Raw genomic sequence first — 57,192 nt, forward strand, 5'->3', positions numbered from 1 at the left:
CCGCAGCTTGCTGCGGGGCCCTTCGACGTTGGTGATCCAGGGTGGTCAGCCCCAGGGCCGGGTTAGCCGGTGAATCGCGCACAGCCCGTGCGACTCGGGCAGGTCAGGTAGCGACGAGACGGCTGATGAAGCCCTCACGGACGAGGGATTCGTACGCTCCGTGCACGTCCTGCGGAAACCTCTTGTTCGATGGCGAATCCGAGCCTCGGATACTCGATGACCCCCCGCTGGAGGTCGCCGACGAGCATGTTTAGAACGAGCTTCTCGTCGCCGACGGACTTCACGTAGTCGTCGTGCTCCAGTGGCTCCGACGTGCAGAGGATCTCGACGCCGGGCCACAGCTTGCGGGCGGTCGCGAACGACCGCCGTTCCATGTGGGGCTCGGAGACCAGCAGCACCTTGGCCGGGGTGATGCCGGCGGCAGCGAGGACCTCACGGGAAAGGGTGATGTTCTGCCCGGTGTTACCGGCCTTCGGTTCCAGCAGGATCACCTCGGCGGGGACGCCCAGACCGAGGGCGTGCTCGCGGTAGTGGACGGCCTCACCGCGCGGGAAGACCTGGGCGGTGGTGGGGCTGTTGCCACCGGTGAAGACCAGGGTCGGAAACTGCCCGGCGCGGTACAGCTCGGCGGAGTGGGTGGCGACGCCGAGTCGTGACTGCCCAGGGCGATCGCCACGTCGACGGGGCGCAGCTGGTGATGCATCCGGTGGTAGTCCCAGATCGGCGCGGCCCGGCGCCGCTGGTCCTCGGTGAGGGCCTGCTGGTCGTCGCTCACGCGTCTCTCCCTGGTCGACGCCGCCGGGGGACGGTCAGCCCCTCGATCGTGGCCCGGCTCAGGCCGCTGCCGTCAGCAGGCGGGCGGCGTCGGGGGACGGGAGGGGGAAGGTGTGGGCGCAGTCCCGCAGGAGCGGGGGGATCGCGAGGTGGGCGGGGCTCGGTTCGTCGGCCAGGTTGTGGTCGAGGAGGGTGTCGAAGAGGCACTCCACGGCCGAGGGGGCGAGACCGGTGGCGGCGCAGGCCTGCGCGATGTCGTGGACGGCGGCCGGGAGCAGCGCGAGCGTCCGCGTGAACTCCTGAGCCTCGTCAGAGAGTTGTCCGTAGGAGAGGGCCAGGACGGACATCAGGTCGCGGTCCGCCGTGCGCAGGAACGCGGTACGGCCAGCGCTGGTGCCCAGGCGTGCCGTCACGTCCGGCACGGTCCACGAAGGGCGGTCCCGCAGGCGGGTCGCCGCGATGCGCAGGGCCAGCGGGTGGTGCCCGCACAGAGCGACCGTCCGGTCGAGGGCCGAGCCGGCGCAGGCGTCGCCCGCTATGCGGCGGAACAGGGCCTCCGCCTCCGCCGGGGCCAGCGCACCCAAGGGCAGCGACAGGGCGCCGTCCGTCGCGGTCAGCTTGCGGCGTGTGGTGATCAGGGCGAGCGTGTCGCCCGTGCCGGGCAGCAGGGGGTCCACCTGTGCCGCGTCGGCCGCGTTGTCGAGGACGAGCAGGGCGCGGCGGCCCGCGAGACGGGAGCGCCAGATGGCGCTGCGCTCGGCGAGGCCGTCCGGGAGACCACCGGGCGCGGCGCCGTCGGAGCGGAGCAGCACCCCGAGCGCCTCCTCGGGGGTGAGCGGTGCGCGCGCCGGGCTGAAGCCGTGCAGGTCGACGTAGAACTGGCCGTCCGGGTGGCCCGTGGTGCGGCGGTGCGCGAAGTGGACGGCGAGCGCCGTCTTGCCGATGCCGCCCATGCCGTCGATCACGACCGTGCGGGGAGAACCGGCGCTCTGCCCGTCGACGGCCCGTTCGAGCAGCGCCAGTTCGGTGGCACGGCCGGTGAAGTCGGGCAGGTCACGCGGGAGGTAGTTCTCCTGGCCGGGGCGGACGGTGGCGGCGCGGCCGGTCGTGGGATGGCCGGTCGTGGGATGGCCGGTCGTGGGGTGGGCGGTCGTGGTGCGGAGGGTGGCGGGCCGGCCGGCCGCAGGTGCCTGGAGCTGCACCCGTGGGGCGTCCGCGAGGATCTCGGCGTGCAGGCGGCGCAGTCGTGGACCGGGTTCCAGGCCCAGCTCGTCGGCGAGCAGCCGGCGGCCCTCGTCGTAGACGGCGAGCGCGTCGGCCTGCCGGCCGCTCCGGTACAGCGCGAGCATCAGGCTGCCGCGCAGGGCGTCGCGCAGCGGGTGCCTGGCGGCCAGGGCGAACAGTTCGGCGACCAGCGAGCCGGTCTCACCGGACGCGAGTCGGAGATCCATCAACTCTTCGATGGCGGTGAGCCGTTGCTCGTCGAGTCCGGCCGCTACGGCGGTCACCGCCGGGCAGTCGATGCCGGCGAAGGCATCGCCGCGCCACAGGTCGACCGCAGCCTGCAGCAGCCGCGTCGCCTCGGCGTCGCGGCCCTCCCGACGGGCGGCGCGGGCGGCACGGACCCCGTCGGTGAAGCGGTGCGCGTCCACCGCGTCGGCGGCCACGTCGAGGCGGTAGCCGACGTCCACCGTGATGAGTCCGGCCCCTTCGGAGCCGGCCAGCGCGGCACGCAGATCGCGGATCGCGTTGTGCACCTGGTGGCGGGCGGAGGCGGGCGGGTCCTGCCACAGCTCGTCCACCAAGGCGTCCATGGAGACCGCGTAGCGCGCGTTCAGCAGCAGCAGAGCCAGAAGCCGGCGGCGGCGCATGCCGCGGAGCCGGACCGGCACCCCCGACTCACGCACTTCCACCGGTCCCAGAACCAGGAAATCCATGTCCCGCACCCCCGACGTTCCGCATCGTGCAGCGTGATTGCGACAGTCAGGACGCTAGGCGCGCGGGCTCTCCGTATTCAACGCGAGTACTCCCCAAGACACATGGCGTACCTCAAAAGACACACGACGGAACCACGAATTCCCGCCTTACGTTCCCCCCATGACACAGGCCCTTACGCCTCGCCTCTCCCCCTCGTCCCCCTCCGCCATCACCGCGTTCGACACCCCGTGGCCCTCCCTCGTCTCGACGGCCCGCACCGTGCGACTGTGCCTGCGGGAGGCACGTCCGCTGGTACAGGTGATGTTCGTCCTGCGGTTCGTCACCGGTGCACTGCTGACGGCGTCTGCCGCGCACCACCGGCCCGACGCCCCGCACCTGTTGATCGGCACGGCCGCCTGGTGGGCGGCGACGGTGAGCGTCTACGTCTTCAACGGGGTGAGCGACCTGCGCGAGGACCGGGCCAATCGGTCCCAAAGACCCTTGGCCAGTGGTCGGTTGACCGAGGCGGCGGCCCGGCGGGCCGTGGTGGTGACCGCACTGGCCGGGCTGCTGCTCAGCTGCGCGGCGGGGTGGCGGGTGGTCGAGGCCACCGCCGTCTTCCTCGCCCTGGGATACGCCTACTCCGCGCCGCGGATCGCCGCCAAGTGCCGCTCCTGGTCGGCCTCCGGGGTCACCTGCGCCGCCGCGGGAACCACCTACATCGCCGGAGTCGCCTCCTCGGGCAGCGAACTCACCGCCGAGGCAGCCGTCTTCGCCCTGGTGCTCTCGCTCGGAGTGGGGCTGATCGCGGCCGTCGCCAAGGACCTGGGCAGCACCCGGGGAGACGCACTCGCGGGCCGGCGCACCCTGGCCGTCATCCGCGGCGATCGCAGCGCCCGGCGCTTCTGCGCCGCTTCCGGTGGGGCGTTGACCCTGGTCCTCACGGCCGGAGCCCTGTGGGTGCACGAACTGCCGCTCGACGCGGCCGCCGCCGCGTTCGCCGTGGGCGCCGTGTGCGTGGCAGGGCGCTGCCTGCCGCCCCGGATGAGGAGGGGCACAGCAGGAGAGGTCAACGTACGTGGCCCGTACCGGAGTTGGATGGCCACACAGTATGCCGTCCACCTGGCCGCGCTGGCCGCGCTGGCCTTGGCCTGAGCCTCTTGCCCCCTTTTGGGAACTCGCCTTCTGATCGTGAGCCCCATACTATGATCGCGCCGGACGGGGGATTGTGGGGAGTCGTGCCGTCCTGGCCCTGACGACTCCTCATATCGAGGGGGCGCACCGTGGAACTCTCCGCCGACCCGGCGACCGACCGGTCCTGTCTGATCGATTCCGCCGTGGCCCGCTACGCCGACGGTCTGCGACAGGCCGCCAATCCGCTGGTCCTGCGTCCGGAACTCTGGATCTCCTGCGAGAGACAGGCCCGGCAGATCCTCGACGAGTGCATCGCCACTCTGCACGGCACGGCCGTCCAGGTGGCGGCGGAGGCCGAACTGACCTCGATGGCACTCGGTGTGCAGCGCTCCTTCGAGAAGGTCTCGCCGATCGACTCGGTGCACGCGGCCCGCGTGCTGTTCGACGTGGCGGTCGAGACGATGACCGAGGCCGCCACCCAACTCCCCGCCGAGGTCGCGCTCTCCCGGTTCCTGACCGCCGTACGCATGCTGCACAAGGGCATCTTCGCGCGGGTCAGCGCCGCCGCCATCGGCTACGAGTCGACGACCCTGCACAACGTCGGTCAGGCCAGCACCGCCCGCCGCCACCAGCTGGCCCGCGATCTGCACGACCACATCGGGAGCAGCATCAGCCTGGCGCTGCGCTGTCTCGACCTCTACACCATGGAACAGGCGAAGGGGATCGCCTCCACCCGCGACCGGCTCCAGGACGCCCGGCAGGCGCTGCGCGACGTGTTCAGCTTCACCCGCACGATGGTCAGCGGACTGCGCGTCAACGAACTGCACGACGGTCTGAAGGAGGAGATCGACGCCTACAGCGCCGCCGCCTCCGACCGGCCGGCCGAAGTCGACTCCCGTATCGACGGCGACGAGTCCTGGCTGCCCGAACAGACCCGCCAGGAGCTGTTCCTCGTGGTGCGCGAAGCCCTGCGCAACGCCTTCGCGCACGCCAGGGCCAACCACATCGACATCCTCGTCAGCGTCTTCCCGGACGCCGCGCACGCCACCGTCACCGACGACGGGGTCGGGCTGCCGAACCCGCGCGACGGTGACGGCACCGGCCTGACCGCCATGCGGCAGCGGGTGGCGGCCCTCGGAGGGACGCTGGAGCTGATCAGCCAGCCCGGCCAGGGGACGCGCGTCCAGCTCCGCATCCCGCTGGACGGCACCGGGGCGGGCGACCGATGAGCGCGGGAGCGGAGACCGCGGGGGACATCCGCGTGCTGGCCGTGGACGACCACCGGCTTCTGCGCGAGGCACTGTGCGAACTCCTGGAGATGTACGAGGGGCTGACGGTGGTCGCGCAGGCCGACGACGGGCCGAGCGGCGTACGGATGGCGGGCCTGCACCGGCCGGACCTCGTGCTTCTCGACGTGGAGATGCCGGGGCCCGGCCCGCTCGCCAACCTGCGGGGGATCCGCCAGGCGGCGCCCGAGGCGCGGATCATCATGCTGACGATGCACGACAACCGCCAGCTCATCGACTCGCTGCTGTCCGCGGGAGCCGTGGGCTACCTCCACAAGGAGGCCGACCGGGACGTCCTGGTCGCCGCCATACGCAGCGCGATGGCGGGCGGCAGGACGATGTACCTGCCGCGCACGCCGAGCGGCTCGGGACCCGAGCGCGAGCCGACGTCCGCCGACACCCTCACCCTCCGCGAGCGGGAGCTGATGGAGCTGGTCGCGCAAGGACTGAGCAACCGGCAGATCGGAACCCGCCTGGGGATCACGGAGGGCACCGTCAAGCGCCATCTGCGGAACATCTTCGACAAGCTCGGCGCGACCTCCCGGCTGGACGCGGTCAACCGGGTCCAGCCGCTGCGCCGTTACTGAGCCGCTGCGGCCCGTGCCGCCTTCTCCCGGCGATCCGCGATCAGCAGCGCGACGGCCGGGGCGAGGGTGAGCGCGTACACGGCGAGCAGCAGGCCGAAGGAATCGGCGAACGCGGCCGGTACGAGCCCGTGATGCGACCGCGCGGCCCGGTCCAGGACGATCGTGACCACGGCGAGGGCGAAGGTGCCGCCGATCCGCTGGACCAGGTTGAGCTGCGTGGAGGCGTCCGGGATGGAGCGCGGCTCGACCGACTCGAAGGCGCGGGTCATGGCCGGCACGATGGTCAGGCCCGTGCCCAGGCCCCGGACCGCGATCGCCGCGCACAGCAGCACGTACGACGTGCTGGACGACAGCGCGGTCAGCGGCACGGTCGCGAGCATGGTGAGGACGATCCCGATCACGACGGTGGTACCGCCGCCGATCTTCTTCATGATCGGGCGGCAGGCGAGGCCCGCGACGACGACTCCGGTGCCGCCGGCCGACATCAGCAGCCCCGTGGTGACGGCGCTCTCGCCGCGGGCCGACTCGAAGTACAGCGGGATCAGCATCATGGGGGAGAAGAGGACGAAGCCGAGGCAGAAGATGTTGATCGCGGCCGTGCGGTAGACGCGGTGCGCGAACAGGCGCAGGTCCAGCAGCGGTGCGGCGGTGCGCAGTTGGTGACGCACGAAGACGACGCCGCTCGCCAGGCCCACCACCAGCGGGACCAGGGAGGCGGGGCTGGCGGACAGGCCCGTCTCGGAGAAGGCGTGTACGGCGAGGACCACACCGACCGTGCAGGCGGCGGCGGTCAGCAGGCCGAGCACGTCGAGCGGGCGGCCACCGCCGGGGACGGCGGGGGCGTCCTTGCGGACGCGGCGCAGCGCTACCACCAGCAGCACCGCGCACAGCGGGATGTTGACGGCGTAGACCGCCCACCAGTCCCAGGCGTTGACCAGGAGGCCGCCGACGGTGGGGCCGAGCAGCGGGCTGATCAGCATGACGCTGCCGTTCAACGCCTGGACCTGGCCCAGGCGTTCGCGCGGCATGCCGCTGGTGAGCAGGATGGTGGCGACGGGGACCAGCACGCCCGCTGCGGCACCGGACAGGGCCCGCGCGGCGATCAGTTCGGCGAGTGTCGTGCTGAAGGCGCAGGCCGCGGAGCCGATCCCGAACACGGCGACGGAGGCGATGAAGGTGCGGCGGGTACCGAAGCGGGAGGCCAGCCAGCCCGCGGCCGGCATCAGGGCGACCAGGGCCAACAGGTAGGCGGTGACGACCCATTGGACCTGGGTGATGGCGCCGAAGCGGGCAGAGGTGTCGGCCAGCGAGACGTTGACGATGGTGGTGTCGAGCTGGGCGACGAAGGCGCCGCCCACGGCCACGGCGATGGTGAGGATCGCGGTGCGGGTGGCCGCCGCGGCCGAGGGGTCGCGGCCCTCCGCGGGGCCTCGGTCCGTAGCGGGAGCCGCGTCGGCTCCGGCAGCCGCGTCGGCCCCGGGAGCCCCGGGAGCCCCGGGAGCCCCGGGAGCCTCGGGAGCGGCGTCGGCCTCGGGAGCCGGCTCCGCCGGTCCGGCGTGCGTCGCCGGGGAACGGTCCGCCGGGGGCGTCGGGTCCGCCACGGGTGCGGGCTCCGCCACGGGGGTCGGGTCCGCCGCGGGCGCCGGGGGCTCGGTTCTCTGGTCCAGGGACATACGAGGTCGTCCTTCGGGTGGATGGTGGACCGGACCTCGGGTCCGGTCGGGGCTGGGGCTGAGGCAGGGGCTGGGGCTGGGCTGAGGCTGGGGCTGGGCTGAGGCTGGGGCTGGAGCTGGGGCTTTCGTGATCGGGTGGGGTCGCCGTGGCCGTATCGCTCGCGGCGGCCCGGCAGGCGGTGTGTCTCAGGTCGGGGAGGAGGGTGGCCGCGTCGAGGGTCGGCGCGCCGGCCGGGGCGGGACGGCCCGCCGGGTCCGGGGCGCCGTGCCAGGTCCGGGGCGCCGTGCCTGGGCGGGATGGCCCGCCGGGTCCGGGGCGCCGTGCCGGGGCGGGGTCGCCCGCCGGGTCCGGGGCGCCGGCTCAGGCGGAGCTCAGGGCCTCGGCGATGTCGTCCAGGAGCGCTTCGGCCTTCTCCCGGGCGCCCGGCCGGTCGCGGCAGGCCAGGGTCAGTTCGGTGCTGTCGCCCACGCGGCAGGCGCTCAGGAACATCTCGGCGTACGGGACCAGCATCGGCAGGGTGCAGAAGGAGTCGGCGCGGAAGTCCGGGGTCGAGAAGGCCCGCGGGTCGACCTCGCCGTGGTCGGAGATGATCGCCGTGCAGGGGAAGCTGTTGCCGTCGAACGCGCGCGCCTCGCTCAGGTTGTTGGCGAACGGGTTGTCGCGCAGGAAGTCACGGTCGAGGACGGCGACCTCGGTCTTGGCGATCAGGGCGCGGACCAGCGTGGAGTGGACGCGTTTCCAGGCGTCGTCGCGGCGCAGGTCGAGGACGAGCTGCGAGGTCAGGTTCGCGGTGGAGCGCGTCGTGGTGTCGTGGCGGCGCAGGTCCACCGGGACGATCAGGCGGCCGGTGTCCGTGGTGAGGTGGCGGGAGAGCGCCGCCGCCGCGCGTGCGGTGACCCCGGACGGGGCGGCGGGCACCCGGCGGCTCAGCCACAGGGGCCGCTCGCCCGCGGGCCCCCGGCCGATGATGGCGGGCAGTCCGGTGAGACGGGTGGCCTCGGGGGCCGGGCGGACGTCGCCCGCCGCGGCGCGGAAGTGCGCGTCGTCCACCGTGTCCGGGCATCCGGCCAGGTCCTCGTCGCGCAGGGCCCGGAAGAGGTCCGCGATCCACTGCCGCAGACCTCGCCCGTCGGTGACGATGTGGCTGGCCCGGACGACGAGCCGGGTGGTCCCCCCGTCACGGATCAGGCCCAGTTCGCAGACGGGTCCGGTGACCACCGACAGGTCGCGGTGGAAGAACGGGTGGTCGAGGCCGGTGCCGGCGGGCAGTTCCACGACCTCGGGGGCGGTGCCGTCGGCGCGCCACAGTGCGCCCCGGCGGCGTACCGCGAGGCCGGGACTCGCCTCGGTGGCCGCGCGCGCGGCCCGGCTCAGCGCGACCGCGTCGAGCGTTCCCTCGCCCTCGATCACCATCTGGATGAGCTGGGGGGTGCCGGTCGCGGCGGCGTTGAGGTAGCCCCGTTCGATCGGGGAGATGCGGCGGGTGTACGGCCGCGCGGCGGTGAGGGTCATTCCTCCTCCAGGTGGTGGAAGCGCACCGGGGCCGGTGCGTCGCAGGCGAGGGCGAGGTGCAGGGGCGGTTCGTCCTCGGGCCGCAGGACGACGGAACGCACCTCGTAGGTACCGGTGTTCGTGGGCCGCCAGCCCGGCTGCCACGGAGGCAGCCGGGTTCCGGCGAAGGTCTCCTTCGTCAGGTGCGAGGCCTTGATGAGCGCCTCGCACTCGGCGAAGTCCCTGATCGTGGCCGGCTCCTCACGCCCGAGCAGGTCACCGAGCCAGCGCAGGGCGGCCGGCCGGTCGCGCTCGTCCTGGATGTCCACGCCGATGGCGCGGCCGGCGGGCGCGAAGGCCACGGCGCTGTAGGCGCCGACGTGCGCCACCGAGGCGGACAGTTCCAGGGCGGGCACCGACCAGCGCTTGTGGCCGTCCCGCGCCAGGTCTGCGGCGGTGATCCGGATCCCGTACGTGGTGTCGAGCGCCCCGACGATCAAAGAGCGGCCCGAGGCGGACAGGCGGTGCCCCATCCGGTCACGGGGCAGCCCGCGGTGCCGGGAGACCAGGACGTTGACCGCCTCCCCCACCGCCTCCCCCGGCGCCGACGGCCCGTCGGGCGCCAGCGTGTACCCGGTCCGTCCCGGATCGAGGAGCAGTCCCATCAGGGCGCCCATCACGCCTCCGGGTCGAAGACGGCCGCCGCGTAGCTGCCGCCGTACGCGAAGCTCGACAGGAGGACGGGGCCGGAGGTGCCGGCACCGGTGAGGGCGGCGACCAGGCCGAGGGCGCCGGCGCTGCCGTAGGTCTCGCCGAGCAGGGCCTTGGGGGCGAGGACCGGCCGGTCTTCGAGGCCGGTGTGGCGCAGGGCCGCCCGCTGGGCCAGGTCGACCAGAGGGTGGCCGGACGCGGCCGAGACGACCGTGCCGATCCCCTCCGGGCCGAGGTCCGCCTCGGCGAGCGCGGAGCGCAGGGAGCGCCCCCAGGCCGCGCCGTCCCTGGCGATACGGCCGATACCGGCCGGTTCGCCACTGGCGCCGAAGCCGCGGACCCGCGCCAGGACGTCGGCGCCCCGGTCCCGGGCCGCCTCCCGGCTCTCCAGCAGGATCGCGGCGGCACCCTCGCTGAGGACCGTACCGGTGCGCCCGCCGGGCACGACGTGCGCGGACCGGGCGTAGCCGGGCAGCGCCGCCTGGGTGGCGAGGGCCTGCTCGGGGAACTCGTCGGCGACCACCACCATGATCCGCTCCGCGGCGCCACGGGCGATGACCCGGGCGGCGAGCTGGAGCGCGAGCACGGAGCTGGTGCCGCCGTTGGCGATGGTCGCGGTGTAGCCGCGGAAGCGGTGCAGCATCGCGACGTGGCCGGCGGCGGCGTTGACGACGGTGTTGGCGAACAAGGACGGGTTGGCACCGGTGATGCCCGAGCGCACCACGCCCTCGTGGAAGCGCAGGACCGAGGTCACCGGACCGTACCCGGTGGCGAAGACGATGCCGGTCGACTCCGCCACGTCACGCGACGGCTTGCCGTGGCGTGCGTACAGGTCGTTCACGGCGGACGCGGCGAGCAGGCTCAGCGGGTCCATGCGGCGGGCCCGGCTGGGGTTCGTACCGCGCGACGCGGCCTTGATGTCGACCCGGCCGACCGGCACCCTGCCGATGCCCACGACCTCCTCGAAGGTGTCGAAGCAGGGCCGCCCCTCGGCGAAGGCCGCGGTGATCGCCTCGGTGCCGCCGGCCGTTCCGGCCAGGCCGGCGACGCCGGTGACGATGACCTCCTGGACGGCCTCGCGGCGGGGCGGCCGGGAGCCGGTACGACCGGGCCGGTTGAGGACGACGGAGGCGTTGTTGCCGCCGAACGCGAAGGAGTTCGACACCACCACCTCGGGGCTCGCGTCACGGCCGGTCTCCGGGATGACGTCCAGACCGTACGGAGAGGCGACGCCCCGGGTGTTGATGGTGGGCGGCAGCGTGCCCCGGTCGATGGCCAGGGTGCTCACCACGGCCTCGACCGCGCCGGCCGCACCGAGGGTGTGGCCGAGGATCGACTTGGTGGAGCTGGCCGCCGGTATCTCCAGGCCGAACAGGAGCTTCAGCGCCTTGGGTTCGGAGGCGTCGTTGGCGGGGGTGCCGGTGCCGTGCAGGTTGAGGTAGTCCACGTCGGCGGGGGTGAGGCCCGCCGTGTCGAGGGCCTGTGCCATGGCGGCGCAGGCGCCCTTGCCGCTGGGGTCGGGGGCGGTCTGGTGGTAGCCGTCGCAGGACAGGCCGTATCCGCCCAGCTCCGCGAGGACGCGGGCGCCGCGTCCCTCGGCCCGCTCCACCGACTCCAGGACCATGAATCCGGCGCCCTCGCCGAGGGTGAGTCCGGTGGAGGCGGTGAGCGGCGAGCACGGCTCGGCGTCCAGCGCGCCGAGCGCGCTGAACCCGTAGGCGGACAGCTCCGCCAGCGGGTCGACGCCGCCGCACACGACGTAGTCGACGTCGCCCTTCCACAGCAGCTCGGCGGCGTAGCCGAGGGCGACGGCGCTGGCCGCGCAGGCGTTGGAGAGGACCACGCGCGGGCCGCGCAGATCGAACTCCGCCGCGATGTAGTCACCCACGCAGGGCAGTTGGGAGGCGACGGCCTGCTCGACGTCCAGCCTGCCCTCCAGGACGAAGGTGCGGTGGGTGGCCTCCAGCGTCGGCATGGCGCCGAGGCTGGAGCCCACCACGACGGCCACCCGGTCGCGGTCCACGGCCGAGAGGTCGAGGCCGCTGCCGTGCAGGGCCTCGCGGATCGCGGTGGCCGCGAGCGCGTAGCAGCGGTCCAGGTCGGCGGGCTGCTCGGCGGTGGCCATGCCCGCCCAGTCAGTGAGCAGCTCGGAGGTGTCGAAGAGGGTGTTGGTGCGGATGCCGGTGGTGCCGGCCGCGATCGACGACCAGCTCTTCTCCACGTCGTCACCGGCGCCGGTGATCAGGCCCAGGCCTGTCAGGGCGATGTTCAAAGGTGTCATGACCCGGCCCTTCAGGCGATCTTGATGGTGAGGGAGCGGGCGATGACCCGGGGCAGGGTCGCGGTGCGGACCGGGCGCTCGTCGCCCGCCAGGTCCGCGGCGGTCAGCTCCAGCCCCGGCACCCAGAAGGGGTTGTCGAGCAGGGCCAGGACCAGCTCCTCCTCCGGGTTGGCGGCCGGCGCCTGGTGCAGGACGGTGCCGACCTCCTGACCGGCCGCGGTGACCGGGGTACCGGCCGCGAAGCGGCTGCCGACCGGGGCGACGAGCGCGGTGAGGCGGGCCTCGGACCCGGTCGGCGCGGTCAGCTCGTCGGAGCCGTGGAACTCGCCGGTCCGGCTCCAGTCGATCATCCAGGCCAGGTCGGCCTCGGCGACGCCCAGTGCACCGAACCCGGCGCTGTACACGCCCATCCCGGCCTCGGTCTGCACCCGGGAGAGGCCTTCCTCGCCGATCTCGGCGCCGCCCTTGTCGGCGACGCCCGCGAGCACCGCCTCGTGGGCGGCCTGCGGCGCGTCGGACAGCAGCAGGTAGCCGTACTCCCCGGTGGTGCCGACGCGGGCCAGGTGGGCGGTGGCGCCGGGAACGTCGAGGGTGGACTCGGTGACGCCGTGCAGGGTCAGGCCGGAGATGTCGAAGTCCACGAAGCCGGCCGCGACCGACCAGGCCACGGGCCCCTCGAAGGCGGTGGCGCCCCAGCCGGCGGGGGAGATCTCGACGGTGACGCCGGCGGACGCGTCGAACAGGCCGAGGTAGTCCCCGAGCTCGTCGGCGGTGACGGCGGTGCGCGGCAGCAGCCACGACTCGTCGCCGATCTCGAAGTGCAGCAGGATCGCGAACGGCGTGCCGTCGGCGTTCAGCGCCAGGACCTCACGGACCGAGTCGGGCTCCACGTAGTCGGCCGACTTGGCGAGGAAGCCGTCCAGGAAGGTCAGCCGGTCGTCACCGGTCAGCCTGACCAGCGGGGCGGTGACGCGGTAGGCGCCGACGGCGGTGCGCAGGGTGGCGTAGTCCTCGGTGGCGGTGCGGACGGCCGGGGCGATGGTGGTGGCGGTCATGATCTGTCGTTGCCTTTCGGGTCGGTGATTCAGAAGGAAAGGGGTACGTCGTGTACGGAGAGCAGCCAGGAGCTCTCCCGTGCGGCGGACACACCGCCGACGAGCAGGCCCGACGACGAGGCGCGCAGCACCAGTTCGTCGTGCGGACCGGCGGCGGGGGCGCAGTGCAGCCACCGCCCGTCGGAGAGCCGGACGGCCGCCCGGCGGGCCCACACCTGGCGGAAGTCGCCGGAGCTCAGCTCCCAGCGCTCGCCGTCCGAGTCGAGGACGACGGCCGTCTTCAGCGGCGTCTGCGGGGTGAGCCAGACCACGCTCTCGCGGTCCGTCCCGCCGGCCCGGACGTCGACGCGGATCCCGTCGCCGTCGGCGACGATCTCCCAGTCGAGGCCGGAGTCCGGAGCGTGGAGGCCGAGCGGGTGCTTCTCCTCCCAGGCGCCGGGGGCCGGCACCCCCCAGCCGAGCCCCGCGGCCCGGTCGTGGCGGCTGTTCTCGTGGGTCACCCACAGGCCCGCGGACCAGTGGGGGTTGTAGCCGTAGGAGCGGGTGCGGGGGTAGGGGCTGCGCAGCACCTTGGTGGTGCCCTCCCGCCAGACGGTGACGCCTCCCGCGGCGGCGTGCGCCTCCAGGCGGCGCGTGGTGTCCGCGCCGCTCGGGCGGATGGTGGTGCGCATCCGGGCCACACCGTCCGCGCCGGGTTCCGGGCGGCGCTCCAGGAGCGTGCTGTGGACCAGCCGCAGGGGCCCGTCCACCGGCAGCTGGACGCGTACGTCCCGTCCCCGCCAGGTCAGCTCCGCGCCCTCCGGGACGGTCCGGGAGGCGGCGACGATCTCGGAGGCGTCGCGCACCCCCTGGCCCAGCCCGATCGGGTGGGCCGCTCCGTCGGCGTCGGTGAAGACGCCCTGGCGCAGGCCCACGGTCTGGAAGATCCGGCCGGTCGCGGAGCCGGTGCGGGTGAACTCCTGGAGCAGACTGGTGCCGTCCAGGGTGAAGGTGCCGGTGACCGTGGCGTCGCCGTCCCGCTCGGTGACCCGTACCCCGCCCTCGACGGGCTCCAGGGTGAGGTCGCGGGGCTCGCCCTCGCGCCAGCCGGCCGGGCGGTCGGCCCGGCAGCTCGGCCAGGTCGAGACGAGTACCGGGCCGGGGTGCCCGGCCACCAGGACGCTCAGCGTGCCGTCCTCCCCGTCCACCTCACAGGTGAGGCCCGACTCGGTGAACCGGTACGGCGCCACCCCGCGCGGGGCCCGCACCTCGTACGGAGGCCGGGTGATGCGCAGTGCGCGCTCCGTGCCGTCGGGCTCGACGAGACGGGCCTCGCGCACGGCGCCCCGGTCCACGTCCACGGACGCGTCGATCCGGAACTCGCCGAGCGCCAGGCTGTAGTCGACGGTGCGGACCCCGTCCACCACCCGTACGTCCGAGCGCAGCTCGTCGTCGCGGGACTCGGTGACGGACGCGAAGCTGGTCAGGCTGCCGAGGGCCGCCGTGGCCCGCTCGCCGAGGTCGGCGAGGACGCCGCGTACGACGAGCGGGATGTAGTTGTGCAGTTCGACGTTGCCGTCCTCGCCGGGGACCGCCCGGCCCACCGACACGCAGCCGACGCGCCGGTAGAGCCGGAAGGCCACGGTGTTGGCCGGGTTGACGGTCAGCCGCAGCACGAGGCAGCCGGTGCGCATCATCCACTCGACGGCCTCGGTGAACAGCCGTCCGGTGACCAGGCCGCCCCGGTGGGCGGGGTGGACGAAGAACATGTCCGCGATGAGTTCGCCCGCCCGGCCCGAGCGCCGGCCGGTGTTGTGGAAGAGGCCGAACGTACCCACGAGCCGGTCGTCGTCCTCGGCTACCAGGAACGTCGCCGTCTCCCGCTCGGCCAGCTCGCGGGCGAGTTCGGCGCCGCTGACACCCCCGGCGACCGGGTTGGGGTTGTCGCGGTGGCGGTTGTAGAGCTCCGCGATGGCGTGCGCGTCGCTCTCCTGGTACGGGCGGATCGTGAGGGCCATGACCACACCTCCTTCTGTCGGTCTTGTGGTTGAGAGTCGGTTGCTTCTCCGGAGGGGAGAGGGGGAGTTCAGCCCTTGCGGCCGGTGGTGACGACGAGCGTCCCTGCGGCGGCGAGCTCGGTTCCGACGGTGGCCCGCACCTTCACCTGGCGCAGGCCGCCGAGGCGCTGCCCGAGCTTGGCCTCCAGCGTGAGCTGGTCCCCGGGGACGACGAGCCGGGAGAACTTCATGTTGCTGATGGAGCCGAGGTAGCCGACGCTCTGCGAGGCGTCGTCCCCTCCGGTGCCCTCGGCGCTTTCGAGGATCTCCGCGACGTAGACGACGGCCACGAGCTGGGCCATCGACTCGACGATCATCACGCCCGGCATGATCGAGTGGTCCGGGTAGTGCCCGGCGAAGAACGGCTCGTTGACGGAGACGCTCTTGATGCCGCGGCCCGAGACCCCCGGGACGACGTCGTAGGCCCGGTCGATCATCAGCATCGGCCAGCGGTGCGGCAGCATCCGCTTGATGTCGTCGGACGAGTAGCTCAGGGCCTTGCGCGCCGGCGCGGGGGCCTGCGCTTCGAGGAGTGCGGTCGCGGGGCTCACGCGCCGGTCTCCCGGTCCTCGATGAAGTCGACCAGGGAGTTGATGGAGCCGAAGGCCTCGAAGTCGTCGTCGCTGATCAGCACGTCGAACTCGTTGTTGACCATGACGACGATCTCCAGCGTGTCCAGCGAGTCCATCTCCAGGCCCCGGCCGAACAGCGGCTGGTTGTCGGAGACGACGGCCGGCTCGACCTCGAGCCCGAGCCGGTCGATGATCATCGACTTGACCTTCATGTTCTTGTCGAGACGGGCCTCGGCCTGCGTGCGGATGTCCTCGAAGGTGGCGGTGGACATGTGGTTTCCTCCTGTGAATCGTTGGGTGTTGCGGTCAGTTGGGGATCATTCCGCCGTCGACGGTCAGCACCTTTCCGGTGATGTACGAAGCGGCGGACGAGGCCATGAAGACGGCGGCCTGGGCGACCTCGGCAGGGGTGCCGGTGCGGCCGAGCGGGATCACCTGGAGGGCTTCCTTCAGGTGGGCCGGGGGGACCTTCTTCACCATGTCGGTGTCGATGAACCCCGGGGCGACGACGTTGACGCGGATGCCGCGCGGCGCCACCTCGTACGAGAGGGTCTTGGCCAGGGAGATCACTCCGCCCTTGCTGGCGGCGTAGTTGGCCTGGCCGGCCCGGCCGGCGATTCCGCTGGTGGAGGCGATCAGGACGATGGAGCCGCCACTCGCGTACATCTGCTTGGTGGCCTCGCGGGCGGTCAGGAAGGCGCCGGTGAGGTTGGTGCCGATGACTTCCTGCCACTTGGCGCTGCTCATGGCCGCGAGGTGCCCGTCGGCAGTCACGCCGGAGTTGAGGACGGCGACCTGGACCGGCCCCCACTCGGTGCGGATCCGCTTGAACATCGCCATGACCTGGGCCTCGTCACCGACATCGGCCTGGACGAGGAGGGCCTCGCGGCCCAGGGCGCGGATCTGCTCCGCGACCGACTCCGCCTTGGCGGCGCTGGAGTGGTAGTTGAGGACGACGTCGCAGCCGTGCTCCGCGAGCGCCAGCGCGGTGGCCGCGCCGATACCGCGCGAGGCGCCGGTGACCAGGGCACGGGTGCCCTCGGGGAAGAGGAAGCTCATGCCGCGACTCCCGCCATGACCGCGGTGACCCGGTGCGATCCGGGGTCGAAGCCGTCCGCCTCGGTGCCGATGCCGTCCCGGTTGGCCGCCGTGAGGACCGCCCGGGCGACGGCGAGGTCGAGGATGCCGAGACCGAAGGGGGAGAAGACGACGGTTCCCCGGGTCTCCGGCCCCTCGCTCCGGCCGAGCACGGTGGCTATCTCGGCGCCCACGAAGCGGCGGTGGCCCACCTCCTGCTCGGCGCGGTGCAACGAGGTCCCCTCGCGCATCACGTGCTCGATGTCGTCGACCACGTTGTAGGCGTTCAGGACGGAGTCCGTGCTCAGGTCGCGCAGCGACAGGTGCAGGATCACCTGGCGGTCGGGGCGGTCGGGGTGGGCGGCGAGGTCGAGCCAGTAGCTGGAGTCGGTGGTGGCGATGGAGACCGTACCGGCGCGCAGCGCGTCGTCGACACCGCCGGCCACGAAGGTGATCTCCGGCCGCTCGGACGCCAGTTGGGCGGCGAAGGTGGCCGCGCGGCCGGGCACCGCGTCCTGGACGGTGACCGTGGCCAGCTCGGGGTGGACCAGCACGAGGAAGTCCAGGACGCGCCGGTTGATGGTGCCGCAGCCGATCAGCCCGGCCGTACGCACCGCGTGGTCGCCGTGCAGCGTGCGGCTCGCGAGGGCGGCCGACGCCGCGGTGCGGGACGCCGATATCTGGCTGGCCTCCAGGACCGCGGTCGGGTAGCCGGTGCGCAGGTCGTTGAGGATCTGCACCGACGAGGCGCGCTGCAGACCCCGCTCGACGTTGGCCGGGAAGGAGGAGATCCACTTCAGGCCCATGACGGGCTCGGGTCCGCCCAGGTAGGCGGGGAGCGAGATGATGCGGGAGCCGTCGTCGCCGGGCGGGCGGAGGAAACCGGAGAACGGCACCTCCGAGCGGCCCTGGCCGTGCAGCACGTACGCGGTGCGTACCGCGTCGAGCACGGCGGGATCGAGGCCGTCGAGCGCGGCGGCGACGTCCTCGCGACCGAGGATTCTCATGACTGGTCAGTTCCTCTGCGTGAAGGAGGGGTGGGAAAGGGAGTGGACGGGACGCGTGGCGCGTCGCGGGCGGGCGGTCAGCCGAAGCGGGACTCCACCCAGGAATCGCTGTAGATCGTGTCGAGGTAGCGGTCGCCCCCGTCGGGAAGGATCGCGACGCAGGTGGCACCCGGCGTGATCCACGAGGAGGCGTCCAGCAGGGCGGCCATGACGGCGCCGGACGAACCGCCGGCGAGGATCGACTCCTTCGCCAGCAGGGATCGGCAGCCGCGCACGCAGTCCAGGTCGGTCACCTTCACCACCCGGTCCGCGAGACCGGGCCGCAGCAGCGCCGGGACCACCGCCGCGCCGTGCCCGGGGATGGTGCGGCGGTGCCGGCGCTCCCAGGCCTCGGGCGGGCCGAAGATCACGCTGCCCACCGCGTCCACCGCCACCACCTGGGTGGGCAGGCCCTCGGCGGCGATGTACTCGGCGCAGCCGCGCAGCGTGCCGGTGGTGCCGGCGGCCAGGAAGAGGTAGTCGGGAGCCTCGGGGAGCGCCTCGTGGATCTCGCGCATGGTGTGCTGGTGGGCGAGGGCGTTGTACTCGTTGCCGTACTGGTTGGGCCAGTAGGCGTCGGGCACGGTGTTCAGGAGTTCCCCCACCCGCCTGATCCGGGACGGCAGGTACTCGCCGGTCTCCGCGTCCCGGTCCACGACCTCGACCGTCGCCCCGTACGCCCGCATGATCGCGGCGTTCTGGGCGGTGGTGCGCGGGTCGGTGACGCAGATCAGGTCGAGCCGGTAGAAGTTGCAGAGCTGGGCCAGGGCGATACCCAGGTTGCCGGAGGAGGACTCCACGACGGTGGAGATGCCCGGCATCAACACCCCGGTGGACAGCGCGTGTTCGATCATGGAGCGGGCCGCGCGGTCCTTGATGGAGCCGCCCGGGTTGAATCGCTCGCACTTGCCGTAGACCTGGAAGCGCGTGGGCGGGAAGAGGCGGTCGAGGGCGACCAGCGGGGTGGAGCCGATCGTTGCGATGATGTCCGGATCGCGGGGACGGGCCGCGGTTGCGGCGCGGGTCGCCGCGGCGGAGGGGGCCACGGTCATTCCGGTACCTTTCTGCTGATCTGCAGCCGGAGTTCGCTGACGTAGCGCTCACCGTCGGCCCCCGTGAGCCACGAGTCCCGGGGGTGCGGCAGTGGCTCGCTGAGGATCACGGTGGCGTCCGCGTCGAGGAGCCGGGTGCGGCGGACGAGGTTGGCGAAGGAGAGCACGAGGGTGGGGCTGGTGAAGTCGACCAGGGACGGCTTCGTCTCCTGCGGGAACTTCACGAAGGCCTGGTCGGGCAGCCCGCTCGCGCGCAGCCAGCGCCGTACGGCCAGGTAGTCGCCCGCCCGGTCGGGCTTGACGGCGAGCGGGATCTCCGCAGCCGGCACCCGCCAGGTCTCCCGGAACAGGACGAGCCCGTCGAGGGCGACGCGCGGGGCGTGCGGCCGGTCGAGCCCGATCTTGAAGGCGTCCGCGGCGATGATCGACACCGGGACGGCGAGCAGTTCGGCCATGCTCCACCCACGCCCGTCGGGCGTGGTGGCCGTGACCGTGCCGTCCTGCTCGGCCAGGGTGATCGCGGCGGCCGGGTCGATCCTCGACCGGTCGTCGAACGGCGCCCGGGTGAACCCGATGAGCCGGTCGCCCTGCCCGACGGGAGCGGGCACCATGCGGCCGCTGTTGCGCTTCCAGTCGACCGGGAGCAGCGGTACCAGACGTGGTGCGCCGATCGCCGCGTTCACCTTGTCGCGCAGGGAGCCGGCGTCACTGGTCCAGTCGAGGAACGGCAGGTCGCAGGTGGCGAGGCAGGCGTGCAGCTCGCCGAGGACGACGGTCAGGTCCCCGTCCGCCTCCCGGACCACCTGGAGGTCGGGGCTGTGCACGGCGAGATGGGGCGAGCGGACCGGGCCGGTGGCGAAGACGGCGCGCGCCCGCCCCTCGATGTCGGCAACCCGCAGCGCGACCGGCTCCACGCCGTCCGGATCGAGAGCGAGGACCTCGCGCCACTTGCGGGCGAGCTCCCTCGTCGCGGTGTGCACCGGCCGGGCGCCGTCGCCGCCCCAGAACAGGCCGAGCACCTGCGGCCAGACGTCGGCGAGGGTGACGGGGGAGCGCCGCGACGCGGCAGCCCGGACGAACCCGGCCACCTCCGCCTCGACCAGCTCCACCAGGCGGTTGCCGAACCAGTCCGCCGCGTCGGCGACCAGGGCGAGCGGCCGGGCGATGCCGTCCAGGAAGCCGGTGCCGACCTCGACCTGGCAGTCACGCACCGCGTCCTGGTAGCAGAGGGTGCGGCCGGCGTACGCCTTGCCCTCGTCGCGGGACGCGTCGAGTCCGGTCGTCCGGACGAAGTACTCGTCCAAGTCGTCCAGGCGTGCGGCGAGTTCGTCGGCGCCGGTGGCGGCGTCGATGGCGTCGCGGTGCCGGTCGAGTCCGGTGAGGACGGTCTCGAAGCGGACGAACAGCTCGGGGTCGGCGACGGCGGCGACCCGCCGTCGCAGGATCCGCTCGGCCCGCACGTCGACCGGGATGTTGGCGTCCCAGCTCAGCACGCGCTGCTTGAGCAGCCGGGTCAGGATCTTCTCGACGCGGGGCCGTGCCCCCTCGGCGTCCCAGCCGTCCTCGCGGACGAGTGCCTCGACGATCGCCGCCCCGTTGCGCTCCCCGTCCGCGTGGCCGAGGACCTGCCGGTCCTCCGGCCGCAGCCGCGTCACGCGTCCGCCCGGCAGCAGCAGCCGGTCGCCGTCGAGGTGGACGTCGGGGCGCGGCAGCGGCGGGAACCACCAGCGGGCGCCGGGCTGGGCGGTCATCCAGTCCGCGACGGCGGCCAGTGCCCAGCGTTCGAAGTACGTACGGCTGCGCGCGACCAGCCGCTCGCCGTGGTCCACCGCGAGGCCCCCGGGCGCGCGCCCGACGGACATCCAGGCGGCAGGACCGAAGAAGCCGATGGTCTCGGCCTTGGCGCAGTAGCGCAGCCAGTACATGGCCAGGGTGCGCTCGCGCTGCTTGCGCTTGGACTCCTTGCCCGTTCCGGCGGCGAGCGCGTCGAGCACGCGGTAGACGGTGCGGTTCTGCCAGGCGATGGCCGTGCGGACCTTCTCGTCACCGGCGAGGACGGCCAGGCGGCGCGTTTCGGCCGCGCTGTCGGCGAGGTAGGCGGTGGTGAAGCCGTCCTCGTCGCCGCGGTCGGCCGCGTCGGCCGCCGCCGGCCCGCCGAGCAGGTCGAGTCCCGAGGCGGGGAAGCCGGCGCTGCGCAGCAGCCCGACGCCCCACATGTGCCACTCGCTGTCGCCGAGGCGCCGGGTGGGCCGGAAGTCGGCCCAGTCGTGCTCGCGCAGCGCTTCACGGGTGCTGGTCACGCGACCCGCCTCCCGGGCTCCGCGCCGATGTCCCTGCCGGCGCCGGACTCGATGCCGGTGCCGGCCTCTTCGCCCCGCAGCGCCGCCGCGAGCCGGGCGACCCCCTCGGGGATGCGCTTGCGCGGGACGTTGCTGAAGCAGAGGCGCAGCGCGTCGCCGCACTCCCCGTCGAGCCCGAAGTGGCTGCCGGGGACGAAGGAGACGCCCTGTTCGGCCGCGGCGTGCGCGAAGCGGCCGGTGTCGGCGCCGCCCTCGTGCCGCAGCCACAGGTAGAAGCCGCCGTCCGGCCGCTGCCACCGCCAGGGGCCTCCGGTCCCGAGCTCCGCCTCCAGCGCGTCGGCCATCAGGCCGCACCGCTCCCGGTAGCGCTCGCGGTAGGCGTCGATCAGGCTGTCCCAGCCACCGCGGGTGTGGAACGCGGCGAGCGCGGCCTGGGCGAACGCCGACGGCGACAGCGCCATCACCTCGGTCGTGCGGCGCAGGCGCTCCGCGACCTGCTCGGGCGCGGCGATCCAGCCGCAGCGCAGCCCCGGCGCGAAGACCTTGGAGAAGGTGCCGAGGTAGACGACGTTCGAAGGGTCGATGCCCTGGAGGGTCTGGACGGTGCCGCCGTCGAAGCCGAGGAGCCCGTAGGGGTTGTCCTCGACGATCAGCAGGTCCAGTTCCCTCGCCACGTCGGCCAGTCGGTGACGCCGCTCGACGGAGAGGGTCGCGCCGGTGGGGTTCTGGAAGGTCGGGTTGCAGTACAGCATCCGTACGCGCTGTCCGTCGGCCCGCAGCCGGGCCACGGTCGCCCGCAGCTCCAGCGGGTCGAGTCCTTCGGCGTCCTCGGGGGCCCCGTGCAGGCGCAGTCCCGCCGTACGGAACGCGGTGGCCGCGCCCGGGTAGGCGGGGGTCTGGCACAGGACGGTCTCCCCCGGCGAGGCGAGGCCGAGGCCGATGGCCAGCAGCCCCATCTGGGATCCGGCGGTCGGCACCAGGTGCGCGGCGCCGGTCCTGCCGCCCTCGCGGGCCATCAGGTCGGTGATGGCGGGGACGAGGGCCTTGGCCACGTGCGGAGTGCTGTACTGGAGCGCGATCCGGCCGCCGATCCGGGTCAGCCGGGCGAACTGCTCCGAGAGTTCCTTCAGGGGCAGCAGGTCGAGGTCCGGCAGGCCGCCGGCGAACGAGATGAGATCACCGCCCCGTTCGAAGAGCTGCGGCATCTCGGCCGCGGGTCTTATGTCGGTCCACATGGCGGTCAGCTCCCCGAGAACGCGTGCGCGCCGCTCGCCAGCTGCTCGTGCACGAGCCTGAGCAGGCCGGCCGACGAGGTGAGCGAGAGGTCGGCGAGCGCGTCGGGGTCCAGCTCGATGCCGAACCGGTCTTCCACGGCCATCACCAGGGCGACGGTGTGGAGCGAGTCCACGCCGAGGTCCACGAGCGGCACTTCGGAGCTGGTGACCTTCACGACGCATATCTCCTCTACGAGCTGGTCAAACTGCGACTGGTCCATGGGAGCTCCCTGTGAGTGCGGCGGGGACGGTGGTGACGGCCGTGGCGACGGCCGGGGAGGGTGTGGCGGCGCCGGCCCCGAGCAGCAGGCCGACGGCAGCGCGGTCGGGCTTGCCGTTGGCGGTCAGCGGCACGGTGTCGAGCGGGACGATCGCGTCGGGAAGGCGGGCCGGGTCCAGCAGGCGGGCGAGAGCGGTACGGACCTCGTGCGGGTCGAGAGCGGTCTGCACGGCGAGCAGGAAGGGGGCGTCCTCGCCGGCGGGGCGCGGGGCGACGGCGGCGTACACGCCGGGGACGCGCTCGGCGGCGAGCTCGATCTCCGACAGGCCCATCCGCACACCGCGCCGTTTGATCATGTCGTCGTCACGGCCGACGAAGTACAGCAGTCCGTCGGCGTCGAGCCGGCCCTGATCGCCGGTGTGCAGCTCCAGGGAGCCGTCGGCGCGGCGCACGTACCGGCTCTGCCGCTCCAGCGGGACCCCCCAGTACCCGGCCATCACGGTCTCGCCCTCGACGACGATCTCGCCGACCTCCCCCGGGGGGAGGGTCCGCCCGTCCGGGCCGACCGTCCGGACCAGGACACCGGGGATGGCGCGGCCCACCGAGTCGGGATGCCGCTCGTAGAGCGCCGGGTCCAGGACCGAGATGCGCTTGCACTCGGTCATGCCGTACATCGAGGCGAAGCCGGAGCCCGGGAAGACGTCGAGCAGTTCGCGCATCACGGCGGTGCTGGGCCGTGCACCGGTGTTGGTGAACAGCCGGACCCTGGTGGCGCGGCGCAGCTTCCGCTGCAGCAGGACGAGGATCTGCGCGAGCGAGGGCACCAGCGGGACGACGGTGACTCCGTGGCGCTCGATCACCCGGATCAGGCCGAGGTCGCCTCCCCGGTCGGTGAGCACCAGGGCCGAACCGTTGAGCGTGCACAGCAGGGCCTGGTAGAGGCCGTAGTCGAAGGAGAGCGGCAGCCGGCACAGCACCACGTCGTCGCCGCGGTAACCGAGGGCCGCGTCGACCGCGCGGACCGCGGCGAGGATCTGCCGGTGCGGGCAGACGACGCCCTTGGGGCGGCCGGTGGTGCCGGAGGTGTAGATCAGCAGGGCGACCGCGTCGTCCGCGACCTCGGCGGTGGTGTGGTCGGCGGGCGTGTGCTCGATCTCGCGCACGGCCCGCTCCACCTCCACGGTCCTCCGGGCGCCGCCGCCCGCGGTGGGCGGGCAGACGGCGAGAGCGGCCGTGCAGTCCCGCACGATGTGGTCGATCTGGTGGTCCGTGAGGTCGGGGTGCACCGGGACGAACACCGCCCCGATGCGGAACGCGGCCCACAGGAGGGCGAGGAAGGTACGGTCACCGCCACCGGCGTAGACGACACGGTCACCCGCGCCCACTCCCTGACCGCGCAGCCAGCCGGCCGCCCGGTCGGACTCGGCGCCCAGCTCCGCGTAGGTCAGCGACCCGGCGGCGTCGACGAGGGCGAGGTGCCCGGGGCGCTCGGCGCGGGCACGTGCGAACAGCTCAGACACCGGCATGGACGAGGTCCTCCTTCCAGGCGACTGCGGCACCGATCCGGGAGCGCACCTTGTCGAGGTCCCGGGGCGCGGTGACGCAGACGACGGCCAGCTCGGGAAGCTGGCGCTTGAGGATGCCCGCGAGGGTGCGGGCGGGCGGCAGACAGACCGTCACCTCGGGTGCGATCCGGCCGAGCGACTCCAGGCACAGGTCCCAGCGCACCGGCTTGACCACCTGCTCGACCAGGCGGCGGCGGATGTCTTCCGGTTCGCGGACGACCGAACCGTCGGCGTTCGACAGGAGGGACCCGGTCGGCCGCCGGAAGGGTGTCCGCTCGGCCGCCGCGGCGACGGCCCGGCGCGCGGACTCCATGTACGGGGTGTGGAAGGCGCCGGCGACCTGGAGCATCTTCACCGTGGCGGAGGGCGGCGGGGCGGCCACGAGCCGCTCCAGCTCCGCCGTGGGTCCGGCCGCGACGATCTGCCCCGGGCCGTTGAACGTGGCCGCGTACAGGCCCAGTTCGCGGATGCGGCCGAGCACGTCGGACTCCTCGCCGCCGACCACGGCCGCCATCGAGGTGGGTACCTCGGCACAGGCCGCGGCCATCGCCCGGCCACGCACCGCGGCCAGCCGCACGGCGTCGGCGGGGTCGAGCACTCCGGCGTACACCGCCGCGGTCAGCTCCCCCACCGAGTGCCCGGCGGCCACCAGCGGGCCGTCCGGCTCGGCCAGGGTGAGCGCCTCGTGGGCGAGGAGCCCGGCGGCGACCAGCAGCGGCTGGGTGTTCTCGGTACGGGCGATCTCCGCGGCCGGCGCCTTGCCGCCGAGGTGCACGAGGTCCACATCGGCGGCCTCGGACCAGGCGCGCAGCCGCTCGGCGTGCACCGGGTCACGCAGCCAGCCGGCCAGCATGCCCGGGGTCTGGGAGCCCTGCCCCGGTACAACGAATGCGTACATGAGTTCGAATCTCCTTTCGTAGGGGTGTCGTTGACCGGTGCGGGGCCCGGTGTCGGAGGCGGAAAGGTCGGACGGTGGTGAGGAGCGGTGAGGGGCGCCGCCGGCTCAGTTGCGGCCGGTGCTCTTGCGGAAGCGGCGTACGGCCATGAAGGAGAAAGCCGCGAACCAGGCGACGGTGTTGACCACCGCCATCGCGAGGCTGGAGTGCTCACCGCTGAAGGAGTAGCCCTCGGTCAGGCTGTAGCGGGCGAGGGTGGAGACGCCGAACATCGGCGAGTAGCGGGAGATCTCCAGCATGGTGCCGGACAGCGGGATGAAGAGGTTGCCGAGGAAGGCGAGCGCGGTCATGGTCAGACCCGGCATGTGCATCACGGTGTCGGGCTTGAGAGCGAGCCCCAGCGTGATGCCGAGGGCGGCGAAGACGGCCGCGCCGAGCCACGCCACCAGCAGGGACGTCACCCACACCGTGGCCGTGGCCTCCACCCCGGTGAACACACCGAGCACACCCACGACGGCCACCGGCACCGCCGCCATGATCACGGAGGACAGCACCTTGACGAAGAGGTAGCCGGGAGGGGCGAGCGGGCTGAGCGCCATGGTGCGCATCCAGCCGGACGCCTTCTCCACCGAGATGGTGGCCGCCGAGCTGACCGCCGCGGTCGCCGCTCCGTACACGGCGATGCCGGTCATCATCCAGGCCGCGAAGTTGCCGTGCGGGAGGGTGGCGCCGTCGGGTTCGGTACGGAAGAGAGCCAGGTAGAGGACGGCCGGCAACAGCAGCGTGAAGATCGTGGTCTGCCGGTTGAAGCGGCGGCGCAGTTCATAGCCGATGAAGACGGAGTTGACGCCGCTGAACGGCGAGGTCCGCGCCTGTTGGGTGGCTGAGGCGGCGCTCATCGGGTGCCCCCTTCGGTACGGCTGTGGTGGGTGAGGGTCATGAAGGCCTCTTCGAGGCTGCGCGGGGTGACCTCGATGTCGGTGGCGGCCGTCTGCTCGATCAGCAGACGCAGCAGCGCGTCGGAGTCGGTGGTGTCGAAGTGGTACCGGCCGCCGCGCTGGGTGCACGAGCGGACCAGCGGGGACCGCGCGAGGGCGGCGGCGCCCTGCTCGCCGATCCGCGCCGACACGGTGCGCCCGCTGAGAGCGGACCGCACGTCGGACACCGAACCGTCGACGACGACACGACCGCGGTCGATCATCACCACCCGGTCGGCGAACCGGTCCGCTTCCTCCATGTAGTGGGTGGCGAACATGACCGTCATGCCGCGCTCCGTGTCCTCACGGACCGTGGCCCAGAACTCCCGGCGGGCGACGACGTCCATGCCGGCCGTCGGCTCGTCCAGGACCAGCAACTCGGGCCCGGAGAGCAGGGCGAGGGCGAACCGCAGCCGCTGCTGCTCGCCGCCGGAGCACTCCGCGACGCGACGGCCGCGCAGTTGGTCGAGTCCGGCGCGGGCCAGCACCCCGTCGACGTCGGCACCGGGGTGCAGCGAACCGAGCATCCGTACGGTGGCCTCGACGCTCAGATCGGGCAGCAGCCCGCCCGACTGGAGCACCGCGGCGACCTGTCCGGAGCGCACCACCTGCTGGGGCTCACGTCCGAACAGTCGCACCGAGCCCTCGTCGGGCCGCGTCAGCCCGAGCAGCATGTCGATGGTGGTCGTCTTGCCGGCGCCGTTCGGACCGAGGAAGGCCACGATCTCACCCCGCCGGATGCGCAAGTCGATGCCGTCGACGGCGGTGAACCGCTCTCCCTTGGCATCGGTGAACCGCTTCACGACAGAGTCGAGCCGGACGGCATCCGAGGACGTCACCTCCTCGGTCACCTGGCGCGGTCGGGTTTCGATCATCTTCGGGTCCTCACGATCTGGGTGGGGGTGGCCTGGCAGGGGCCACTCTTCCGGGACCGCCTATCCGCCCCTGCCCGCCGGACTATCCGGCCGCTATCGGGATGCGCAGGAGCCTCTGCCGGGACGCGGAGGAGTCCGCGCGACAAGGCGAGCCGCAAGCCGGCGCGGGAGGGGGCCCGCATACGTCGAAGGGCCCCGCAGCTCGCTGCGGGGCCCTTCTGCCTGCGTGGTCCCCCGACGGGACCCGGTGCTATCCCAGGGCGAACTTCTGGGCGGCGGAACCGTTGCAGTCCCAGATCTGGAGCCGGGTGCCGTTGGCGGTGGCGCCGTCGGGCGAGTCGACGCACCGCCCGCTGGTCGGGTTGGACATCGAGCCGTTGGAGTTGGCGACCCAGTTCTGGTAGCCGCCGCCGTTGCAGGTGGCGAGCTGGAGCTTCGTACCCGCGGCGCTGTTGCCGCCGGCGATGTCGAGGCACTTGCCCAGCGTCTGCAGCGTCTGTCCGCTCCAGGTCCACTGCTGGTCCTTGGCGGTGGACTGGCAGTCCCACAGCTGGACGGCGGTACCGTCGCCGCCGTTGTCGTCACCGGCCACGTCCACGCACTTGCCGCCCGGGCCCTTGATGGAGCTGCCGAGGGAGAACTTCTGGGCGGCGGAACCGTTGCAGTCCCAGATCTGGAGCCGGGTGCCGTTGGCGGTGGCGCCGTTCGGCGAGTCGACGCACCGGCCGCTGGTCGGGTTCTTCAGCGAACCGTCGCTCTGCTTCACCCAGGACTGGTAGCCGCCGGTGTTGCAGGTGGCGAGCTGGAGTTGAGTCCCCCCGGCACTGTTGCCGCCCGCGATGTCCAGGCACTTGCCCAGCGTCTGGAGCGTCTGGCCGCTCCACGTCCAGTGCTGGTCCTTGGCCGCCGCCTGGCAGTCCCACAGCTGGACCGCCGCACCGTCGCCGCCGTTGTCGTCACCCGCGACGTCCACGCACTTGCCGCCGGGACCGGTGATCGACTGGCCGGTCACCGAACCGCCGGTGTTGCCACCACCGTTGGAACCGGGGGCCTTGTTGTAGACGGCGACCGAGTCGATGACCAGCTTGCCGCCGGAGACCGTGGCCGCGTTCGGGCCACCGCCGAAGGCGTCGGGGAAACCGCCGCCGATCGCCAGGTCGTAGATGATGTAGAACGGGTGGTCGATCGCATCGGCCCAGGTCGTCGCGTCCACCTGGTTGGCGTAGACCGTGTAGTAGTTGTTGCCGTCGAGGTAGAACCGGACCTGCTCCGGGGACACCGAACGGTCGATCTCCACCGCGTAGTCGTGGAAGCCGGTCTGGCACCCCGAACAGGCGCGCTCACCCGAGGTGATGCCGGTGCCCTCGTTGCACGGCCCGCCCGGACTGACACCGCAGTGGACCGCGCCGAAGACGGAGCTGCGGCCGTTGATGTCCTCCATGATGTCGATCTCGCCTGACTTCGGCCAGGTCACCCCGGACCGCAGCGGCGCACCGAGCATCCAGAACGCGGGCCAGTAGCCGGCTCCGTTGGCGGTGGTGACGTTCGGCTGCTGGAGGACGGACTCCATGCGGACGACTCCGCCGGCCGGAGCACCGAAGCTCGCCGACTGGGTCTCCACCCGCCCGGACGTCCATCCGGCACGCGGATCGGAACCGGAGTGCAGCGCCTGGAGCACCAGATGGCTCTGACCGTCGTAGTAGACGTTCGAGGTGCTGCTGGTCATGGTCTCGATCTCACCGGTACCGAAGTTGCTGCCCGGCCCGGTGTCGTACTTCCACAGCCCCTGGTCGATACCGGTGCCGGACGCGCCGTTGAAGTCGTCGCTCCAGGTGAGGGTGAAGCCCGACGGGGGTGCGGGAACCGCCGCCTCGGCGTTCATCGTCCCGCCGACGGAGACCGCCGCCACCGTGACCGCGGCGACGGAAAGCAGCCTCAGCGCTTTCGTCCACCCGCCGCGCCTCGGTCTTGCAGAGTTCAAGCGCATATGTCCGACCTCCGGGGAAAGGCGTGCCTCCGCGTGTCCGCGCAAGGCAACTCTGCGGAACACCATCAGGTATAGACCTGAGATGTCATGGACACAGCTTGTCGATGGGTTCTGCATTCGACAAGATGCCCGACGCGTCTCCGTCGCGCGCGTTCCCCTTCAAGAGTCGAAGGCGCTCGGGGAGGACGCGGCCCGACCCGGCCAGGTCGTGTCTGAAAGTCCCGCCTGGACTGCCGGCGACTCCCCGGTACGCCGACGGCCCCTCCGGGCGGACCACGAGGGTTCACCCGGAGGGGCCGTACGCACAGCGGTGGCAGCGTCCCGCCGATGGTCCGGCGAGGCCGCGCCGCGGCTACCGCAGGCCGGGCAGGCGCAGCGGCCGGGACCAGTCCGTGGAAGGCGACCAGCCGTCGTGGGAACCGGAGGAGCCCTCGTCGCGGTCGGTGGACCGCAGCCCGACCGTGTAGGTGCGGGTGACCGCGCCGTCCGCCGAGGTCACCCGGACGGTCCGGGTGGTGAACCCGGAGCCGGAGGACGAGAGGACCTTGCTGCCTTCGGTGACCTTCACCTTCGCGCCGGGCTGGGCGGGTACGGCGGTGACGGCCGGGGTCTTCGCGTTCTTCGGCACGTCCACCACGTACGTGGAGACCTCCGGGTCGAACCCGTCGATCGCCACGCCCCCGACGGTGATCGCGCTCGCGTCCGCGACGGCGGCCCTGGTGGCGTCCGCGAAGTTGGTCACGGTGACGGAACCGTCGCCGTTGACGACCACCCGCGCGGCCATGGCGGCGGCGAGGTTGATCCGCTCCCAGCTCTCCTGGTCCTCACCCGTGAGGTCGAGCGGGTAGCCGGAGTCGGTGGCGGTCTGCTCGATGATCTGGGTGCGCTGCTCGGGGTCGAGGTCCGGGAAGGCGGTGGTCAGCAGGGCCGCCGCGTCGGCGGGCGCTCGGAGCGCCTGGCCCGCCTTGCCCACCTGGGAGAATCCGTAGCTCAGTCGGCGCGTGTACACGTCGACCTGCTGCTCCGTGGACAGACCCGCGTACGCGTCACCGGAGCAGGCCGCGAGCGTGGTGCCGTAACCCTCCTTCTCGCAACTCGCGAGCAGCACGTTCTCGATCTCCGCGTGGGCCTCGGTCAGCAGCTTCTCGAACTCGGGGTCCGCCCAGCGGTGGGCCACGGTGGCCTGCGCGCTCATCCGGCCGCCCATGACGTCCAGCGGGTAGTGGAACCCGAGAATGACGCGGTTGTTGCCGTACTCCGAGGTGCGGGCGAGGATCGACGGCGCCAGCTCCGGCAGGAGGGTGGCGAGGACGGTCCCGGCCTCGTAGCCGCCGTAGGTGTGGCCGCTGGGGTAGGAGCCGCTGGTGGAGAGGCCGCTGTACGAGCCGTCCTGCGACTCGTAGATGTCGCCGCCGTCGCCGACGAACCCGAGCCGGACGTACGGGCGCTGGTAGGCGTACAGGTTCTTCACCGTGTCGACCTCGTCGAGCCCGGCCGAGACGCGGCCGAACAGGGCGCTGGTCTTGGGCAGTCGGCCGCCGTCCAGGGCGTCGGTGTAGAGCGCGCCGAGCCGTGAGCCGAGGCCGTCGGCCATGGTGACGGTGGCGCTGTGCGTCGCGTCGACCTCGGCCCGGTCCACCTCCTTCTGGGTCGCCGCGTTGTTGATGGCGACGGCGATCGTGTCGTTCTCGGCGGTCGGCGAGGTGCCGGAGGGCACCTTCGCGTTGGCGCCGCGGGTGGTGGCGGGAAGGTCGGCGAAACCGGCCAGCAGGTCGTGGAAGTAGTCGGTGCCGTCATCGGCGGCCGGCCACTCGTCGGACGGGTAGCTCGCGTCGAGCGTGTCGGCCGGGAAGGCGGACGGCTCGTACGAGGTGACCGGGGCCGCCGCGACGGAGGAACCCGCCTCCTCGGAGGTTCCGGCCAGGGTCACGGCGGTCACCGTGGCGGTGTTCGCCTTCGCCTTGCCGGTGGTGGTGAGCAGCGCGGTGTCCGCCGTGGCGGCGACGTGCGCGGTGGTGCCGTCGCCGAGGACGACGGTGTAGCCGACGATCGGGAACCCGCCGTCGAAGGCGGACTGCCAGGTCACCCGGACGTGCTTGCCGTGGGTGACCACGCCGGTCACCACCGGCTTCTGCGGCTTGCCGCCGGCGGTCACCACGGGCGCCGTGGCGGCGCTCGGGCGGGAGGTGCCGTACGTGTTCACGGCGCTGACCCGCGCGGTGTACGAGCGGCCGGAGCGCAGCCCGCTGAAGGTGGTGCTCCGGCTGTCCGGGTCCGCGATCCGGACCTGGTGGCCGTCGTCGAGGGTGACGGTCCAGCCGGTGACGGGCGAGCCGCCGGTGTCGGCGGGGGCGGACCAGGCGACGGTCACGCTGCTGCCGGAGGAGGTCGCCGACACCGCTTCGGGTGCGGTGGGCGCCGACTTGGGCTTGGTGGCGAGCGCCGAGACGGCGTGCCGGAGGGCGTCGTACCGTGCGGTGAGCACCGCGTCCGTGGACGTGGCGTCGGCCGTGGCCGTCCTCGCCGCGGTGAGCGCGGTGGTGAACGCCGTCCAGGAGGCCTCCGTGTAGCGGGTGTTCTCCAGGGCCGAGGCGGTCTCGACCAGGTCCTCCAGGGTGAGGCGCGGCAGCGGGACCAGTTGGCCGGCGGCGAGGGTGAGGCTGCGGGTGCGGGTGTCGACTTCGAGCTGGCTCGCGTCCTCGGCGTCGACGAGGGCGCGTGCGGCGTCGAGTTCACGCCGGTACACCCCGAAGTCGATCGCGTCGTAGCGGTCGGCCTGGCCGGTGAGTCCCTCGTACCGCTCGATCGCCTTGCGGAGCGCGGACGGGTCCGTGGCGGCGGGAGCTTCGACGTGGTCGAAGGTGAGCCGGCCGATGTTCGCCACGTACGGGTGTGCCGCGTCCGCGGTGGTCACCAGGCGCAGGTGGAGGCCGTGGGTGCCGGTGATCCCCTGGGGCAGCGTCAGGCTCGTCGTACCGCCGGACGACCAGGCGCTTCCCGTGACGGGCAGCGGGACGGTGGCGTACGGGGTGCCGGGGGCGGCGGGATCGAAGGTGTCCAAGTAGATCTGGATGGCCGAACCGGTGCCGCAGCGGGCGGAGTTGTTGGCGTACGTGACGGTGACGGTGTTCTTCGTGGAGGCGCCGAACCCGACGTCCCCGTAGTCGAGCCAGGCGCCGTCGTAGCTGCCGCCGAGGTCCGTGGCCGACCCCGCGCCGCTCCAGCCGGCCGGCTCGCTCTTGAGGCCGCCGCCGCTGTTCGAGCGGAAGGCGGTGGCGTCGATCGCGACGGGGGCGGAGGTGTCCTGCGTCAGGGTCAGCGCGTAGACGTTGGCCACGTAGGGCAGGGCGGAGGTCTGCGTGCTGGAGGCGAAGACCGCGTACACGTCCTGGTCGCCCTTGAAGACGGCCGGGTCGAGGCGGGCGGTCGTGGTGCCGATGGTGCCCCAGCCCGAACCGGTGGCTGCGAGGGGGACGTCGACGGCCGTCGGACCGTCCTTCGAGCCGAGGCGCAGCTCGATGTGCGAGTCCGGCGCCGAGCGCGTCTGCGGCTTGTCGTAGCGGACGGTGAGGGTGTCGGCCCCGTCGTGGAGCGCGGTGCCCTTCCACTCGGCCCAGGCGCCGTCCGTGACGTTCTCGAAGATGCCGGACGAGGTCTTGAGCGGGAGCGAACCGCCGCCGGTGGAGCCGGCGTTCACCGCGGTCAGCGTGGCGAGCGTGGTCGACTCGGACGCCGAGACCGCGTACGGCGAGAACTGGTACCAGTCGAAGTTCGACACCCACTGCTGTCCCGCCGGGGCGTGGAACACGAAGGTCGCGCTCTTCGCCGCCAGCAGGGCGTCCGGGTCGGTGACGGTCGCCTGGACGGTGTTCCAGTACTGCCAGCCGCCGGTTCCGGGGAGCTGGGCGGTGGCGACGACCGGGCCGTCCGCTCCGCCCGCGTGGACGTCCACGCTGCTCGCCTTGGCGTTGGTGGCCTGGGAGTTGGCGTAGCGCACCGAGACGCTGTGCGGGGCGACACCGCCGAAGTCCAGCTTGGCGAACCGCTCCCACGAGCCCTCGGTGACCCCGCCGAGGTTGCCGTCCGAGTTGTTGCGCTCGCTGGTGAGGTTCGGGCCCTGCTTCTCGTCGGGGCTCTCGGCCTGGAGGACGGCGTATCCGCCCTCGTCGATGGTGAGGGTGTCGGCGGCGGACCGCAGCGCGTCCTCGGCGGCCATGAGCGTGCCGGTCGGGGAGGCGGAGTCCGCGAGGACGGTCCGGGCGCGCTCCAGCGCCGACCGGAAGAGGTTCCAGGAGCCGTCCGAGTAGTTCCCGGCGCGCACCACGGACGCCTGGTCGACGAGTGTGCCCAGGCTCGTGCGGTGCACCGCCGCGGCGGAGACGGTGAGCGGGTCGGTCGGGGAGATCCCGGTGCCGCGCACCGTGGACGCCTTCACGCCGTGCGCGAAGGCCGCGTCCTGGAAGGTGATGCCGAGCCGCGCGTCGACCTCCGTGGTGCCCTTGAGGGAGAGCGTCGCGGTGTGCGCGTCGGTGACCCGGAGGTCGGCGGTGACGCCACCCGGCAGGCCGGTGACGGTCGCCGCCCCGTTCTTGGTCAGGCTGGTGCCCTTGCGGTCGGTGAACGCGGCCGGTCCCGAGAGGGTGAGCCGCACGCTTCCGTCGACGGTGCCGTCGGCCTTGGTCGCGAGGGTGGCCGGGGCGGCGTGGACGGTGGTGTCGCCCTTGCCCGGGGCCGTACCGGCACCGGTGTCACCGGCGTCGGTGTCCAGCGAGTACGCGGGCTCGGTGTCGGTGCCCCACTTCGAGGGCTTGGCGCCCATGGTGAAGTCGAGGGTGCCGCCCGCGATGATCTGCGAGTAGTCCAGCCAGGTGTTGTCGAACTTCTTGCCGTTGAGCTTGGCGCTCTGCACGTAGTAGGCGCTCGGCGAGACGCCGTTCGCCTTCACGGTGAACTCGGCGCCGTTGGCGTAGCGGATCGTCGTCGAGTCGAAGAACGGGCTGCCGATCTGGAACTGGCTGGACCCGGCGGTGACCGGGAACAGGCCGAGCGCGGCGCCGACGAACATGGTCGACATGGTGCCCGCGTCGTTGTCCATGGTCGGCAGGAAGCCGTGCGGCGAGAGCTTGTAGACCTGGGTCTTCACCGGCGGGGTGAACTGGCCGCCACCGCTGGGGGCTTCGTTGGTGGAGCCGGTCGCGATGTACCGGTTCCAGGTGGTGCCGGTGTAGATGGAGCGCACCCACTTCTGCGTCAGGCTCGGCTCGCCGACGTAGTTGAAGAGGTACGGGGCCTGCAGGTCGATCTCGTTCGCGTTGGAGTGCAGCATGGTCGAGCCGTCGTCGACGCCGGAGTCCTCGCCGAACATGTGCTCGACGGCGGCCTTGCCGGCCTTGTCGCCGCCCATGGCGTCGATGAGGCCGCCCATGTCGTAGGCGTCGTACCAGTGGTACTGCCAGAGCGTGCCCTGGTAGAGACCGGCCTCCTCGAACTTCTCGTAGTCGGCTGCCTGCCAGTCGCCGCTCGCGGCGCGCGGGGTGAGCAGACCGACCTGGGTGCCGTCCGGGGCCTTCCAGGCACCGGACTTCACGAGGTTGTCGATCGCCATGGTGGACTGCTCGCGCAGCTTCACCGCGTCGTCCGTCTTGCCGAGCGCGCCCGCGATGACCGAGAGCGCCCACTGGTCGTAGCCGCGCTGGACGGTCGTACCGGGGTCACCGGTGACGTACCCCTGCCGCAGCTGCGCGCCGGTGTAGTACCCGGCGTACGCCGTCAGCGCCGGGTAGGCCTCGTCGAGCCGGTCGAAGTTCTTGAACCCCTTCGACAGGGCGTCGGCGACCAGCACCGCCGAGCGCTCCCAGCGCACGGTCGGCACCGAGTGGGTGAGGCTGCCGAGGCTCTTGCCGGTGGCGCGGGTGTCGGCGAAAAGCTCGATGAGCGACTGCACCATGTCCCGGTAGGTGGCCGGGTCGATGTACGCCTCGACGGAGTACTTGCGGAAGTCGTCCCAGGTGGACCAGCCGTCGTAGTACGTGAAGCCGTTGGCCTGGTGCACCGCGCCGTCCGCGCCCCGGTACGTGCCGCTGGTGCTGGTGGCGTTCACCGGAGCCGCGTACATGCGGTACAGGTGGGTGTAGAACTCCTTGGTCAGCGTCGACCCGGGGTCCGACTTCTCCGTGGCCTTCACGGCGACCGCGCCGAGCGCGGTGTTCCACTCGGCCTTCGTCCGCTCGCGCGCCTGGTCGAAGGTGAGCCCGCCGACCTCTGCCGCCTGGTCGGTCGCGGCCTGTTCGGCGCTGATCGGGGAGAGGGTGACCCGCAGTTCGATGTCGTCCCCGTCGGACGCGTCGAACCCGAGCACGGCACCGGTGTCGACACCGTCCCGCGAGGTCGCGTCGCTCAGCTTGCCGTCGCTGCCCCAGCTCTTCAGCGAGGTCACCGGGACGTTGGTGGTGGCGTGGTAATACAGCTGGTACGAGGCGCCGTTGAACGATCCCGCGATGAGACCGTCGATCGAGGTCGTCCCGTCCGGGAGCGTCGTCGCCTTCAGGGTCGAGCGGGTCCGGCTGGTGAAGTTGTTCGCGAGGTCGAGGACCAGCTCGGGCTGCGACCCGGCGGGGAAGCTGTACCGCTCCAGCGCGGTGCGCGTCGTCGCGGCCATCTCGGCCCGGATGGTGCCCGGGTCCTCCTTGACGGCCGACCCGGTACCGGAGAGGGCGCCGAGGCCCACCGTGTACGAGCCGGGGCTCGCGGACTCGTCGTCGTGGCTGTACGCGTGGGCGTACGTGCTGGTGGCGGGCCGGCTGTCGTACCGCACCGAGGTCGGGACGACGAGCAGGTCGCCGCCGCCGCCCGAGCCGCCGACCCCGTCGAGGTTGGTCGCCGTGAACCCGGCGATGTGGTCCTCGTCGTAGTCGTACCCGGGGTGATTGCGGTTCGGCGTGGTCAACGGATTGACCTTGGCCAGGCCGTGGGGCGCCTGCGCGCCCGGCAGGTCGTTGCCGTCGTCGCCGGCGGTCGACACGAACGGGTCGACGAGCGCGGTCCAGTCGGTGCCGGACGCGCCGGTGGACGTCGTCGCGCCGGGCGACGCGAAGGCCACGCCGCCACCCGCCAGTGCGGCGGCGCCGAGCGCCCCGGTGAGCAGGACGGCGACCGCCGCGCGCAACGGGCGGCGGCGGCCGGGGGACGTACCCGGAGGTGTCTTGGGGGGTACGGGGGGATGGGATCTGGTGGACACGGGACCTCTCAGGCGTCGCACACTGCGTCGCACGGTTCGGTCTCACCAGAAGACAACGTTGTCAGCCCACGACACCGGGCGTGCAACCCAGAAACAGCAGGACGGAAGTGAACACCGCGATCATCCCTGCCGTGTTCACGAACCGTCCACCATCAGACACGGAGAAAACGTACGAGGGGCAAACAAATTTCGCCCGGGAGGTGGCCGTGACGGGCGCGCGGACGATCCCGCTCCCGAAGAGGCCCGGTGCGGCTCCCCTCGGCGCTGCCCGCCCGGTGCGGTTCCGTGCGGCGGACGGGGCCGGCCGGTCCGCACACCGGAGAAAACTCATGACGCGCACCCGACCGGCTCGATACGGTGAGGATCTTTCGAGTCGGGCGGAACACGGGGGTAGGGCGCCATGACGCAGGAGCCGGGCGGAGTCGGTCCGCAGTCGGGCGGGACCGGTCCCACGCCGGGTGGAGTCGGTCCCACGCCGAGCGGAGGTGGTACCACGGCGGGCGGGCTCGGGCCACGACCGGGCGGTACCGGCGCACATCCACCGATGCCGCCCCAGCCGCCGCGCCTCGCGACGCCGGAGCCTCCGCAGCCCCCTCACGGGGCGCCGAGGTGGTCGTGGTGGGTCGTGGGCATCCTGGTGCCCGTGCTCGGTCTGGTCGTCACCCTGATCGTGGGGACCAGCGGCAACTCCTCGCGCGGCGTGCTCGCTCCGCCGTCGGCGACGGCCGGGGACCCGACCGCGCCCGGGGCGCCGGCCGCTACCGGGGTCCCGGAGAGCGCCGCTCCGGACGAGACCCCCGCCGACGACGAGGTCACCTCGTCGTCCCCCTCGCCGTCCCCCTCCGGGACCTCGACGAAGGTCATCAAGCGGGGGGACTTCACGCTCACCGAGGGGAGCAGCGCCGACCTCGAACACGGCGCGGTCGGTACGTCGGTGCCCAACCCCGACATGGCGTGGAGCGGCGGCGAGTCGTTCTCGCCCCTGAACGGCCGCGTGGCCGACAGCCCCAGGGGCGCCACTCCCGGCGACTGCGCACACGTGCTGACCACGTTCCCCCATGCCACCGGTGAGATGAACACCGGCGAGGAGGGGGCGTGGTTCTGCTTGCCGACCAGCGCGAACCATCTGGCCGCCGTCGAGTGGCTGGGCAGTGGGGACGGCGGCATGCGGTTCCACTTCATCGTCTGGGACACCCCCGCGCCGTCCGACGACCAGTGACGAGCAGGGCCGTCCGGCCCCGACTCCGCGTCATCTGCCGTCGTCCTCGGCACGCGTGTGGGCGACCAGGGCGTTGGCGTGGCCGTGCCCCAGACCGTGGGCGGTCTTGAGCCAGGCGACCAGCTCCCCGTGCTTCGTCAGCGGCGAGGAGCGGATCAGCTCCTTCCATTCCGCCACCGGGCGTCCGTACGTCTTCTCGATCGAGGGAAAGTAACTCGCGGGGCCTTTCACGGAGTTCGTCATGGCTGGTGGACTCGCCCGGCGGCCGGAACTCATCGGCCGTTGGGAGTGAGCCACCTCACCGATGCGGGTGGGGTGCGGTACGGGGCGAGCCCTCGTACCGCACCCGTGCTCCGGGAAAGCTCCGGGAGAGCTCTTACTGTCCGGCCGCGTTGAGCAGGTCGAGGACGCTCTGCTGGCAGCCGTAGTCGCTGGTGCCGGTGCCTCCGTTCCAGTGCGGGCCGTACTGGTCGAGGGCGTTGCGGTCCTTGGCGTAGGCCGCGTCGGCCCAGCGGTCGAGGGTCGCCGCGTACGGGTGGTCGGTGAGCTGGGCGTCGAGCCTGCCGAGGCCGCGCACGTACGCACCCTTGAAGGACGGGCCGTCGCCGGAGCACTCGTCGCCCTCGCCGGGCTCCCGCAGCACCCCGTCGGTCTGGAGCCGGACGGTGGACGCACCGGCGAGCGTGCGGGCGGTGGTCAGCAGGGTGGAGTCGCCGGTGGCCCGGTACAGCTCGGTGAGCCCGCCGAGGACCACGCCCTGGTTGTAGGTCCAGGTGGGCTGGCCGTTGTTGGCGCAGGCGTCGGTGAGCCCGTCGTTGATCATGTGATCGCCGTTGATCATTCCGCTGCCCCGGAACCACGACCACTCGGCCTTCGCCCGGCCGAGGTAGACGGTGTCACCCGCGATGCGGTTGTGCAGCGCCGCGTTGAGCTGGAGGAAGAGCTCGTTGGTGATGGCGTTCTTGTACGTCATCGTCCGGTTCCACAGCACCCCGCCGCCGCAGGTCCCGTTCCAGTAGGCCTGCATGTGATCGGCGTCGGCGCGGGCGGTGTTGAGGTACCGGCTGTCGCCCGTGGCGTCGTAGGCGGCCACCCAGGCCAGGCCCCACCAGCCGGTGTCGTCCAGGTAGTCGTTGCGGAAGCTGCCACCCTGCGCGTTGACGTTCTTGTCGTACGTGGAGGCGATGGCGTACCGGTAGCTCGGCATGCCGCTGAGGCGCGCGTTGTCGAGCACGGCGGTGAGCGCGTTGGCCGCCGTCCACCAGCCGTTGCCGCCGAAGAGGCCGGTGCCCCGGTCGTACGACATCATCAGCGCGGTCGCGGCGGCGGTGGAGCGGCTCCAGGCGTTCCAGTTCACCCGCGCCCAGCCGGTGCAGGTGATCTCGGGGCGGTCCCCCGCCTTGCCGCAGGCGCGCAGGGCGCCGACACCGGCGGTGCTCCAGTCGTCGACGTTGTACATCTGGGTGCGCCAGCCGCTCGAACCGGCGGGCACGGTCGTGTCGCCCAGCTTGCTCCCCGCGCTCCAGGTCCGGCCGCCGTCGAAGGAGCGGTCGATCCAGACCTCGTCCCCGGCCGATCCGCCCTCGATCGAGGCCCAGCCCATGACATCGTTGTCCGAGAGATGCAGCCGGACAGTTCGGCCGTAGAGGGTGCTGCTCACCGGAACCCGGTCGGAGGTGGCGGTGGCGGGGTCGCGGGCATCGCACTGCTTGTTGCAGAGACCGGCCTCGGCGGCGGCCTGGGCGGGGGAAGCCGCCACCGGGAGGGCGGTGAGCAGCAGGCTCGCGAAGAGCGCGAGGACGGCAGGGCGCCGGCCTCTACGGGTGGAGGGCATGCGGCAACTCCTAGCGGGTGGGGGGAACGTGCCGACCCGACAAGCCGACCTGATTTATCAGGTCCATGTCAATACATGCGACGCGTCGCCCTGGTACCGCCCGCCCGGCCAACGGGCTGCGGGAGACGGGATGCGGGATGCGGGATGCGGGATGCGGGATGTACCCGATGCCCGCACCCGCACCCGCGTCCGCGCCCGATGCGCGCGCCCGCACCCCGCCCGCCGGCGCCGGTGCCGGCTCTCGCGTCACACCTCCAGGTGCCCCAGCACCGTGCGTACCGCCCGCCGGACCGCCCGGCGCGCCGAGTCCGTGTGGTCGACCGCCTCGAAGCCGTGCCGCGCACCCGGGACGGGGATCACCTCCAGCCGGAGGTCCGTCCCCTTGGCGGCGAGCAGGAACTCCTCGACGGTGGCGTCGATCTCCGTCCGTTCCTTCTCCACCCGGCTCAGCACGAAGGGCAGTGCACCAGCCGCCCCGACGACGTCCGCAGGCCTGAACCTCCCGTCGATCCGAGGCCAGTTGGCGAGCGGCGCCAGCATCGGATAGGTGGCCGCGACGCAGCGCAGGAACAAAGGGGGCGCCGCGAGCCAGTCGGCGCTGAGCAGCGATCCGGCGGAGAAGAACCAGAGGGCGACCCGTTCCCCGTCGACGCGCGGATCGGCGCGGACCCGCTCGACCGCCGCCGCGAGGTCCTCGGCCGCCGCCGGGTAGTCGCCGAGGCCGTGCAGGCGGTGGTCCAGGACGGCCCCGACCGCGCCCAGGCTCGCCACGTACCGCCCGTACCCGACGAAGGAAGGCCAGTCGCGGGGTGTGGGCCGCGCGTCGGGGTCGACCGGGCCGCCCGGCACGAACAGGACGGCGGGGCGCGGGGTTTCGGCGTCCGGGTAGTAGAGGTCGACGCGGCCGTCCCGCTCCCGTCCGCGCTCGGGCACGTCCAGCAGGAACGGCCCCAGGTGTACGGGCGACCCCGCCCGTGCTCCGATCCGGTGCCCCTCCCCGGCCACCGCACGCCGCAGCAGGTCGGCGACCTCGGCGGGAGCGGAGAGCATCGGCCAGTGCCCGGTCGGGATTTCGACGAGAGCGACCTCGGGACGGGTGAGCGTGCGCACGCGCGGTTCGCCCATGGAGACGAGGGACTCGACCAGATCCAGGGTCGATCCGTTGCCCGAGGCCAGCACGCCCGTGTAGGGGATGCCCTGTGCGGCGCCGGTCCGTGGCAGCGGCTGCACGAGGGAGTCCGCCGGGTGCGGGACCGCCCGCCGCGCCAGCAGCTCCAGGTCCTCGGCGGACAGATCGGCCGACCCGGCCCGCTGCCGCCACTCCTCGGCCGAGGGCGGCCGGACCACCCGCGCCCCCGGCCCGTCCGAGGGATCGGCCGACAGCGACACGGCCAGCTCCCTGACCGCCGGGTCGGGCTCGATGGCGAGGGCCGGTTCGCCGTCCTGTGGCAGGCCGGCGTCCAGGTTGACGATCCGGGAGACCCGGTCCGGACGGCAGGCCGCAGCGCCCAGCACGGGCAGGATGCCGTAGTCGTGGCCGACGAGGACCACCTCGGTCTCCGCCGCGTCCACCCCGTCGATGATCCGCACCAGATCCTCGATGTGCGTGGTGAGGTCCGGTGTCGTGCCGGCCGGGTCCGCGGCCTCCCCGAGGCCGGTGAGGGTGACCGGGTGGACCGTCTCCCCCACCCCTTCCAGGAGTTTTGCCACCCGGTCCCAGATCCACCCTCCGGTGAACGTGCCCGGCACCAACAGGAAAGCCGTCATGAGCTGCCTCCGCCTCCTCGCCTCGTCGTGTGGCCCGGACGGATACGACGAACGCCCGGCCAGTGCTGCCTACCCCGTTCGCACAGGAGTTCCCCACCCGTCGACGGCACCCGCGCGCCTCAGACCGGGTGGCGCTCGGTGATCCGGCCGACCGCGTCGGCCAGCAGGTACCCGCTCTTCCCGTGCCCGGAGACCGTCACCCGGACGACCGGTGCGGGGCCGGCGCCCTCGGTCGTGATGTCGACGCGCCAGCTCTCGGGGGTGTCGACGCCGAGCCCGGTGCGCGCGGTGTCCACGAGCCCGGGAAGCAGTTCGTAGGGGAGGGCGCGCAGGCTCATCGGGAAGCCCGCGTCGGCGGAGAAGCCCTTGCTGCCCACGGCCGACATCACCTTCTCCTCGATGGTGACTCGGGTGCCCATCTCCGTCCCCATGCCCGTGACCAGGGTGTTCGCGAGGCGGCGCATCTCTCCGGTGCGCAGGGTCGAGGCGGAGGAGGCGGAACCGGTGACGGTGGTGACGGTCGTGGAACCGGACCGTGAGCCGGAACCGGGTCCCGGGACCACCGGTCCGGCAGCCCCGGGGGCGGGCGGCTCGTCCCCGTAGCGGCTTTCCAGCTCGCTCCAGTAGGGGTGGAGGACGAGGAGCACCCCCGCCACCACACCGAGCAGCACCGCCGAGCAGGCGCAGCCCGCCTTGGTCTCCTTCACCCGGGTGCGCTCGGGCGCGGTGCCGACCTGCTCCCGAGCCGCCCTGCGCGCCCACTCGTCCGTCGGCCGCCTGTCCAGCTCCACCTGCCAGGGTTCGCCCTCGTCGTAGGTCACCACGACCGTGCGGCCCTCGGGCCAGTCGGCCAGATCGACCAGGTTGACCGGCTCGCTGATGATCACTCGGTACGCGGGGGCGTCGTCCGGCGCCACCGTGAGGTCGAACCGGACCGGCACGTCGGCGAACTCGCCGTGTGTGACCCACCGGTTCTCGATCCGGGCGAGCGCGATCCGGGGCGCGGGACGGCCCCGGCGCCGCCGTCGTACCCGCGCGGGGACCGCCACCAGCAGGACGGCCACCAGCATTCCGCCGAGACTCCGGCAGAAAAGTGTCACGTCCGTGAGCAGCACCCCGACCACCAGCGCCGTCAGCGTGCCCGCGGCCAGAGCACTCGGCACGAGGACGGCCACCAGGGCGACGAGTCTGTCGGCCGCCGACGAACCGGCCGGACGTTCGGACGTGTCCCCCGTCGTCACCATGGCCGCGATTGTCCACGCCCCGGGTGACCACCGGAAGAAGAACAGCACAACCCTGGCCGGCCGTCGTACCGGCGTCCGGGTGAAACCGCGTTCCCGCGTGCCCACGTGTCCGGACGCCGCAGGGCCGGGTCGGCATCGTGGCCTGCGCCCCGCTCGCTCCGCCCGTCCCGATGGAGGACTCCATGCTCGGCACCGACTTCCGTACCGGATCACCCAACTGGCTGGACCTCGGCAGCCCCGACGTCCGGGCCGCCACCGCGTTCTACCGCGCCGTCTTCGGCTGGGAGTTCGTCTCCGCCGGTCCCGAGACGGGCGGGTACGGCTTCTTCCAGGCCGACGGGAAGACCGCCGCCGCCATCGGCCCGCTCACCGAGGAAGGCGCCCACTCCGCCTGGACGGTCCACTTCAAGACGGACGACATCCACGCCACCGTCCAGGCGGTCAGGGACGGCGGCGGTACGGTCCGGGCCGAGCCCATGGACGTCATGGGCGAGGGGACGCTCGCCCAGGTCACCGACGCGCAGGGCGCCGACTTCGCGCTCTGGCAGCCCGGACGGACGGCCGGACTGGAGCTCGCCTCCGCCCCCGGCAGCCTGATCTGGGTGGAGCTGCACGTCCCCGATCCGGTCGCGGACATCGCCTTCTACCAGGGGCTGTTCGGCTGGCGCACCCAGGAGATGCCGGTGCCCGGGATGACGTACCGGGTGTTGAGCACCGAGGACGGCGACCTCCAGGACACCACCTTCGGCGGAGCGGCTCCGGCGGACGACAGCAGCGGCGGCGAGCAGTCCCGCTGGGTGCCCTACTTCCACGTGACGGACGTCGACGCGACCGTCGAGGCGACCCGCTCCCACGGCGGAACCGTGCTGATGCCGGCCGCCGACATGTCCGACGTCGGCCGGATGGCCTGGCTCGCGGACCCCTTCGGCGCCGTGTTCGCGCTGCTGAGGCCCGACCCCCGGATGTGAGACTCCGTCCGGCTCCTGTCCGGAACCCCCCGAAGGGGCCCGGCCGATTACGGCGGCAGGATGGGAAGGGGCCAAGTGAGCACCGGAACCGCGGAAGCCATTCAGAGCGAAGCGATCGCCGACTCGAACGCGTCCGCCTCAGGGGCGATGAGAATCGCCCTCTCGGACCAATCCGCAGGAAGGTGACGGCGCTCGTCCTCGTGGAAGATCAGTACGGCACCATCCGTCACGATCGACGCCCCGAGGGCCGCCGCCAGCCGGACGAGTACGCCGCTCATCGCGCCGCCGGAGAAGTGCGTCGCCGTCACGCATCGCATCGCGCCGCCGTCGTCGGACGCGTGGTCGAGGTCCGCCCCGCCCCCGTCTTCCGCCCGGAGTCGGGAGAACGCCTCGTCCGAGGAGCCCTCCCACCGGTATGGCTCCGTCATCCGACGGAGCCGTACGGCGTCCAAGTCCGCGAGCTCCCCGTCCACGAACCGGAGAAGGCAGATGCTGTAGCTCATGGGGGCAGTCTGTCGTCCGGGGCTCCGACGAACGGACCCGGGCAGTGTCCGGCACCGCGGCAGCCCCGGTGGGCGGCGCCGGGGCGGTCCGCCGCGAGGCGCTGGAACGGCCTTGCGGCGCGGCGAGCCGGATGTCGTGGCGGCGCGGCGCGGTGCCGCGTCGGGCGTCGCGCGCCCACGTCAGCACGCGGGGGCGCCTCAGTCGTCCCCGCCCTCCAGCTCGCCCTCCGTCTCCAGGAAGACCTGGCGCAGCGCTTCGAGGACGGCCGGGTCGGGCTTCGCCCACATTCCGCGCGACTCGGCCTCCAGCAGGCGTTCGGCGATCCCGTGCAGCGCCCAGGGGTTGGCCTGCTGGAGGAACTCCCGGTTCTCCGGGTCGAGTACGTAGGTCTGGGTGAGCTTGTCGTACATCCAGTCGGCGACGACCCCGGTGGTGGCGTCGTAGCCGAACAAGTAATCCACGGTGGCGGCGAGTTCGAAGGCGCCCTTGTAGCCGTGGCGGCGCATCGCCTCGATCCAGCGGGGGTTGACCACGCGGGCGCGGAAGACGCGCGAGGTCTCCTCGACCAGGGTGCGGGTGCGGACGGTCTCGGGGCGGGTGGAGTCGCCGATGTACGCCTCGGGGGCGGTGCCCTTCAGCGCGCGCACGGCGGCCACCATGCCGCCGTGGTACTGGAAGTAGTCGTCCGAGTCCGCGATGTCGTGCTCGCGGGTGTCGGTGTTCTTCGCGGCGACCTCGATGCGCTTGTACGCGGTCTCCATCTCCTCGCGGGCCGGGCGCCCGTCGAGCTCACGGCCGTAGGCGTAGCCGCCCCACACCGTGTAGACCTCGGCGAGGTCGGCGTCGGTGCGCCAGTCGCGGGAGTCGATGAGCTGGAGGAGACCGGCGCCGTACGTCCCCGGGCGCGAGCCGAAGATCCGGGTGGTGGCCCGGCGTTCGTCGCCGTGCTCGGCGAGGTCGGCCTGCGTGTGGGCGCGTACGAAGTTCCGGTCGGCCGGCTCGTCGAGCGAGGCGGCGAGCCGTACGGCGTCGTCCAGCAGCCCGACCGTGTGCGGGAAGGCGTCCCGGAAGAAGCCGGAGATGCGCAGCGTCACGTCGATGCGCGGGCGGCCGAGCTCCTCGTACGGGATCGGCTCCAGGCCGGTCACGCGGCGCGAGGCGTCGTCCCAGACCGGGCGGACGCCGAGCAGCGCGAACGCCTCGGCGATGTCGTCGCCCGCCGTGCGCATCGCGCTGGTGCCCCAGAGCGAGAGGCCGACGGAGGAGGGCCAGTCGCCGTTGTCGGTGCGGTAGCGGGTCAGCAGCGAGTCGGCGAGCGCCTGGCCGGTCTCCCAGGCGAGCTTGGAGGGCACGGCCTTCGGGTCGACGGAGTAGAAGTTGCGGCCGGTCGGGAGGACGTTGACGAGCCCGCGCAGGGGGGAGCCGGAGGGCCCGGCGGGCACGAAGCCGCCGTTCAACGCGTGGACGGTGTGGTCGAGTTCGTCGGTGGTGGCGGCGAGTCGCGGCACCACCTCGGTGGCCGCGAAGGTCAGGATGTCGGCGACTGCCGTGGGCAGCCCGGCCGCGACCCCGGCGACGGCGGACGGGTTCCAGCCGGCGTCCTCCATCGCCTGGACCAGGGCGCGGGCCTGCTCCTCGATCTCGTCGGCGGCGGTACGGGTGGCCGCCGACTCGTCCAGGCCGAGCGCCTCGCGCAGACCGGGGAGGGATGCCGTACCGCCCCAGATCTGCCGGGCGCGCAGCACCGCGAGGACGAGGTTGACCCGGTCGTTCCCGGCCGGCGGGTTGCCCAGCACGTGCAGGCCGTCGCGGATCTGGACGTCCTTGATCTCACAGAGCCAGCCGTCGAGATGCATGATGAACTCGTCGAAGCCCTCGTCCTCGGGGCGGTCGTCGAGTCCGAGGTCGTGGTCGAGCTTCGCCGCCTGGATGAGGGTCCAGATCTGGGCGCGGATCGCGGGCAGTTTCGCCGGGTCCATCGCGGCGATCTGCGCGTGCTCGTCAAGGAGTTGCTCCAGGCGCGCGATGTCGCCGTAGCTGTCGGCACGGGCCATCGGCGGCACCAGGTGGTCCACCAGGGTGGCGTGCACCCGGCGCTTGGCCTGGGTGCCCTCGCCCGGGTCGTTGACGAGGAACGGGTAGACCAGCGGCAGATCGCCGAGGGCCGCGTCCGGTCCGCAGGCCGCGGAGAGCCCGGCGTTCTTGCCCGGCAGCCACTCCAGGTTGCCGTGCTTGCCGAGGTGGATCATCGCGTCGGCGCCGAAGCCGCCGTCCTCGGCGGACGCGGCGATCCAGCGGTAGGCGGCCAGGTAGTGGTGCGAGGGCGGCAGGTCGGGATCGTGGTAGATCGCGATCGGGTTCTCGCCGAAGCCGCGCGGCGGCTGGATGAGGATCAGCAGATTGCCGCGCCGCAGCGCCGCGAGGACGATGTCGCCCTCCGGGTTCGCCGAACGGTCCACGAACATCTCGCCCGGCGCCGGTCCCCAGTGCTCCTCCACCGACGCGCGCAGCTCGGCGGGGAGGCCGGCGTACCAGCGGCGGTAGTCGGCCGCCGGGATACGGACCGGGTTCGCGGCCAACTGCTCCTCGGTCAGCCACTCCTGGTCGTGACCGCCCGCCTCGATCAGCGCGTAGATCAGTTCGTCGCCGTCACCGGAGACCAGCCCCGGGATCTCCGCTTCGGGCCCGAAGTCGTATCCCTCGGCGCGCAGCCGGCGCAGCAGGGCGACGGCGCTCGCGGGGGTGTCCAGGCCGACCGCGTTGCCGATGCGGGAGTGCTTGGTCGGGTACGCGGAGAGCACCAGGGCGATCCGCTTACCGGCGTTCGGGATGTGCCGCAGGCGGGCGTGGCGGACGGCGATCCCGGCGACCCGGGCGGCCCGCTCGGCGTCGGGGACGTACGCCGGCAGGCCGTCCGCGTCGATCTCCTTGAAGGAGAACGGCACCGTGATCAGGCGCCCGTCGAACTCCGGCACCGCGATCTGGGTGGCCGCGTCCAGCGGGGAGACGCCCTCGTCGTTCTCCTCCCAGGCGCTGCGCGAGCCGGTCAGGCAGAGCGCCTGGAGGATCGGTACGTCGAGCCCGGTCAGCGCGCCCGCGTCCCAGGACTCGTCGTCGCCGCCCGCCGACGCCTCGGCGGGACGGGTGCCGCCGGCCGCGAGGACGGTGGTGACGATGGCGTCGGCCTCGCGCAGGGTGTCGATCAGCCCGGTTTCCGGGGTACGGAGCGAGGCCACGTACAGCGGGAGGGCGCGGGCCCCGGCGTCCTCCAGGGCGGCGCAGAGCGCCTCCACGAACGCGGTGTTGCCGCTCATGTGGTGGGCGCGGTAGTAGAGCACCGCCACCGTGGGCGCGTCCGCGGGGAGTGCGCGGGCGGTCCGCTCCAGCGGGCCCCAGGCGGGGGCCGGGGCGGGCGGATCGAAGCCGTGGCCGGTGAGCAGCACGGTGTCGGAGAGGAACCGGGCCAGCTGGCCGAGGTTGTCCGGGCCGCCGTGCGCGAGGTAGGCGTGCGCCTCGGCGGCGATGCCGATCGGGACGGTGGAAGTGGCCATCAGCTGGGCGTCGGGGGCCTGTTCGCCGGTGAGGACGACGACCGGGAGACCGGCGGCCCGCACCTGGTCGAGCCCCTCCTCCCAGGCCCGCACCCCGCCGAGGAGACGCACCACGACGAGTTCGGCGCCCTCCAGCAGCGCCGGAAGGCCGTCGAGCGGGAGGCGGGAGGGGTTGGCGAACCGGTAGCCGACCGGGCCCTCGCAGGCGCGGGCGCTCAGCAGGTCGGTGTCGGAGGTCGACAGGAGCAGGATCATGCCGAGTCAGCCCTTCCCCGAGGTGTCCACGCCTCGGGCGGTGTCGGACGGCGGGAGTTCCTGACTCGTAACGGCCGCGTCAGCGGGTCGTACTCACAGTGGCGGGACCGCGCCGGAATCTCACCGGGCTTCCTCCCATGGCGCCGTCTGGCGTCGGCGGACCGAATGGTCCACCGCGAGCATCCTAAGGGCCCGGCCTCCGGCGCGGCAGGGGGCCTCCGGGGCGGCGCAGGTCACATGTGCGCGCCGGTGACGTTCACGGGGGCTGTCGTGGTGACGTTCATGGGGGCTGTCGTGGTGACGTTTATGGGGGCTGTCGTGTGGAGCAGGCTGGGCTCGCGGGGTCCTGTGCCGCGCCTCGCGGCGTTGTCGTCGGTCGCCGACGCTCCGCCGCCTCCCTCCTCCGCCATGCGATGCACGGCACAGGGCCCCGCTCCCTGATCCAGCCTGCTCCGGACGACAGCCCTTGGGACGTGGGTATGCTCGCCGCCATGTCCGCAACCGCCGATTCGCCCGGTTCCCCGGCCGCCGTCGTCGCACCCCGGACCGGCGGCGACGCCTGCCCCGGAACTTTGCGACTGCACACGGCGGACGACGGAGCGCTGGCTCGCGTACGGATACCCGGCGGGGTGCTGACCGCCGCCCGGGCCCGCACCCTGCTGGACGCCGCCGAACGGCTCGGTGACGGCGAACTCCACCTCACCTCGCGCGGAAACGTCCAACTCCGCGGCCTCGGCGAGGAGTGCGGGGGCGAACTCGGCCAACTGCTGCGCGGAGCGGGCCTGCTGCCGTCCGACCGGCACGAACGCGCACGCAACATCGTCGCTTCCCCGTTCTCCGGTCTCGATGCCCTCGGCCAGGCCGACATACGGCCCTGGCTGGACGAGTTGGACACCCTGATCTGCTCGGACGAACGCGCCGCGGCACTCTCCGGGCGCTTCCTCTTTGCTCTGGACGACGGCCGCGGCGACGTGGACGCCCTGGACGCCGACCTCACCCTGATCGCGCTCGACGGCGAGCGCGCGGCGCTGCGGATCGGCCCCGGTGCCACCGGAACACTCCTCCCCGTCGCCTTCGCGAACGCCCCGCGTGCCGCGCTGCTCGCCGCCGGGGCCTTCCTCGACCTGGCGGCCGGCCCGGACGTCTGGCGGATCTCCGGCCTCCCCGGCGCCGCCCGCGCCGCGCTCCCCGCCGAGGCCGCCCGCCGCGCGGGGCTGGTCCCCCCGCCGGAGCCACTCGCGCGCCGGACCACCGCCGCCCCGCCCGGGCCCGGCGCGGTGACCGGCCCCCACGGCCGGACCGCGCTGCACGTCGGCGTACCCATGGGGCGGCTGACCGGCGCGCGGTGGCGGGCGCTCGTGGAGACCGCAGAACGGCTCGGCTCCGGCGAGCTGCGCTGCACCCCGTGGCGCGGGGTCGTCGTGCCCGGCCTGGCCCCCGGACCCGCCCGGCAGGCACTCGACGCGCTCGCCGGTGCGGGACTGGTGACCGGGCCCGACTCGCCCTGGGCCGGGGTCGGCGCCTGCGTCGGGCGCCCCGGCTGCGCGAAGTCGCTGGCCGACGTACGGGCCGAGGCGGAGGCCGCGCTCGGACCGGTACCCGCGCGGCTGCCCGTCCACTGGTCCGGGTGCGAACGCCGCTGCGGCCACCCGCACGGGGAGTGGATCGACGTCGTCGCCACCCCGGAGGGACACCGCGTCACGCGGGTGCGCGGGGAGGTCCGGGACACCCCGGTGACCGTCCCGGACGATTCGGCGGCGCTCGCCGCCGCGGTGGCGACGGCCCGAGGCGTCCGTACCTGACCCGCACCCCTGAACACACGCCCCACCCGCACCACCGAACCGACCACGCCCCGGCACACGAACGCCCGTGCCCGACCGAAGAAAGCGACAGCACTGTGCATCAGTACGAGAAGGACGGACCGGCGATCTACCGCCAGTCCTTCGCCACCATCCGCGCGGAGGCGGATCTCGCCGGTCTGCCCGCCGACGTCAGCCAGGTCGCGGTCCGGATGATCCACGCGTGCGGCATGGTCGACCTCGTACGCGACCTCGCCTTCTCCCCGACCGCCGTGGCCGACGCCCGTACCGCGCTCCGGGGCGGCGCCCCGATCCTCTGCGACGTGGCGATGGTCGCCAGCGGGGTCACCCGCAAACGGCTGCCGGCGGACAACGAGGTCGTCTGCACCCTCTCGGACCCCACGGTGCCCGAGCTCGCCCGGGAGATGGGCACCACCCGGAGCGCCGCCGCCCTGGAGCTGTGGCGGGACCGGCTGGAGGGCTCGGTCGTCGCCATCGGCAACGCGCCCACCGCGCTCTTCCGGCTGCTGGAGATGATCGAGGAGGGCGCCCCGCTGCCCGCCGCCGTGATCGGCGTCCCGGTCGGCTTCATCGGCGCGGCCGAGTCCAAGGAGGCCCTCGCGGCGCACGCCTCCGGGGTCCAGCACCTGGTGGTGCGCGGCCGTCGCGGCGGCAGCGCCCTGGCGGCGGCGGCCGTCAACGCCCTCGCGAGCGAGCAGGAGTGACCGGGACCGTGGCGGCGAACGAGCACGCCGAACGCACCCTCGCCCCCGTGCACGCCGACAGCACCACGACCGGCCGGCTCTACGGGGTCGGCCTCGGCCCCGGCGACCCGGAGCTGATGACGCTCCGCGCGGTACGGGCCATCGCCGAGGCCGACGTGATCGCCTTCCACAGCGCCCGGCACGGCCGCTCGATCGCCCGGTCCATCGCCGCCGCGCACATCCGGCCCGACCACGTCGAAGAACCGCTGGTCTACCCCGTCACCACGGAGACCACCGACCACCCGGGCGGCTACCGGGGCGCGCTGGAGGACTTCTACACCGAGGCGGCGGCCCGGCTCGCCGTGCACCTGGACGCGGGCCGCACGGTCGCCGTGCTCGCCGAGGGCGACCCGCTCTTCTACGGCTCGTACATGCACATGCACAAGCGGCTGGCGGACCGTTACCCCGCCGAGGTCATCCCCGGGGTGACCTCCGTCAACGCCGCCGCCGCCCGGCTCGGCACCCCGCTCGTCGAGGGCGAGGAGATCCTCACCATCCTCCCCGGCACCCTGCCCGAGGAGGAGCTGACGGCCCGCCTGGCGTCCACCGACTCCGCCGTGGTGATGAAGCTCGGCCGGACCTTCCCGGCGGTGCGCCGCGCGTTCGAGGCGTCCGGTCGGCTGCCCGAGGCGCGGTACGTCGAACGCGCCACCATGGCCGGGGAGCGCACCGGCGACCTCGCGGACGTGGAGGCCGGCTCGGTGCCGTACTTCGCGGTCGCCGTGCTGCCCAGCCGGATCGACGCCCCCCGCCCCGAGCCGGAGCCCGGCTCGGGCGAGGTCGTGGTGGTCGGCACCGGACCGGCCGGACCGCTCTGGCTGACGCCCGAGACGCGCGGGGCGCTGGCCGCCGCCGACGCGGTGGTCGGCTACACCACCTACCTGGACCGGGTACCCGTCCGCCCCGGCCAGACCCGCCACGGCTCGGACAACAAGGTGGAGGCGGAGCGCGCCGAGTTCGCGCTCGACCTGGCCCGGCGCGGACAGCGGGTGGCCGTCGTCTCCGGCGGCGACCCGGGCGTCTTCGCCATGGCGACCGCCGTCCTGGAGGCCGCCGCGCAGCCCGCGTACGCGGACGTCCCGGTACGCGTCCTCCCCGGGGTCACCGCGGCGAACGCCGCCGCCGCCCGCGCGGGCGCCCCGCTCGGCCACGACTACGCGACGATCTCCCTCTCCGACCGGCTCAAGCCCTGGGAGGTCATCGCCGCACGGCTGCGCGCCGCGGCCACCGCCGACCTGGTGATCGCGCTCTACAACCCGGGTTCGAAAAGCCGTACCTGGCAGGTCGGCAAGGCCCGGGACCTGCTCCTCGAACACCGCTCCCCGGACACCCCGGTGGTCCTCGCCCGGGACGTCGGCGGCCCCACCGAGCGGGTGCGCACGGTGCGCCTCGCCGACCTCGACCCGGCCGAGGTGGACATGCGCACCCTGCTGATCATCGGCTCCTCGCAGACCCGCCGGGTGGACCGGCCCGACGGCGGCCACCTCGTCTGGACCCCGCGCCGCTACCCGGAGGCGTGAGCGGGGCGGCAGCGGCGGCCGGTCAGGGGCCCGCCCGGGCGGCCGGACGAATCTTCCTGGGCGGGGAGGGCGGCTCACCCGCCCAGGCGGGCGTCCAGCCAGGCCAGGGCCTCGGCCGGGGTCGAGACCACCTGCACCCCCTCGGGGACCGGTGGCCTCTCCACGACCACCACCGGAATCCCGGCCTCCCGGGCCGCGGCCAGCTTCGGCGCGGTGGCCGCCCCGCCACTGTCCTTGGTGACCAGCACGTCGACGCGGTGGAGCCGCAGCAGCTCCCGTTCGCCCTCGAAGGTGAACGGCCCCCGGTCGAGCAGCACCTCCATCCGCGCCGGGTACGGCTGCTCCGGCGCGTCCACCGACCGCATCAGGAACCAGAGCTCGTCCAGACCCGCGAAGGCCGACAGCCCCATCCGCCCCGTGGTCAGGAAGACCCGCTCGCCCAGCGACGGCAGCAGGGCCGCGGCCTCCTCCAGGGAGCCGGCCGGGTGCCAGTCGTCGCCCCGGCCGGCCACCCAGCCGGGCCGGCGGAGCGCCAGCAGGGGAACATGGGCCGAGGCGGCGGCGCGGGCCGCGTGGAAACTGATCGTTCCGGCGAAAGGATGGGTGGCGTCGATGAGAGCGTCCACCCGGTGCTCCCGCAGCCAGGCGGCGAGCCCCTCCGTACCGCCGAAGCCGCCGACGCGGACCTCGCCCGGCGGCAGCACCGGCCGGGCGACCCGTCCGGCGAGCGAACTCGTCACCAGCGGAGGTCTCCGGCCCCCGGACGGGACTTCGGCGGCCAGCGCCTCCGCCAGCCGGCGGGCTTCGGTCGTCCCGCCGAGTACGAGGACGTGCGCCGGGGAGACGGGCTCGTCCGGCATGTCGGGCAGTGGTATCGGCACCATCGAGGGGACCTTCCATGAGCGGTGAGGCGAAGGGCGGGCGCGAGGCCCAACTCAAACACACCGGCCTGCGCCCCGGTTGGACCACCGGTGCCTGTGCGACGGCGGCGACCACCGCCGCCTACACCGCGCTGCTGACCGGGGAGTTCCCGGACCCGGTGACGATCACCCTGCCGAAGGGGCGGACCCCCGCGTTCGCACTCGCCGTGGAGTCGCTGACGGACGGCGCCGCGACCGCCGGGGTGGTCAAGGACGCGGGCGACGATCCGGACGTCACCCACGGGGCGCTGGTCCGGGCGACCGTACGGGCACTGCCGCCGGGCTCGGGCGTGGTGTTCCGGGCAGGCCCGGGCGTCGGCACGGTGACGCTGCCCGGGCTGCCGCTGGACGTCGGCGAACCGGCCATCAACCCGGTGCCCCGGCAGCTGATGCGCGAGCACGTGGCCCGGGTCGCGGCGGAGCACGGCGGCACGGGGGACGTGGAGGTCACCGTCTCCGTGGACGACGGCGAGGAGATCGCACGTTTCACGTGGAACGGTCGCCTCGGCATCCTCGGCGGGCTCTCCATCCTCGGCACCACCGGGGTCGTCGTGCCGTACTCCTGCTCCGCCTGGATCGACTCGATCCGGCGCGGGGTGGACGTGGCGCTGGCCGCCGGGCAGACCCACGTGGCCGGGTGCACCGGCTCGACCTCGGAGAAGACGGTCGTCGCGGAGTACGGCCTGCCGGAGATCGCCCTGCTGGACATGGGCGACTTCGCGGGGGCCGTGCTCAAGTACGTACGCCGCCATCCGGTCCCCCGGCTCACCGTCTGCGGCGGCTTCGCCAAGCTGTCCAAGCTCGCCGCCGGACACATGGACCTGCACTCGGCGCGCTCCCAGGTGGACAAGGGGTTCCTCGCCGAGCTGGCCCGGCGGGGCGGGGCCGACGCGGAGCTGGCCGAGGCGGTGGCGAACGCCAACACGGGGCTCGCCGCACTCCAGGCGTGCGCGGCTGCCGGGGTCCCGCTCGGCGACCTGGTTGCGGTCGCCGCCCGGGACCAGGCGTTGGAGGTGCTGCGCGGGGCGCCGGTCGCGGTGGACGTGATCTGTGTCGACCGGGCGGGCGCGGTGGTCGGGCGCAGCGCGGTCCGCTGAGCGCCCGGACGTCCTGCTTCAGCAGGTGTGGCGGTCGCGCTCCGGCGAGTAGAGGTGGCTGTCGCGGAACTGATCCGCGCCCAGGGTGCGGCCGACCAGGATGACCGCCGTACGGATCACCCCGGCGTCCTTCACCTGGCCGGCGATGGTCTCCAGGGTGCCGCGCAGCACGATCTCGTCGGGGCGGGACGCCATGGCCACCACGGCGGCCGGGCAGTCGGCCCCGTAGTGCGGCAGCAGCTCCTCCACCACCCGGTCCGCGTACCGCGCGGCCAGGTGCAGCACCAGCAGGGCGCCGCTGCGGCCGAGGGTGGCGAGGTCCTCGCCCGGGGGCATCGCGGTGGCCCGCTGGGCGATCCGGGTCAGGATGACCGTCTGACCGACCGTCGGGACGGTCAGCTCCCGCTTGAGAGCGGCAGCGGCGGCGGCGAACGCCGGTACCCCGGGCACCACTTCGTACGGCACTCCTGCGTCGTCGAGCCGCTTCATCTGCTCGTTGACCGCGCTGAAGACCGACGGGTCACCGGAGTGCAGCCGGGCGACGTCGTGGCCCTCGGCGTGGGCGCGGACCAGTTCGGCGGTGATCCGGTCGATGTCCAGGCCCTGGGTGTCCACCAGCCGGGCGTCGGGCGGGCAGTCGGCGAGGAGTTCGCGGGGCACCAGGCTGCCCGCGTAGAGGCAGACCGGGCTGGCGGCCAGCAGGCGGGCGCCGCGGACCGTGATCAGGTCGGCCGCGCCGGGTCCCGCGCCGATGAAGTACACGGTCATGAGGTCTCTCCCGGGGAGTCGTGGGGCTTGCGGACGGACCACTGGGTGACGGGCATCGCCTGGCGCCAGCCGGTGAAACCGCCGACCGGGACGGCGTGGGACACCGCGAGGCGGACGAGTTCACCGCCGTGGCGCCGGTAGCGGTCGGCGAGCAGCGCCTCCGACTCCAGCGTGACGGTGTTGGCGACCAGCCGTCCCCCGGCGGGCAGCGCGTCCCAGCAGGCGTCGAGCAGCCCGGGGGCGGTCAGCCCGCCGCCGACGAAGACGGCGTCCGGCACCGGCAGCCCGGCGAGCGCCTGCGGGGCGCGGCCGGAGACCACCCGCAGTCCGGGCACCCCGAGCCGGTCGGCGTTGCGGCCGATCCTGGCGGCGCGCGCCTCGTCGCGTTCGACGGTGACCGCGCGGCAGGACGGATGGGCGCGCATCCACTCGACGGCGATCGAGCCGGAGCCGCCGCCGATGTCCCAGAGCAGCTCGCCGGGCGCGGGCGCCAGCGCGGCGAGGGTGGCGGCGCGGACATGGCGCTTGGTGAGCTGCCCGTCGTGTTCGTACGCGGTGTCCGGCAGCCCGGGTACGAGGCCCAGACGCAGCGCGTCGGGGGTGGCGCGGCACTGGACGGCGACGAGGTTCAGCGGGTCGCCCGCCGGGTGGGCCCAACTCTCGGCGGTGCCCTCGTGGCGGGCCTCGGCGGCGGAGCCGAGCTGTTCGAGGACGGTGAGCCGGCTCGGGCCGAAGCCGTGCGCGGTGAGCAGCGCGGCGACCGTCGCGGGGGTGGTGGCGTCGGCGCTCAGCACCAGCAGCCGACGGCCGTCGTGCAGGGCGGCGAGCAGCCGGGCGGCGGGGCGGCCCACCAGGGTGACGGTCTCGGTGTCCTCGGCGGGCCAGCCGAGCCGGGCGCAGGCGTACGCCACCGAGGACGGGTGCGGCAGCACGTGCACCGCACCGGCGCCCAGCTCCTCGGTCAGCGCGCGGCCGATCCCGTAGAACATCGGGTCCCCGCTGGCCGTCACGGCGATCCGGCGGCCCCGGTGGGCGGCGAGCAGCCCGGCGACGGCGGGGCGCAGCGGTGAGGGCCACGCCACCCGCAGGCCCGCGCACACGGCGGGCAGCAGTCCGAGCTGGCGTCCGCCGCCGATCAGCACCTCGGCCTCCAGCAGCGCGGTGCGGGCGGGTTCCGCCAGGCCCGCCCAGCCGTCCGCGCCGATGCCCACGACGGTCACCGGGGGCGGCGGGGGCCCGGCCGGCGGGAGGGCGGGTGCTGCGGGCGGAGCGGTGGGCACGGCCGGACCTCGGTGTTCGGGGCGTTCGGGTTCTCGGGACAGGGCGGGACGGGGCAGACGCTGCCGCACTCTACTGTCCGGCGCCCGGGTGACGACCGGCCGGGCCCTCGGGGACCGCTCGCGCGGGCGCGCCGTCCGGTGTCCGATGGAGGAGGGAAGCGGCCCCGGACTCCCGAGGAGCGGGCCGACCGCAGCGGCACGACGGAGGTGCAGGCGTATGAAGTTCCTGGTGATGGTGCAGGGTTCGCAGGCCGACTACGACGCGATGTCCGGCAGGGGGTCCGCCGAGGGCGGCCCGGCGTGGAGCGAACAGGACCGGAAGACGATGTTCGCGCACATGGAAGCCCTCAACAAGGACCTGGAGGCCTCCGGCGAGATGCTCTACTGCGACGGCCTCACCGCCCCCGACGAGACCCGCTTCGTCACGGCGAGCGCGGACGGCGGCCCCCCGGTCGTCGCCGACGCCCCGTACGACCGGGCGCAGGTGCTGCTCGCCGGTTACTGGGTGCTGGACTGCGCGGGCCTGGACCGGGCCACCGAGATCGCCGCCCGGGTCGTCGCCTGTCCGCAGCCCGAGGGCGCCCCCTACCGGCCGGTGGCGATCCGCCCGATCGGAGAGGCCCCCCAGGAGGACCTGGCACCCGCGTGACGGCGGGCGGGCCCGTCGGCAGCAGCAGGAGTCGCCGATGCCCGCGTCCGCCGCCACCATCGGCAGTATGACCACGAGCAGCAAGAACGCCGGGGAGTCCGGGGAGAACGGCGTCCCCACCCTTCGGATCGCACAGCAGCCGGAAGCGGACGGGCTGCTGGCCCGCAGCCCGCTGGCCGCGCTGGTCGGCATGCTGCTCGACCAGCAGGTCCCCATGGAGTGGGCCTTCACCGGTCCGTACTCGCTGGCCCTGCGGATGGGCTCGGACGACCTGGACGCCGGAGAGATCGCCGCGTACTCCCCCGAGGCGTTCACCGCGCTCTTCACCGGCAAACCGGCCCTGCACCGCTACCCCGGTTCCATGGCGACGCGGGTGCAGCAGCTGTGCCGGTTCCTGGTGGCGGAGTACGACGGTGACGCGGGCGCGGTGTGGGCCGACGCCACCTCCGGTACGGAGCTGCTGGCCCGGCTGAACGCGCTGCCCGGCTTCGGCACCCAGAAGGCGCAGATCTTCCTGGCCCTGCTGGGCAAACGGTTCGGCGTCCGGCCGCCCGGCTGGCGGGAGGCGGCGGGGGCGTACGGGGAAGAGGGCGGGCACCGCTCCGTCGCCGACATCACCGGCCCCGAGTCGCTCGCCGAGGTCCGTGCGTTCAAGCAGCGGGCGAAGGCGGAAGCGAAGGCGGCGGGGGCCGCGAAGAAGGCGGCCCCGGCGAAGAAGGCGGCCCCGCCCCAACGGGCGACAGCGTCGAAGAAGCCGGCCCGGAGCACCACCTCCCGGACCGCGAAGTGAGGGCCCCCGTCCGCCGGCGCGCGCTGCCCCTCGTCGCCGCGGCCGCCCTGCTCCCCCCGCTGCTGCTGGGCGCGGCGGCCCCGCCTCCCTCCGCCGGCCCCGATCCGGCCCGGGATGCCGCCGAGCTCTCCCGGGAACTCGTCGACGCCGCCTCCGCCACCGGCGCCTACCGGCACCTGCGCCGCTTCCAGGAGGCGGCCGACGCGGCGGGCGGAAACCGGGCGGCCGGATCGGCGGGC

43 protein-coding genes, 1 pseudogene and 1 riboswitch (1 of these 45 only partly in view) are annotated in these 57,192 nt (G+C 73.2%); of the genes and pseudogenes, 12 read left to right on the plus strand and 32 right to left on the minus strand.

Annotation, left to right across the window (positions count from 1 at the left end; translation table 11 throughout):
* Positions 1-103: 103 nt before the first annotated feature.
* Positions 104-775 (minus strand): annotated as a pseudogene (locus tag ACFWEP_RS01375) (YdcF family protein).
* Positions 776-833: 58 nt separating this feature from the next.
* The gene (locus ACFWEP_RS01380) at positions 834-2,711 is read right to left on the minus strand and encodes a BTAD domain-containing putative transcriptional regulator (protein ID WP_387363683.1); all 1,878 of its coding nucleotides are present in this window, start codon (positions 2,709-2,711) and stop codon (positions 834-836) included.
* A gap of 160 nt (positions 2,712-2,871) precedes the next feature.
* Here ACFWEP_RS01380 and ACFWEP_RS01385 point away from each other — a divergent pair, with 160 nt between their 5' ends.
* From ACFWEP_RS01385 to ACFWEP_RS01395, 3 genes are all read left to right on the plus strand, one after another.
* Complete coding sequence (locus tag ACFWEP_RS01385) at positions 2,872-3,846, plus strand: UbiA family prenyltransferase (protein WP_387363686.1); 975 nt, start codon at positions 2,872-2,874, stop codon at positions 3,844-3,846.
* Between the two features lie 128 nt (positions 3,847-3,974).
* On the plus strand, positions 3,975-5,054 hold the full coding sequence (locus ACFWEP_RS01390) for a sensor histidine kinase (RefSeq protein WP_387363689.1): 1,080 nt from the start codon (positions 3,975-3,977) through the stop codon (positions 5,052-5,054).
* Positions 5,051-5,698 carry a response regulator gene (locus ACFWEP_RS01395; RefSeq protein WP_387363692.1) on the plus strand — a complete coding sequence of 216 codons (648 nt, stop codon included), beginning with the start codon at positions 5,051-5,053 and terminating at the stop codon, positions 5,696-5,698. The genes ACFWEP_RS01390 and ACFWEP_RS01395 overlap by 4 nt, the downstream gene beginning before the upstream one ends.
* On the opposite strand, the gene ACFWEP_RS01400 is transcribed toward ACFWEP_RS01395, so the two are convergent.
* The 20 genes from ACFWEP_RS01400 to ACFWEP_RS01495 all read right to left on the minus strand — a co-directional run bounded on the left by ACFWEP_RS01400 (position 5,692) and on the right by ACFWEP_RS01495 (position 36,024).
* Complete coding sequence (locus ACFWEP_RS01400; RefSeq protein ID WP_387363694.1) at positions 5,692-7,371, minus strand: DHA2 family efflux MFS transporter permease subunit; 1,680 nt, start codon at positions 7,369-7,371, stop codon at positions 5,692-5,694. The genes ACFWEP_RS01395 and ACFWEP_RS01400 overlap by 7 nt on opposite strands.
* Positions 7,372-7,732: 361 nt before the next feature.
* Positions 7,733-8,884: a hypothetical protein gene (locus ACFWEP_RS01405; RefSeq protein ID WP_387363697.1), complete on the minus strand. Its 1,152-nt coding sequence runs from the start codon at positions 8,882-8,884 to the stop codon at positions 7,733-7,735.
* The gene (locus ACFWEP_RS01410) at positions 8,881-9,540 is read right to left on the minus strand and encodes a hypothetical protein (RefSeq protein ID WP_387363700.1); all 660 of its coding nucleotides are present in this window, start codon (positions 9,538-9,540) and stop codon (positions 8,881-8,883) included. The genes ACFWEP_RS01405 and ACFWEP_RS01410 overlap by 4 nt, the downstream gene beginning before the upstream one ends.
* Positions 9,540-11,855 (minus strand): beta-ketoacyl synthase N-terminal-like domain-containing protein, encoded by a 2,316-nt coding sequence (locus ACFWEP_RS01415; RefSeq protein ID WP_387363703.1) that lies wholly within the window; start codon positions 11,853-11,855, stop codon positions 9,540-9,542. The genes ACFWEP_RS01410 and ACFWEP_RS01415 overlap by 1 nt, the downstream gene beginning before the upstream one ends.
* A gap of 11 nt (positions 11,856-11,866) precedes the next feature.
* The gene (locus ACFWEP_RS01420; RefSeq protein WP_387363706.1) at positions 11,867-12,910 is read right to left on the minus strand and encodes an aminomethyl transferase family protein; all 1,044 of its coding nucleotides are present in this window, start codon (positions 12,908-12,910) and stop codon (positions 11,867-11,869) included.
* A 29-nt stretch (positions 12,911-12,939) separates the two neighbouring features.
* Positions 12,940-14,907, minus strand: coding sequence for a GNAT family N-acetyltransferase (locus ACFWEP_RS01425; protein ID WP_387363709.1), 1,968 nt, complete (start codon positions 14,905-14,907; stop codon positions 12,940-12,942).
* A gap of 68 nt (positions 14,908-14,975) precedes the next feature.
* Positions 14,976-15,497, minus strand: a complete 522-nt coding sequence (gene fabZ, locus ACFWEP_RS01430) for a 3-hydroxyacyl-ACP dehydratase FabZ (protein ID WP_327176688.1) — start codon at positions 15,495-15,497, stop codon at positions 14,976-14,978.
* Complete coding sequence (locus tag ACFWEP_RS01435; protein ID WP_327176689.1) at positions 15,494-15,790, minus strand: phosphopantetheine-binding protein; 297 nt, start codon at positions 15,788-15,790, stop codon at positions 15,494-15,496. Before ACFWEP_RS01435 ends, fabZ begins: the two co-directional genes overlap by 4 nt.
* A 34-nt stretch (positions 15,791-15,824) precedes the next feature.
* A complete protein-coding gene (gene fabG / locus ACFWEP_RS01440; protein ID WP_387363712.1) occupies positions 15,825-16,577 on the minus strand; it encodes a 3-oxoacyl-ACP reductase FabG in 753 nt (250 codons plus the stop codon).
* On the minus strand, positions 16,574-17,602 hold the full coding sequence (gene sbnB / locus ACFWEP_RS01445; protein ID WP_387363715.1) for a 2,3-diaminopropionate biosynthesis protein SbnB: 1,029 nt from the start codon (positions 17,600-17,602) through the stop codon (positions 16,574-16,576). Before sbnB ends, fabG begins: the two co-directional genes overlap by 4 nt.
* 77 nt (positions 17,603-17,679) lie before the next feature.
* Positions 17,680-18,693 carry a 2,3-diaminopropionate biosynthesis protein SbnA gene (sbnA, locus tag ACFWEP_RS01450; protein WP_387363718.1) on the minus strand — a complete coding sequence of 338 codons (1,014 nt, stop codon included), beginning with the start codon at positions 18,691-18,693 and terminating at the stop codon, positions 17,680-17,682.
* Entirely contained in the window at positions 18,690-20,993 is a 2,304-nt protein-coding gene (locus ACFWEP_RS01455; protein ID WP_387363721.1) for a lantibiotic dehydratase, read from the minus strand. The genes sbnA and ACFWEP_RS01455 overlap by 4 nt, the downstream gene beginning before the upstream one ends.
* Positions 20,990-22,228: a PLP-dependent aminotransferase family protein gene (locus ACFWEP_RS01460; RefSeq protein ID WP_387363724.1), complete on the minus strand. Its 1,239-nt coding sequence runs from the start codon at positions 22,226-22,228 to the stop codon at positions 20,990-20,992. The genes ACFWEP_RS01455 and ACFWEP_RS01460 overlap by 4 nt, the downstream gene beginning before the upstream one ends.
* A gap of 5 nt (positions 22,229-22,233) precedes the next feature.
* Positions 22,234-22,488 (minus strand): phosphopantetheine-binding protein, encoded by a 255-nt coding sequence (locus ACFWEP_RS01465; RefSeq protein ID WP_327176695.1) that lies wholly within the window; start codon positions 22,486-22,488, stop codon positions 22,234-22,236.
* Entirely contained in the window at positions 22,469-24,013 is a 1,545-nt protein-coding gene (locus ACFWEP_RS01470) for a class I adenylate-forming enzyme family protein (protein WP_387363728.1), read from the minus strand. The genes ACFWEP_RS01465 and ACFWEP_RS01470 overlap by 20 nt, the downstream gene beginning before the upstream one ends.
* The gene (locus ACFWEP_RS01475; RefSeq protein WP_387363731.1) at positions 24,000-24,950 is read right to left on the minus strand and encodes an ACP S-malonyltransferase; all 951 of its coding nucleotides are present in this window, start codon (positions 24,948-24,950) and stop codon (positions 24,000-24,002) included. Before ACFWEP_RS01475 ends, ACFWEP_RS01470 begins: the two co-directional genes overlap by 14 nt.
* Before the next feature lie 105 nt (positions 24,951-25,055).
* Positions 25,056-25,847, minus strand: a complete 792-nt coding sequence (locus ACFWEP_RS01480; RefSeq protein WP_387363734.1) for an ABC transporter permease — start codon at positions 25,845-25,847, stop codon at positions 25,056-25,058.
* Positions 25,844-26,800, minus strand: coding sequence for an ABC transporter ATP-binding protein (locus tag ACFWEP_RS01485; RefSeq protein ID WP_387363737.1), 957 nt, complete (start codon positions 26,798-26,800; stop codon positions 25,844-25,846). Before ACFWEP_RS01485 ends, ACFWEP_RS01480 begins: the two co-directional genes overlap by 4 nt.
* Positions 26,801-27,050: 250 nt before the next feature.
* The gene (locus ACFWEP_RS01490) at positions 27,051-28,787 is read right to left on the minus strand and encodes a ricin-type beta-trefoil lectin domain protein (protein ID WP_387363740.1); all 1,737 of its coding nucleotides are present in this window, start codon (positions 28,785-28,787) and stop codon (positions 27,051-27,053) included.
* A 352-nt stretch (positions 28,788-29,139) separates the two neighbouring features.
* On the minus strand, positions 29,140-36,024 hold the full coding sequence (locus ACFWEP_RS01495) for a glycoside hydrolase domain-containing protein (protein ID WP_387363743.1): 6,885 nt from the start codon (positions 36,022-36,024) through the stop codon (positions 29,140-29,142).
* A 625-nt stretch (positions 36,025-36,649) separates the two neighbouring features.
* On the opposite strand from ACFWEP_RS01495, the gene ACFWEP_RS01500 reads away from it, so the two are divergent.
* Positions 36,650-37,243 (plus strand): hypothetical protein, encoded by a 594-nt coding sequence (locus tag ACFWEP_RS01500; protein ID WP_387363746.1) that lies wholly within the window; start codon positions 36,650-36,652, stop codon positions 37,241-37,243.
* Positions 37,244-37,273: 30 nt separating this feature from the next.
* Here the strand turns inward: ACFWEP_RS01500 and ACFWEP_RS01505 are convergent, their stop codons facing one another.
* The 4 genes from ACFWEP_RS01505 to ACFWEP_RS01520 all read right to left on the minus strand — a co-directional run bounded on the left by ACFWEP_RS01505 (position 37,274) and on the right by ACFWEP_RS01520 (position 42,088).
* Entirely contained in the window at positions 37,274-37,486 is a 213-nt protein-coding gene (locus ACFWEP_RS01505) for a DUF4287 domain-containing protein (RefSeq protein ID WP_387363749.1), read from the minus strand.
* 133 nt (positions 37,487-37,619) lie between these two features.
* Complete coding sequence (locus ACFWEP_RS01510; protein ID WP_387363752.1) at positions 37,620-39,077, minus strand: glycoside hydrolase family 76 protein; 1,458 nt, start codon at positions 39,075-39,077, stop codon at positions 37,620-37,622.
* 246 nt (positions 39,078-39,323) lie between these two features.
* On the minus strand, positions 39,324-40,844 hold the full coding sequence (locus ACFWEP_RS01515; RefSeq protein WP_387363755.1) for an alpha/beta fold hydrolase: 1,521 nt from the start codon (positions 40,842-40,844) through the stop codon (positions 39,324-39,326).
* 119 nt (positions 40,845-40,963) lie between these two features.
* Positions 40,964-42,088: a hypothetical protein gene (locus tag ACFWEP_RS01520; RefSeq protein ID WP_387363758.1), complete on the minus strand. Its 1,125-nt coding sequence runs from the start codon at positions 42,086-42,088 to the stop codon at positions 40,964-40,966.
* Positions 42,089-42,270: 182 nt separating this feature from the next.
* On the opposite strand from ACFWEP_RS01520, the gene ACFWEP_RS01525 reads away from it, so the two are divergent.
* Positions 42,271-43,056 (plus strand): VOC family protein, encoded by a 786-nt coding sequence (locus tag ACFWEP_RS01525; protein WP_387363760.1) that lies wholly within the window; start codon positions 42,271-42,273, stop codon positions 43,054-43,056.
* A gap of 101 nt (positions 43,057-43,157) precedes the next feature.
* Here the strand turns inward: ACFWEP_RS01525 and ACFWEP_RS01530 are convergent, their stop codons facing one another.
* The 3 genes from ACFWEP_RS01530 to ACFWEP_RS01540 form a co-directional block, all read right to left on the minus strand.
* The gene (locus ACFWEP_RS01530; RefSeq protein ID WP_387363763.1) at positions 43,158-43,559 is read right to left on the minus strand and encodes a hypothetical protein; all 402 of its coding nucleotides are present in this window, start codon (positions 43,557-43,559) and stop codon (positions 43,158-43,160) included.
* Between the two features lie 198 nt (positions 43,560-43,757).
* A complete protein-coding gene (gene cobN, locus ACFWEP_RS01535; protein ID WP_387363766.1) occupies positions 43,758-47,366 on the minus strand; it encodes a cobaltochelatase subunit CobN in 3,609 nt (1,202 codons plus the stop codon).
* A gap of 48 nt (positions 47,367-47,414) precedes the next feature.
* Positions 47,415-47,530: riboswitch (cobalamin riboswitch) on the minus strand.
* Between the two features lie 69 nt (positions 47,531-47,599).
* Positions 47,600-47,776 carry a hypothetical protein gene (locus ACFWEP_RS01540; protein WP_387363769.1) on the minus strand — a complete coding sequence of 59 codons (177 nt, stop codon included), beginning with the start codon at positions 47,774-47,776 and terminating at the stop codon, positions 47,600-47,602.
* Positions 47,777-47,845: 69 nt separating this feature from the next.
* Here ACFWEP_RS01540 and cobG point away from each other — a divergent pair, with 69 nt between their 5' ends.
* From cobG to ACFWEP_RS01555, 3 genes are all read left to right on the plus strand, one after another.
* On the plus strand, positions 47,846-49,168 hold the full coding sequence (cobG, locus tag ACFWEP_RS01545) for a precorrin-3B synthase (protein WP_387363772.1): 1,323 nt from the start codon (positions 47,846-47,848) through the stop codon (positions 49,166-49,168).
* Positions 49,169-49,263: 95 nt separating this feature from the next.
* A complete protein-coding gene (locus ACFWEP_RS01550) occupies positions 49,264-49,890 on the plus strand; it encodes a precorrin-8X methylmutase (RefSeq protein WP_387363775.1) in 627 nt (208 codons plus the stop codon).
* An 8-nt stretch (positions 49,891-49,898) separates the two neighbouring features.
* Complete coding sequence (locus ACFWEP_RS01555; protein WP_387363778.1) at positions 49,899-51,449, plus strand: precorrin-2 C(20)-methyltransferase; 1,551 nt, start codon at positions 49,899-49,901, stop codon at positions 51,447-51,449.
* Positions 51,450-51,523: 74 nt separating this feature from the next.
* Here the strand turns inward: ACFWEP_RS01555 and ACFWEP_RS01560 are convergent, their stop codons facing one another.
* The gene (locus ACFWEP_RS01560) at positions 51,524-52,333 is read right to left on the minus strand and encodes a cobalt-precorrin-6A reductase (RefSeq protein WP_387363781.1); all 810 of its coding nucleotides are present in this window, start codon (positions 52,331-52,333) and stop codon (positions 51,524-51,526) included.
* Between the two features lie 14 nt (positions 52,334-52,347).
* On the opposite strand from ACFWEP_RS01560, the gene ACFWEP_RS01565 reads away from it, so the two are divergent.
* On the plus strand, positions 52,348-53,466 hold the full coding sequence (locus ACFWEP_RS01565; protein ID WP_387363784.1) for a cobalt-precorrin-5B (C(1))-methyltransferase: 1,119 nt from the start codon (positions 52,348-52,350) through the stop codon (positions 53,464-53,466).
* An 18-nt stretch (positions 53,467-53,484) separates the two neighbouring features.
* Here ACFWEP_RS01565 and cobM read toward each other — a convergent pair whose 3' ends face one another.
* The gene (gene cobM / locus ACFWEP_RS01570) at positions 53,485-54,234 is read right to left on the minus strand and encodes a precorrin-4 C(11)-methyltransferase (RefSeq protein WP_387363787.1); all 750 of its coding nucleotides are present in this window, start codon (positions 54,232-54,234) and stop codon (positions 53,485-53,487) included.
* Positions 54,231-55,514 carry a precorrin-6y C5,15-methyltransferase (decarboxylating) subunit CbiE gene (cbiE, locus tag ACFWEP_RS01575; RefSeq protein ID WP_387363790.1) on the minus strand — a complete coding sequence of 428 codons (1,284 nt, stop codon included), beginning with the start codon at positions 55,512-55,514 and terminating at the stop codon, positions 54,231-54,233. Before cbiE ends, cobM begins: the two co-directional genes overlap by 4 nt.
* 217 nt (positions 55,515-55,731) lie before the next feature.
* On the opposite strand from cbiE, the gene ACFWEP_RS01580 reads away from it, so the two are divergent.
* From ACFWEP_RS01580 to ACFWEP_RS01590, 3 genes are all read left to right on the plus strand, one after another.
* Positions 55,732-56,163: a YciI family protein gene (locus ACFWEP_RS01580; protein ID WP_387363793.1), complete on the plus strand. Its 432-nt coding sequence runs from the start codon at positions 55,732-55,734 to the stop codon at positions 56,161-56,163.
* 67 nt (positions 56,164-56,230) lie between these two features.
* Positions 56,231-56,953: an HhH-GPD-type base excision DNA repair protein gene (locus ACFWEP_RS01585; RefSeq protein ID WP_387363838.1), complete on the plus strand. Its 723-nt coding sequence runs from the start codon at positions 56,231-56,233 to the stop codon at positions 56,951-56,953.
* Positions 56,950-57,192, plus strand: the start of a protein-coding gene (locus tag ACFWEP_RS01590; RefSeq protein WP_387363796.1) for a M28 family metallopeptidase. 1,302 nt of this gene lie beyond the right edge of the window; the window shows 243 of its 1,545 coding nt (coding positions 1-243); its start codon is at positions 56,950-56,952; its stop codon lies beyond the right edge, outside the window. The genes ACFWEP_RS01585 and ACFWEP_RS01590 overlap by 4 nt, the downstream gene beginning before the upstream one ends.

The sequence above is a fragment of the Streptomyces sp. NPDC060198 genome (assembly GCF_042728415.1).
Taxonomy (GTDB): Bacteria; Actinomycetota; Actinomycetes; order Streptomycetales; family Streptomycetaceae; genus Streptomyces.

Excerpts from the sequence above, each read along its gene's own strand:
- ACFWEP_RS01465 (WP_327176695.1), bottom strand. The coding sequence starts at position 22,488 with ATGGACCAGTCGCAGTTTGACCAGCTCGTAGAGGAGATATGCGTCGTG.
- ACFWEP_RS01560 (WP_387363781.1), bottom strand. The coding sequence starts at position 52,333 with ATGGTGCCGATACCACTGCCCGACATGCCGGACGAGCCCGTCTCCCCG.
- cobM (WP_387363787.1), bottom strand. The coding sequence starts at position 54,234 with ATGACCGTGTACTTCATCGGCGCGGGACCCGGCGCGGCCGACCTGATC.
- ACFWEP_RS01385 (WP_387363686.1), top strand. The coding sequence starts at position 2,872 with ATGACACAGGCCCTTACGCCTCGCCTCTCCCCCTCGTCCCCCTCCGCC.
- ACFWEP_RS01505 (WP_387363749.1), bottom strand. The coding sequence starts at position 37,486 with ATGACGAACTCCGTGAAAGGCCCCGCGAGTTACTTTCCCTCGATCGAG.
- ACFWEP_RS01470 (WP_387363728.1), bottom strand. The coding sequence starts at position 24,013 with ATGCCGGTGTCTGAGCTGTTCGCACGTGCCCGCGCCGAGCGCCCCGGG.
- ACFWEP_RS01485 (WP_387363737.1), bottom strand. The coding sequence starts at position 26,800 with ATGATCGAAACCCGACCGCGCCAGGTGACCGAGGAGGTGACGTCCTCG.
- fabG (WP_387363712.1), bottom strand. The coding sequence starts at position 16,577 with ATGAGCTTCCTCTTCCCCGAGGGCACCCGTGCCCTGGTCACCGGCGCC.
- ACFWEP_RS01530 (WP_387363763.1), bottom strand. The coding sequence starts at position 43,559 with ATGAGCTACAGCATCTGCCTTCTCCGGTTCGTGGACGGGGAGCTCGCG.
- ACFWEP_RS01380 (WP_387363683.1), bottom strand. The coding sequence starts at position 2,711 with ATGGATTTCCTGGTTCTGGGACCGGTGGAAGTGCGTGAGTCGGGGGTG.
- ACFWEP_RS01540 (WP_387363769.1), bottom strand. The coding sequence starts at position 47,776 with ATGGCGGAGGAGGGAGGCGGCGGAGCGTCGGCGACCGACGACAACGCC.
- ACFWEP_RS01580 (WP_387363793.1), top strand. The coding sequence starts at position 55,732 with ATGAAGTTCCTGGTGATGGTGCAGGGTTCGCAGGCCGACTACGACGCG.
- sbnB (WP_387363715.1), bottom strand. The coding sequence starts at position 17,602 with ATGAGAATCCTCGGTCGCGAGGACGTCGCCGCCGCGCTCGACGGCCTC.
- ACFWEP_RS01510 (WP_387363752.1), bottom strand. The coding sequence starts at position 39,077 with ATGCCCTCCACCCGTAGAGGCCGGCGCCCTGCCGTCCTCGCGCTCTTC.
- ACFWEP_RS01520 (WP_387363758.1), bottom strand. The coding sequence starts at position 42,088 with ATGGTGACGACGGGGGACACGTCCGAACGTCCGGCCGGTTCGTCGGCG.
- ACFWEP_RS01405 (WP_387363697.1), bottom strand. The coding sequence starts at position 8,884 with ATGACCCTCACCGCCGCGCGGCCGTACACCCGCCGCATCTCCCCGATC.
- ACFWEP_RS01425 (WP_387363709.1), bottom strand. The coding sequence starts at position 14,907 with ATGGCCCTCACGATCCGCCCGTACCAGGAGAGCGACGCGCACGCCATC.
- sbnA (WP_387363718.1), bottom strand. The coding sequence starts at position 18,693 with ATGACCGTGGCCCCCTCCGCCGCGGCGACCCGCGCCGCAACCGCGGCC.
- ACFWEP_RS01475 (WP_387363731.1), bottom strand. The coding sequence starts at position 24,950 with ATGTACGCATTCGTTGTACCGGGGCAGGGCTCCCAGACCCCGGGCATG.
- ACFWEP_RS01395 (WP_387363692.1), top strand. The coding sequence starts at position 5,051 with ATGAGCGCGGGAGCGGAGACCGCGGGGGACATCCGCGTGCTGGCCGTG.
- ACFWEP_RS01400 (WP_387363694.1), bottom strand. The coding sequence starts at position 7,371 with ATGTCCCTGGACCAGAGAACCGAGCCCCCGGCGCCCGCGGCGGACCCG.
- ACFWEP_RS01410 (WP_387363700.1), bottom strand. The coding sequence starts at position 9,540 with ATGGGCGCCCTGATGGGACTGCTCCTCGATCCGGGACGGACCGGGTAC.
- cobG (WP_387363772.1), top strand. The coding sequence starts at position 47,846 with ATGCTCGCCGCCATGTCCGCAACCGCCGATTCGCCCGGTTCCCCGGCC.
- ACFWEP_RS01565 (WP_387363784.1), top strand. The coding sequence starts at position 52,348 with ATGAGCGGTGAGGCGAAGGGCGGGCGCGAGGCCCAACTCAAACACACC.
- ACFWEP_RS01420 (WP_387363706.1), bottom strand. The coding sequence starts at position 12,910 with ATGACCGCCACCACCATCGCCCCGGCCGTCCGCACCGCCACCGAGGAC.
- ACFWEP_RS01515 (WP_387363755.1), bottom strand. The coding sequence starts at position 40,844 with ATGACGGCTTTCCTGTTGGTGCCGGGCACGTTCACCGGAGGGTGGATC.
- ACFWEP_RS01460 (WP_387363724.1), bottom strand. The coding sequence starts at position 22,228 with ATGTGGACCGACATAAGACCCGCGGCCGAGATGCCGCAGCTCTTCGAA.
- ACFWEP_RS01415 (WP_387363703.1), bottom strand. The coding sequence starts at position 11,855 with ATGACACCTTTGAACATCGCCCTGACAGGCCTGGGCCTGATCACCGGC.
- cobN (WP_387363766.1), bottom strand. The coding sequence starts at position 47,366 with ATGATCCTGCTCCTGTCGACCTCCGACACCGACCTGCTGAGCGCCCGC.
- ACFWEP_RS01490 (WP_387363740.1), bottom strand. The coding sequence starts at position 28,787 with ATGCGCTTGAACTCTGCAAGACCGAGGCGCGGCGGGTGGACGAAAGCG.
- ACFWEP_RS01525 (WP_387363760.1), top strand. The coding sequence starts at position 42,271 with ATGCTCGGCACCGACTTCCGTACCGGATCACCCAACTGGCTGGACCTC.
- ACFWEP_RS01585 (WP_387363838.1), top strand. The coding sequence starts at position 56,231 with ATGACCACGAGCAGCAAGAACGCCGGGGAGTCCGGGGAGAACGGCGTC.
- ACFWEP_RS01435 (WP_327176689.1), bottom strand. The coding sequence starts at position 15,790 with ATGTCCACCGCCACCTTCGAGGACATCCGCACGCAGGCCGAGGCCCGT.
- ACFWEP_RS01480 (WP_387363734.1), bottom strand. The coding sequence starts at position 25,847 with ATGAGCGCCGCCTCAGCCACCCAACAGGCGCGGACCTCGCCGTTCAGC.